We start from the raw sequence: 54,375 nt of genomic DNA on the forward strand, positions 1-54,375 counted from the left end.
CATGGGATTGCCCACCGGAACGCTTGCGGCATTCCTGATGTTGATGTCTCCCGCTACCGTCCTTGCGCAGGAGTGTGGCGGTGACTTCGCTGCCTGGCGCGACGGCGTCAAGGCGGAGGCCATTGCCGCCGGCGTCGGTGAGACCGGCCTTGCCGCGCTTTCCCGCGCTTCGATCGATCAGAAAGTGCTCGATCGCGACCGCGCACAGGGCGTCTTCAACCAGACCTTTGCCGAGTTCTCCGGCCGCATGATCAACGACTACCGGCTGAAGAACGGCGCCGCCAACCTGAAGAAATATGCCGACGTCTTTGCCCGCGCCGAGCAGGAATTCGGCGTGCCCGGTCCCGTCATCGCGGCCTTCTGGGCGCTCGAAACCGATTTCGGCGCCGTTCAGGGCGATTTCAACACGTTGAACGCCGTCACCACGCTTGCGCATGACTGCCGCCGGCCGGAGCTTTTCCGGCCGCAGCTCGTGCCGCTGCTGACCCTGATCGACCGCGGCATCCTGCCCGCCGACACCAAGGGCGCCTGGGCCGGCGAGATCGGCCAGACGCAGATCCTGCCCTCGGACTATCTGCTGCGCGGCATCGACGGTGACGGCGACGGCGCGGTGGACCTGCGCGGCAGCGCGCCCGACGTCATCATGACCACCGCCAACAAGATCCAGCATCGCGGCTGGAAGCGCGGCGAACCCTGGATGCAGGAAGTCAGCGTGCCCGAGGCGATGCCGTGGGACCAGACCGGCCGCACCAACAAGCTGCCGCTGTCGAAATGGGCCGAATGGGGCGTCACGAACCGTGACGGCAGCCCGCTCGCCGACAATGGCCTGCAGGCCGGCCTCGTATTGCCGATGGGCCACAAGGGCCCGGCCTTCCTGACCTACGACAATTACGACATCTACCTGCAGTGGAACCAGTCCTTCATCTACACGCTGACGGCCGCCCACCTCGCCGCGCGTCTTGCGGGCGATCCGCAGTTCGAGCGCCGCAATCCCGAGGAGGGACTTGTGGGCGAAAGCATGAAGCTGCTGCAGCAAAAGCTGGTTGACCGCGGCTACGACGTTGGCGGCATCGACGGCATCTTGGGCACCAACACCCGTGAAGCCGTGCGCCAGGAACAGGCTCGCCTCGGCCTGCCGGTCGACGGCTGGCCGACGCCTGCGCTGCTGGCCAATCTGTAGGCGAACGGACTGGGGGTAATCCTTCAGACCGCGGTGGCTGAAGTCATCGCGGCTGGAACCGGCACGCGCCACGGCCCATCGGGGCCGAGCTCGCTGACAACCACGTCGGCGATGGCAGAACGGATGGCTTCGCTATAGTCGCTGGGCTGATGTCTCAGCAGGGCGCCGCCGCGAACCGTCCCTTCATAAAAATAGTCAAAGAGGCGGCTTGGATCGTCGATGTCCCAGTAGCTGTCGATGATCTCCATATCGACGTTGTCGAATCCGGCCCCCTGCAGCAGTGCCTGTGTCGCAACCTTCTCTGACAACGCATTTGCATCCGGTGCCGGCGGCATCTTCACCTCCGGATCGCCATGGGTGGCGATGGAGCCGAAGACTGCGCGCCACGCCAGCGAACGCTCGACCCCGCACCAGACGGTGAAGGCCATACGTCCGCCGCGCCGCAGCACCCTGTGCACTTCGCGCGCCACTGCCGCGGGATCGGGAACATGCGGCATGCCAAGTCCGATCGTCACCGCATCGAAACTGTCATCCTCGAACGGCAGATCGCCGGCGTCTCCTTCGACAAAATTCGCTTGGCCAACGCGGTCTCGCGCCAATCGCAACATGGCGGGAGAGAAATCCAGACCGGTTGTCTCAGCGCCTGCCTCGACGAGCTGTTCGGCAATGATGCCGTGTCCGCAGCACAGATCGAGCGCACGGCTGCCCGGACCAGCCTCCACTGCCCGGACAAGATGCGGCACGTGCAGGGCACTGGCCGACGCAAAGCCCTCCGCATAAGCCTTTGCCGTAGCGCCGTCGCTCCAGCCGGCAAGTTCCAGATCGGCAAACTCGGAATAGTCGTGCATTGCCCTAGGGTAACACAGTTTGGACGAGCGATGAATCTTGGAGCGAAGACGGCAGCGCCTAATCCGCCATCGTCTCCAGGCTGGCAAAGCCCTGTGGCGCATCGCCTTCGTCGAATGGCGTTGTCACCTCGACGAATGTGTCGGGATAAAATCCGTTAAAGCGGGTCCTCAGCGACAGCGAATAGGCCCCGATATGGCCGATTTCGATCCAGTCGCCCGTGTCCACCGTCTCCGGCAGCCAGAACGGCCGCGACAGAATGTCGACTGAATCGCAGGTCGCGCCGCACACCTTGAACGGCACGATGTTCTTCTCACTGCCGTTGCGCGAGCGGATGGCCGGGTCGGGAATGAAGCGCGCCGGCAGCGTGATCTTGCCGACCCAGGAATCCGACAGCGACGCCCAGATGCCGTCATTGATGTAGAGCCGCTTGCCCTTGCGCAGGAGCACCCTGACAATCAGCGAGAACGCCCGCGCCACGATCACGCGGCCGGGCTCGGCCACCAGCGGCATGTCGGCGAACTGATATTCCTCGATGTCGCCGCGCAGCCGCGACATGATCTGCCCGAGCGACGGCATTTCCGGCTTCTTGCTGTTCGGATCGCGCCCGTATTCGGCCGGGAACCCGCCGCCGACATCGAGCTCGGACAGCTCGAAGCCGATGCGGTTGCGCACCCAGTCGACCGAGGCCAGCGCCCTCTCGTAGGTGTCGGGGTCCTCGATCTGGCTGCCGACATGGAAGCACAGCCCCACCTTGTAGCCGATCTTCTTCAGCCGCTGGCACAGTTCCACCGCATGCGCCGGCCCGGCGCCGAACTTCTTCGACAGCTCGTAGGCCGCCGCGCCCTTGGTCTGCACCCGCACGAACACCGTCATCGAGCCCGGGTCGATGTCGAGGGCGCGCACCACGCGCGTCACCTTGGTGATCTCGTCCTCGTGGTCGACCGCGATGACGCGGATGCCGTATTTTTCCAGTGCCAGCTTGATGTCGGACTGCGCCTTCACCGGGTGCATGTAGAGCATCTCGGCGTCGGGCGAGACGGCGCGCACCGCCGCGAACTCGCCGGGCGAAGCCACGTCGAAGGCCGTCACGCCGGCCTCGACCAGCGCCTGCAGCACCATCGGCTCGCCGTTCGTCTTCACCGCATAAGCGGTCTTGCCGGGAAACATCGACATGAACTGCCGCGCGTCGGCCTTCAGAACTTCCGGGTGGAAGCAGTAGACCGAATCGTCGGGCCGAAGCGCAAGCGCGGCCTCACGGGCATTCTCGAATCGTTGCATGGGCACTCCTCGGGTGGCTTCCGCTATCTAAAGCAAGCCGGCCTGCTTTGAAATCGCTTCCCGCATCGAACGGCGTTTCCAGCACTCCGGCCAGCACGCGAAAACCGTTGCGTCAGGCGCAGGAAACGGGTGGCGCCCGGTCCGCAGCAGGGCTAGCAACATCCGCGACTTCGCGCCGGAGCCCGTTTCATGACCGCCGTCACGCCAGACAGGGCAAGCCAGCCCACGATGTCGCTCTTCAACTGGGGGCAACTGCTGCTGCTCGGCGCCATCTGGGGCGGCTCCTTCTTCTTTGCCCGCATCGCCGTCGCCGAGATCCACCCACTGACGCTGGTGCTCTTCCGCGTCGCCATCGCCGCCGCCGCGCTCCACGTCTATCTCGCCGTGCGCGGTCCCTCCTTCGCGCGCGTCCTGCCGCTCGCCGGCAGCTTCTTCGTGCTCGCCATCCTCAACAACGTCATCCCCTTCTCGCTGATCTTTGCCGGCCAGACCGAGATGGGCGCCGGGCTCGCCTCCGTGCTCAACGCCACCACGCCGTTCTGGACCATCCTGGTCGCCAACGCCGTCACGCAGGACGAGAAATTCTCGCGCAACAAGGTTTTGGGTATCCTGCTCGGCATTCTGGGCACCGCCGTCATGGTCGGTCCGGGCGTGCTTGCCGGTCTCGGCGGCCCGGTCTGGCCGAAATTCGCGCTGATCGGCGCCTCGCTCTCCTACGCCTTCGCCGTCATCTTCGCCCGCCGCTTCAAGGGCGTGCCGCCGGTGCTGGTCGCCGCCGGCCAGCTTACCGCCTCGACAATCATCATGGTCCCTCTTGTGCTCGCCTGGTCGGGGCCCGCCGGAATGTTTGCGGCAAGCCTCCCCGTCTGGGCCGCCGTCTTCGCCCTGGCGCTGGTCTCCACGGCCTTCGCCTACATTCTCTATTTCAGGCTCATCGGCACCGCCGGCGCCACCAACGCGTCGCTGGTCACGCTCGTCGTGCCGGTCAGCGCGCTACTTCTCGGCTTCCTCTTCCTCGGCGAGCGCCTCGAACTCTTCGAAGTCGCCGGAATGCTTCTCATCGCGCTCGGCCTCGTGACGATTGACGGACGCCTGTTCAAACGGCGATAGCTGCTTCTGCCAAGCGCGGAAACCAGCATGCATTCTGTCCTGTCCATCCTGAAAGCCATCGAGAACGGCGACATCACGCCGAAGGCCGCCGTCGCGCAGAGCCTCGACGCCATCGCCGCGAAGGACGCCGCCGTCCGCGCCTTCGTCGCCCTCCCCGACCGCGAGGCGACCCTCGCCGCGGCAGACAGGGCCACGGGTCCGCTTGCCGGCATCGCCGTCGGCGTCAAGGACATCATCGACACCCACGACCTGCCGACCGGCATGGGCTCACCCATTTATGCCGGGAACCGTCCGCCTGCGGACGCAGCACTTGTCGCCATGCTGCGCGACAGGGGCGCCACCGTCGCCGGCAAGACGGTCGCCACCGAATTCGCCTTCCTGCAGCCGGCCGCCACGCTCAACCCGCGCGATCCGGCCCACACGCCCGGCGGCTCTTCTTCCGGTTCCGCCGCCGGGGTCGCCGCAGGCATGGTGCCCGTCGCCATCGGCACGCAAACCGGCGGCTCGGTCATCCGCCCCGCCGCCTATTGTGGTGTGGCCGGCTACAAGCCGAGTTTCCGCCTCGTCCCGATGGTCGGCGTGAAGACCTTTTCCTGGTCTCTCGACACGGCCGGCTTCTTCGCCGCGAGCGCAGCCGACGTCGCCGCCTTCGTCACGCGCCTCACCGGCCGTCCTTTGGACGTCGAGCCTGTCGATCCTTCGACGCTACGCATCGGCCTCTACAGGACCTCTGTCTGGGACCAGGCGGACGGCGACGCCCGCGCCGCCCTGTCGCTCGCTGCCGAGCGCGCGGCGTCTGCCGGCGCCAGCATTGTCGAGATCGACGAACCCGAAATCCTTGCCGCGGCGCGCGAGGCCCATTCGACGATCCAGAATTTCGAGGCCGGCATCGCGCTCGGCTTCGAATATACCCATCACCGCGACCGCATGAGCGAGATCCTGCGCACCACCCTTGAGCAGGGCCGCGCCATCGCGTCGGAAGCCTACGATGCCGCCCGCAGCGTCGCCCGGCGCGCCCGCCACGAGACCGGCGAGCTCTTTCAGCATGTCGATCTGATCCTGACACCCGCCGTCACCGGTGCCGCGCCGCGCGGACTGTCCTCCACCGGATCGCCGGTTTTCAACAAGCTGTGGACGCTGACCGGCAATCCCTGCGTCAATGTTCCTGGCGCCGCAAACAAGGCGGGAATGCCCGTCGGCATCCAGCTTGTTGCCCGTTTCGGCCGTGACCGGCTTGCCCTTTCGGCCGCATCCTGGCTCGAATCGCTGCTCGTGGCGGGCACCGCCCCGGAGCGCTGAGACCGGCCTTTAGGCAGCAATGCTGCCCTTTGGTCATCTTCTCTTCCTGCGGTGCCATGCAAAAAAACTTTGGCTGCGGCGCAATGTTTCCTTTGCCAAGGAAATGCTTGCACTTAGACTTCTTCGCAGCACAGGTTTTTCACAATCATGTCGCAATGCAGCAAAATTTCCGCTTGCCTGTGACCTGAACTCCCCTAGACTCTCCCCATGGCTCTTTAAGAGGAGGCTAACTATGGGACTGACACGGCCAATCAATGCACTGATGATTTGCGCTGCGTTTGCTTTTATTGGCGCCCTCATAATGGGAGTTCTTCCGTAACGGCCAGACTGGCCAGGAAGCTGGGAACCGCCTGAAAAGGCGAGGAAATTTGGAAAGGCCGGGCATCGCGCCCGGCCTTTTCGCATTTCCGGGACCCGTCACGCCGCGGCGGACGCTGCCTTGTCGACCGGCGCCCTGATGCCGATCATGTGGCAGATCGCGAACACCAGGTCGGCGCGATTCATCGTGTAGAAGTGGAAATCGCTGACGCCACGCTCGACCAGGTCGAGCACCTGCTCGGCCGCCACTGCCGAGGCGATCAGCGCATGCGTCTGGGGATCGCCCTGCAGCCCCTCGAAGCGCTCGGCCAGCCACGCCGGCACATGCGCGCCGCATCGTGCCGAGAAATTCGCCACCTGCGTGAAATTGTGCACCGGCAGGATGCCCGGCACGATCGGGATGTAGATGCCGGCGCGCCGAACCCGCTCGACGTAGCGTTCGAACAGATCGTTGTCGAAGAAGAACTGGGTGATCGCCCGCGTCGCGCCATTGTCGACCTTGCGCTTCAGCATCTCGATATCGGTGGCGAAATCCGGGCTTTCGGGGTGCTTTTCGGGATAGGCCGCGACCGAGATGTCGAAATCGCCCGCCCCCTTCAGCGCCGTCACCAGTTCGGAAGCGTTGGCGTAGCCGTCACGGTGCGGCGTGTAGTGCGAGCCGACGCCTTCGGCGGGATCGCCGCGCAGCGCCACGAATCGTCTCACGCCCATGACCGCGAATTCCGCGATCACCTTGTCGATCTCGGCACGCGAAGCGTCGACGCAGGTCAGGTGCGCGGTCGGCGTCAGGCTGGAATCCGCGAGAATGCGCGCCACCGTCCGCGCCGTGCGCTCGCGCGTCGATCCGCCCGCGCCATAGGTCACCGAGACGAATTCCGGCGCCAGCGGCTCCAGCCGCTTCACCGCCTCCCACAGCCGTGCCTCCATGTCATCGTTCTTCGGCGGGAAGAACTCGAAGGAAACGCTGACCCTGTCACCGATGTCGGGGCGCCTGGAAAATCGCGGTTCGTTCATCATGCCGTCTCCCTTTCGCCGGCCGCCGCCGGATCGGCCACCAGCAGGCGCCTGTCGCGCCCCAGCCAAAGCTTGACGGTCAGCCGCCCCTCGCCCGCGCCGCGCGGTTCGAATTCCTGGCTGTCCTCGAGGTCGAGCCCCGCTTCGCCGAGCCAGTCGGCGATCTGCCGGTCGGAGAAGCCGAGCCTCAGATGCGCGTGCTCCTCGCGCAGGAATTCCAGTTCATGCGGTGCGAAATCGACGATCACCAGCCGTCCGGCCGGCCTGAGCAGCCGTGCCGCCTCGCGGATCGCCGCCGCCGGGTCGTCGAGATAGTGCAGCACCTGGTGCATCGTCACGAGGTCGAAACCGTCGCGCTCGACCGGCGGCGCATAGATATCGCCCTGGCGCACCTGCGCATTGGCCACGCCCGCCTTGTCGAGATTGGCGCGCGCCACTGCCAGCATCTCGCGCGACATGTCGATGCCGACGCCGCGCCTGTAGAGCGGCGCGAATAGTTCGAGCAGCCGCCCGGTGCCGGTGCCGAGGTCGAGCATCGACTGGAACGACCGCTTGCCGACCAGCTTCACCAGCGCCGCCTCGACCGCGCGGTCGGGCGCATGCAGGGCCCGGATTTCGTCCCAACTAGCCGCGTTGGCGCTGAAATAGCCGGCCGCACGCTCCTGCCGGCGCCGCTTCACGGCAGCCAGCCTTTCGAGGTCGCGCTCGATCTGCGGGTCGCCATCATGCACGCGGCCGACAAGCCCCTCGACGAATTCGCGCGCAGCATCCGCGTCGGCGAGCCGGAAGAAGGCCCAGGAGCCCTCCTGGTAGCGACCGATCAGCCCGGCCTCGAGCAGCAGCTTCAGGTGACGCGAGACGCGCGGCTGCGACTGGTTGAGGATTTCGGTCAGGTCCGAAACCGTGAGGTCGCCGCGCGAAAGCAGTGCCAATATGCGCAGGCGGCTCGATTCGGCCGCCGCTTTCAGGGTCTCTACCAGCCTGTCCAGCGTTACCGTCATCTTGCGATCTCTACGATTAAGATATAAAGATATGTTTATGTCGATTTCGCCCCTGTGGCAACAGGCGATGTCGTTTCCGGGCAGGAAAACGACGTCGTGATGAAAGGACGGTCCGCGATGTTCGAGCAACGCGAAGGCGAAGTCCGGCTTGCCGACGACCCTGCAGCCATGGCCGCGGACGCCAGCGTCGTCTTCATCGGCCGCATCCGCTCGCCCTGGCTGAAGCGCGAGGATTGCCCGAAGAACATGGCCGCCGCGCGCGCCACCGGCATGCATGCCAGCATCGAGATCGAAGCGCCCTATCGCCCGGGCCTCGAAGGCCTGGCCGGCACCAGCCACCTCGCCGTCCTGTCCTGGCTGAATTTCGCGCCGCGGAATCTGATTGTGCAGAATCCCCGCCACGCAACTGAACCGAAAGGCGTTTTCGCGCTGCGCTCGCCCGCCCGGCCGAACCCGATCGGACTGCACGTGGTGCGCCCGCTCTCCATCGACATCGAGGCCGGGCTGATCGCCATCGACGGCATCGACGTGCTCGACGGCACGCCCCTGGTCGACATAAAGCCCTATTTCGCCTCGATCGACGCCTTCCCCGACGCCGTTCCGCCGCGTCGGTCCTCGGCCCCGTGAGCAAGCCGACCGGCCGCCGCCGTGCCATCGCCAAGGCGCTGACCGCGCTGTTGCCGATGGCGCCCTATAGTGACATCGAGGCGATCCGCGCCGATGCCGGGCGACAGCACATGAGGGATCTGCCCCCGGCCATTGCCGTCTGGCTCGCCACCGTCGCCCATGTCCGCCACCAGCACACCGACTACGAAAAGCTGCTCGCCGAGGGCTACGACCGCGACTCTGCGCGCTTCTTCGTCATCGACAGCACCAATGCCGTGCTGACCGGATGGCGCGCCACCCGCCTGCTCGACCCCGACGACGAGGACGTCTGACCGGTGCCCCTTTCGCCCGCCGCACCGTCTGGCGTGCCATCTCGAAAGCGGCGGAACCTTTCGCCCTTGGCCGGCCGCGCCGCGTTCCTATGTCTGTCCTGGGGGTGATCTCCCCCGCATCTTTCACGACAGCAGGCCCGGCAAGGGCAAGGAGCGATGCCATGACATCGAAAATCTGGTTCATCACCGGCGCATCCAAGGGATTCGGCCGCATCTGGGCGGAGGCGGCGCTGGCGCGCGGCGACCGCGTTGCAGCCACCGCCCGCGACACCTCGACACTCGAGGATCTGGTCGCAAAATACGGCGACGCCGTTGCGGCCCTGCCGCTCGACGTCAACGACAAGCCGGCCGTCGACGCCGCGGTCGCCGAGGCGCACCGGCGCTTCGGCCGCCTCGACGTCGTCATCAACAATGCAGGCTACGGCCAGTTTGGCGCCATCGAGGAGGTCAGCGAGGCGGACGCTCGCGCCCAGATCGAGACCAACCTTTTCGGCGCGCTCTGGGTCACGCAGGCGGCGCTGCCGATCATGCGCGCCCAGAAGTCGGGCCATATCATCCAGATCTCGTCGATCGGCGGCGTCAACGCATTCGGGCTGCTCGGCCTCTATCACGCCTCGAAATGGGCGCTTGAAGGGCTCAGCCAGGCGCTCAGCCAGGAGGTCAAGGGTCTCGGCATCAACGTCACGATCGTCGAGCCCGGCGGCTATTCGACCGACTGGTCCGGCGCATCGGCCAGGACCGCCAGGCCGATCGACGCCTATGACCCGGCGCGCAGGCACCGCGCCGAAACGCGCGGCAGGGCCGTCCCGGGCGATCCCGCGGCGACAGGCGCGGCCATGCTCGCCATCGTCGACGCCGAAGAACCGCCGCTGCGCATCTTCTTCGGTGATGGCGGCCTGCCGATGACCCGGCAGGAATATGCCGACCGGATCGCGCTGTGGGAAAAATGGGACGACGTCTCGGTCATGGCGCAGGGTGCTGCGAAGAACCGCAAGGCTGCGTGACGTGTCAGCCGCGCGCTGCCGCGAGGCGGCGCGCGAACAGCCTCAGGGGCGGTAGATCCACTGCTCCGGCACGCGCACGGAAATCTCTTCGCCCGGCATCACCGTGCCCGGTTTCTCGACCCAGGCCACCAGCCCGCGCAGCCGTTTGGCGACCTTCGGGAAGAGCAGCGTGCCTGCTTCGACGTCAGCCATCCCGGCGCCCTCGGCGATCGCCCGGCCGGCATCGCGGCACGGGTGGTTCTGCGCATCGATCTTGATCGTCACCCCTCCCTTGAAGAACAGCAGCGTTCCGGACGGCAGCATCGACAGTTGCGGAATGCCGTCGAGCACGAGGTTGGCGCCCAGCCATTCCGGCTTGACCTCGGCCAGTCCCATCCGGCCGGCAATCACGGCAAGTTCGTCGGTCGCCACGATCGACAATTGCCGCTCGTTGCGCATCAGCGTGCCGCGCTTGTACCAGGGTTCGCGGCTGCCGGACTTGCGCGTCGGACCCGCGTGATAGTCGCCCTCGATGCCGTCGAAGCCGAGCGCCAGCGCATCCACCGCCTGCGTCACGAAGGAGCCGGCCAGCGCCGCATAGGCGCCGGCGACACGCGCCGTCAGCTTGCGGCCGGGCAGGATTTCCGGTTCGCCGTCGAGGCGTGACTGAAGGTCGAGCATGTCTGGGTCCTCAATTGTTTGGGTGAAATTGCCGCCAGTGCGGCAAAAGTCCAGCCTGAAAAACTGAACGACCCATCAACGCCTTTGGCATGGACGCCTTCCGGTCTGCCCTAGCGCATCCTGACCAGCGCGGCGCCGATCGAATAGCCTGCCCCGAAGGCGCAGAGCAGGCCGAGGTCGCCGGGCTTCATATCTTCGTGGTTTTCCGACAGCGCAACGATTGCCCCGGCCGCTGCCGTGTTGCCGAGCCGCTCCAGCACCATCGGCGCCCGGTCATGGTCCACCTCGTGGCCGAACGCGAGTTTCAGGATCATCGCGTTCATGCGGGCATTGGCCTGATGCAGCCAGAACCGCCTTATGCCGTCCGGCACGTGGCCGTGCTCGGCCAGGAACTCGACGATGAAGCGGTGCCCGGCCACGGTGACTTCCTTGAACACCTTGTTGCCGACCTGCTTGATCATGTTGCCTTCCATCCGGATGACGGAGGTGTCTTCCTGCCCGGCGCGCAGCAGGAATCCGAAATTGGTGCGGATATTGTTGGAGAACTGCGTCCAGCTGCGTGTATCGACGATCTCCAGCTTGCCCGGCCGGCTTTCGCCCTCCTCCAGCGCCTCGATCACCATCGAGGCCGAGGCGTCGCCGAAGATGAAATGCGTCTGCCGGTCGCGGAAATTCAGGTGCCCGGTGATGATCTCGGGCGTCACGATCAGTACGCGTTTCTGTGCGCCGCTGCGCACCAGGTTGAACGCCACGTGAACCGCCGCCCCTGCCGAGGAGCAGCCGAGGCTCATGTCGAAGGCCGAGCCGCCTGCACCGAGCTCCTTCTGGATCTCGATCGCCAGCGCCGGATAGGGCCGCTGCTGGTGCGACGCCGCGCAGATCACCATGTCGATGTCGGAGCCTTTCAGCCCCGCATGGTCGAGCGCCTTGAGCGCCGAGGCGAGGCCGAACTCGGCCTCGACCGACACCTCGTCGTCGCCGCGCGGCGCGATCCTCGGCGTCATACGGGTTGGATCGAGAATGCCCTCGCGTTCGATGACATGCCGCGTCTTCACCCCGGACGCGTAGACGATGAAGTCGACATCCGACTTGGCGAGCGGCTCCAGCCCCTCCGCTGCCCGCCGCGGGTTCTCGCTGTCGACCCATGTGTTGAAGCTGGCGACCAGTTCTTCGTTGCTGATCGAGGCTTGCGGAATTTCGGCGCCGATTCCGCTGATGATGACTTGCTTCATACTGGTCCTGCTAGCGGCCTGGGCTGCGCCGTGTGGTCTGCGTGAATACCGCAAAAATGTCGCCTGCGAACCGGTTTAGGCCAGTTTGCTGGCCTTGCAAAGGCTGCCGCGCCGAACGGACGTGCGAACCGGGCATCCATGGAGCTTGTAGCGCCAGCCAGGGAACCATCCGGCGGAACCCGTGTTCCCCCTTCGGATCAACGAGAGGGAGGCCGGTCTGGAACCGTTTCTGTTCGACAGCTGGGCTGGCGTGGTGCGCGTCCTTGTGGTGGGCGCCGGAGCCTATGTTGCGCTGGTCTTTTTCCTGCGCATGTCCGGCAAGCGCACGCTGAGCAAGATGAACGCCTTCGATCTGGTGGTCACCGTGGCGCTCGGCTCGACGCTTGCAACCGTGTTGCTCGATCGCAAGGTGCCGCTTGCCGAGGGCGCGCTCGCCTTCGCGCTGCTGATCGCGCTGCAATTCGTCATCACCTGGCTGTCGGTACGTTCCGAACGGGTCGAGCAATTCGTCAAGGCGAGCCCGACCTGGCTCTTCCACGACGGCGAGTTCGACGAAGCCGCCATGCGCAGCCAGCGCGTCACCCGCGAGGAGATTTCGGCCGCCATGCGCCAGTCCGGCCACGCCGACGAAACCTCGGTATTGAGCGTCGTGCTCGAGACCGACGGCGCCATGAGCGTCGTCGCCCGGCGCTGAAACCCCGTCGGCCATCATGCCGACCGGATTTGCATCGCGCGACCGGGATGGCTAACGTGAGCCTCCGACCGCAACAACTCTGAATCGCGCAACAATCTATGCTGACACTGCACAAGCAAGCCGGCCGTAGTCAGCTCTATCGTCAGAGTATGCCTTTCAAGTATGTCGAGGATCTGGGCTGTCTGTGCGTCTTCGATCCTGAAATCATTTCGGCGGTATTTCGCTCCGATGGGTTCGATGTCATCGATTTTGCCGGACAATACCGCTACATAACCGATCATACGTCGCTGGACTTTACCGCCACGGCGGTCGCCTTTGATCACGTGCCGCTCGCCCAAGAAGGACCGCGCCACAAGAAGCTGCGCGCCGAAATGGCGGCTATCGTCGCAGACCCGACGCGCGAAAAGACGCGCGAGGTCGAGAAGTTCACCGCCGCTCACGTCGCTCGGTTATTCGTTCCGGGCCACTCGATCGAACTCGTTGACGATCTTGCCGATCCTCTCTTCGTCCGGCTGTTCTCGCTCTGGCTCGGTGTAGACCACACTGCCTTTTCCAAGGAATCCCACGTTTCACAGGCCTTCGACATGAAGGTGAGCCTTGGCCGCCGCGCCGCCGTCAACCGCGACGTCGAAAAACTGACCTGCGCCTTCGCCGCCCAGGGCGGCGCGCTCGCTACCTCCCCGGAGATGGCAACCGCCATGAACGTTCTGGGCAACGATACGCTGAAGGGCTCGATCGCCCTGTCGCTGTGGGAGATCGTCGCGCGCAACCCCGGCAAGCGCCTCAACGAGATCGACTACCCGGTCAACTACCCTTCCACGGGTGTGCCCTTCATCGAGCGTGTTGCAAGGGATGACATCGAAATCGCCGGCATGGCCGTCACCAAGGGCCAGCGGGTGCGCCTGATGCTCGACGCTACGGCGCAGCACGTGTCGGGCGAGGAAGCCGACCTGCTGTTCGGGCGCGGCAGGCATCTGTGCCTCGGCAAGCCCATGGCGCTCGCCATCTGGCGCCAGTTGACCGCCACCCTCGCCACGCTGCCCTTGCGCTGCACGGCGGGAGAACTGAAGATGCGGAGCGGCGACTATGCCTTCAATTATCCGCAGCATGCGAGGCTAAGCATAGATGACTGACGAGATCGAAACGGGCTGTGTCGAGGTCTTCAAGCAGACGACGGGCATGAAGCACACGGCCTCCGGCGACGCCATGGCCGACGCCGAGATCCTCGCCAAGCCGATCGGCGATTTCGACATCGACAGCCTCGAGACGATGGAATTCATCATGGGCGTCGAGGAGCGCTTCGGCGTTCAGCTCGACGAGGAGGCGGTGAACCGCTGCGCCACGATCTCCGAGCTGGCAGCGCTCGTCACCGCATCGCGAGGTGTTTAATTTCCGCCGGCGAAGCCGCGCGGAAATCGTAGCCGAGAGTGCAGAGGCCGGTTTCGAACCGGTACGGCCGCGCCCCGGCGTCGGAAATCTCTTCGGACTGACCTCCGGTTCCCCCTCCCCCTTCCAGCGCTTCCGCCATGCCGATGGGGTCAATCTCTTCTCCGCCAATAACGGCGCTCCCACGCTGGTCGTCGGCTTCGGCGGCATACGCGGCAGCCTGATGATGGGCACCGTCGCCGTGCTGCAATCGCTCGACAGCAGCGCCTGCGACCTGCTCCTCCTCTCGGACTTTCGGCGTCTGCATTTCGACCATGGCATCGAGAACTATGCACCCACACTGCCCGAACTCATGCACAAGGTCGGCGCCATCGCAGCGCAGCGCAGCTACACCAATGTGGTCACCTATGGCTCCAGCATGGGCGGCTTGCCGGCCCTGCGCGGCGGCCAGATGCTCGGCGCCCGCCGTGCCGTAAGCGTCGGCGGGCGCTTCCCCTGGCACCCGGTCAAGGTGAAGGATGGCGAGAAGGCCGTCGGCGCGTTCGACCCGATCTGTGCCTGCCGCGCGCCTTTCGCGACGCCCTGCTTTGCGCTCTACGCCGAAGGCAAGAAGGAAGACGTCGACCACGCAGCCATGCTTGCCGCAATTGTGCCGGGCTGCGTGCGCGTTCCCATGCCCTACGACAAGCACAATGTCGCCCACGCGATCGACCGGAGAAACCGTCTCCCCGCCTTCTTCGCAGAACTCTTCGATCCGGTTGCCGAGCCCGATCCCGCGAGGCTGCGCGCTCTTCTCGCCTGACCGGCCCGCTCGGACGCTAAGCGCACCCGCCGGCCTTTACCGCTCCGGGTAATGGGGCTAACCTTCAGGCCGGATGGGGAGCATTGCGCGAAGGAGATCGCCATGCTTGCTACCGTCCGAAAGACAGCCCCCGCACTTCTGTGCCTTGCCCTCGCCGCCGGCACCGCCGACGCCGCAGACTATTCCTGCGACGGCCTCGTCGTCGCCGGCCAGAAGATGATCTGCTCGGGCTTCGAGCCCAACTGGGCGATCCGCCTCACCTGCAACGGCTCGACCATGAGTTCGGAATTCATTGACGCCTTTTCAGGCAGCGGCATCCAGACGACGCCGGGCACAGTCGTCTTTTCCTCACAGGACCCGTGGACCTTCGAGACCAGCCACCCGGTCAGCGGCTCGATCGCCGCGACGCCCGGCGGCTGCACCGACGAAGGCGACAACGTGCACGACTTCACCTTCACACCGACCGCTGCCCCCGGCCTCAGCGGCCCGTTCTTCCCCTTCTGCTGTCGGGTGGAGTAGCGCGACGACAGGACCGCATCGCATGGATGCGGTCCGCTGTCATTCTGACCTAGCGCGTCAGCCGCTTGTAGGTCATGCGGTGCGGGTTGACGGCGTCCGGGCCGAGGCGGCGGATCTTGTCCTTCTCGTAATCCTCGAAATTGCCCTCGAACCATTCGACATGGCTGTCGCCCTCGAAGGCGAGGATGTGCGTCGCCAGCCGATCGAGGAACATGCGGTCATGCGAGATGATCACCGCGCAGCCGCCGAAATTCTCCAGCGCGTCTTCGAGTGCCGCCAGCGTCTCGGTGTCGAGGTCGTTGGTCGGTTCGTCGAGCAGCAGCACGTTGCCGCCGGTCTTCAGCATCTTGGCAAGGTGCACGCGGTTGCGCTGGCCGCCTGACAAACTGCCGACCTTCTGCTGCTGGTCGCCGCCGCGGAAGTTGAACGACGAGCAATAGGCGCGCGTGTTGGCCTCGTGCTTGCCGAGCTTGACCACCTCTGCGCCGCCGGAAATCTCTTCCCAGACGGTCTTCGACGGATCGAGCGCGTCGCGGCTCTGGTCGACATAGCCGAGCTTCACCGTCTCGCCGATGCGGATCGAGCCGCCATCCGGCTTCTCCTGTCCGGTGATCATGCGGAACATGGTGGTCTTGCCGGCGCCGTTCGGGCCGATCACGCCGACGATGCCGCCGGGCGGCAGCTTGAACTCGAGATCCTCGATCAGCAGCCGGTCGCCGTAGCCCTTCTTCAGGCCTTCGACATCGATGACGACGTTGCCCAGCCGCTCGCCATGCGGAATGACGATCTGGGTGTCGCTCGGGCGCCGCTTGTCGGCGGCGTCCAAGAGGTCCTGGAAGGCCTGGATACGCGCCTTCGACTTGGTCTGCCGCGCCTTGGGGCTGGAGGCAATCCACTCGCGCTCGCGCGAAATGGCGCGCTGGCGCGAATCGTCCTCGCGCCCCTCCTGCTTCAGGCGCTTGGCCTTGGCTTCCAGGTAGGCGGTGTAGTTGCCCTCGTAGGGAATGCCGCGGCCACGGTCGAGCTCGAGAATCCAGCCGGTCACGTTGTCGAGGAAGTAGCGGTCATGGGTGATGATCATCACCGCGCCCTTGTAGGCGCGCAGGTGCTTTTCCAGCCACGCCGTGGTCTCGGCGTCGAGATGGTTGGTCGGCTCGTCGAGCAGCAGCAGGTCGGGCTCGGAGAGCAGCAGCTTGCACAACGCCACGCGGCGGCGCTCGCCGCCCGAAAGGCTGGTCACATCGGCTTCCTTGGGCGGGCAGGCCAGCGCTTCCATCGCCATCTCGACCTGTTGCTCGAGGTCCCACAAATTGAGACGGTCCATGTCGTCCTGGAGCTTGCTCGCCTCGTCTGCCGTCTCGTCGGAATAGTTCATCATCAGCTCGTTGTAGCGCTCGATGATGGCGGTCTTCTTGACCACGCCTTCCATGACATTGCCGAACACGTCGAGCGCCGGGTCGAGATCGGGCTCCTGCGCCAGGTAGCCGACTGTCGCGCCCTCGGCGAGCCAGGCTTCGCCCGACCATTCCTTGTCGAGGCCGGCCATGATCTTCAGCACGGTCGACTTGCCGGCGCCGTTGGGGCCCAGGATGCCGATCTTGGCGTCCGGATAGAACGACAGGTGCAGGTTCTCGAGAATCTTCTTGGTGCCGTAAGACTTGTTCAGCCCGGCCATGTGATAGATGAACTGGCGTGCCACGCGCGCTTATTCCTTCAAATACGGTAATGGGAGTTGGCCGCTATGTAGGCGAAGGCGCGCCAAACGGCAATCGCTTTCGGGCCGGTTGCCGCCAGATTGGAGCCCCGGGGCGTCACTCGGCCCCGCTAGCGCCTTCGATCAGCCGCATCACCTTGCCTGCCGCGTCCACATGACCGGTCCGGCCGATGAACCGTTCGGCCCGCGCCACCGGATCGTGCAGGTACTGATCGGGCCCGAGCATCTTTCGCTGGTTGAGTTCGCCCGTGTCGAGCAGGTCGAAGTCGACCCTTTCGATGCTGCAGTCCCAGCCCGCGTTGCGGCCAGCCCAGCCTCGCCGGTGGTGCGCCAGCAGCCGCTCCCGGCCGCAATAGCCGTGATAGTCGAAGGCCAGCACCCCGTCCGTCACGTAGATGTGGTTGCCCGAGAATCCCTCGGCCGGGATGATGCGCTCGGCGTGAAAACCGGCCAGCGGCGGGCGCTTGAGATAGGCCCCGGCGAGAATTGCACAGGCGCCGTGGCCGAAGAAGATGCGGTCTGGCAGCGCCCAGCGGCGAACAGGATCCTTCTTGATGCCGGGCTTCAGGACATACATCGCCCCGCCGGCCTCAGGCCTTCAGCCGCCAGCCGGTCCTGAAGATCCACCACACCGCCGCGAGGCAGAGCGCCAGGAAGACCAGCGTCATGCCGAGGCTGACCGCCACGTTGACGTCGGAGACGCCGTAGAAGCTCCAGCGAAAGCCGCTGACCAGGTAGAGCACCGGGTTGAACAGCGTCAGCGAACGCCAGAAGGGCGGCAGCATGTCGATCGAGTAGAAGCTGCCGCCGAGAAAGGTCAGAGGCGTGACGATCAGCAGCGGGATCAGCTGCAGCTTTTCGAAATTGTTGGCCCAGATGCCGATGATGAAGCCGAACAGCGCGAACGTCACCGTCGTCAGCAGCAGGAACAGCACCATCCACACCGGGTGCTGGATTTCGAGCGGCACGAACAGGCCGGCGGTGGCCAGGATGATCAGCCCGATCAGCGTCGATTTCGTCGCCGCCGCACCGACATAGGCCATGACGATCTCGACGAAGGAGACCGGTGCCGACAGCAGCTCGTAGATCGTGCCGACGAATTTCGGGAAGTAGATGCCGAAGGAGGCGTTGGAGATGCTCTGCGTCAGGAGCGACAGCATGATCAGGCCGGGCACGATATAGGCGCCGTAGCTGACCCCGCCCACTTCACTGATGCGCGAGCCGATCGCCGCGCCGAAAACGACGAAATAGAGCGAGGTCGACACCACCGGCGACACCACGCTCTGCAGCAGCGTGCGCCCGGTGCGCGCCATCTCGAACTTGTAGATCGCCTTGACCGCGTGAAAGTTCATGACCGCGTGCTCACCAGGTTGACGAAGATTTCCTCGAGCGAGCTCTGCGTCGTCTGCAGGTCGCGGAAGCGGATTTCGGCCTGCTCCAGCGCCTTGAACAGCCGAGTGATCCCGGTCCGCTCGCTCTGCGTGTCGTAGGTATAGGTCAGTTCGCCGCCCTCGGCCCCGAGTTCCAGCCCGAAGGCGTCGAGCGAGGCTGGAATGGTTTCCAGCGGCTTCTGCAGCTGCAGCGTTAGCTGCTTGCGGCCGAGCTTCTGCATCAGCGCGGCCTTTTCCTCGACCAGGATGATCCGACCCTTGCTGATGACGCCGACCCGGTCGGCCATCTCCTCGGCTTCCTCGATATAATGGGTGGTCAGGATGATCGTCACGCCGGAGTCGCGCAGGGCCCGCACCACGTCCCACATGTCGCGCCTCAGCTCGACATCGACGCCGGCCGACGGCTCGTCGAGGAACAGGATGCTCGGCTCGTGGCTCAGCGCCTTGGCGATCATCACCCGCCGCTTCATGCCGCCCGACAGGGTGGTGATCTTGGCGTCCTTCTTGTCCCACAGCGACAGTTCGCGCAGCACCTTCTCGATATGCGCGGGGTTCTTCGGCTTGCCGAACAGGCCGCGGCTGAACGACACCGTCGCCCAGACCGTCTCGAAGGCGTCGGTGGTCAGTTCCTGCGGCACCAGACCGATCAGCGAGCGCGCCGCGCGAAACTCCCTGACGATATCATGGCCGGCGGCCGTCACCGTGCCGGTGCCCGGATTGACGATGCCGCAGATGATGTTGATCAGCGTCGTCTTTCCGGCGCCGTTGGGGCCGAGCAGCGCAAAGATCTCGCCCTTGCGGATTTCTAGGTTGATGTCCTTCAGCGCCTCGAAGCCGGACTCGTAGACCTTCGACAGGTTGGCGACGGAGATGATGGGCTGCATGGCGCTGACGATGCTGGAAAGACCGGGATGGCGGCGGGACGCCGCTCCGGCGGGAAACGGAGCCCCGTATATATGGGTAGGGCCGATGTGATCAAGCGGGACCGCCCCGTCGGCCGCAGTGTGCCGACGCCTCCTGACAGCCAGACGCCGCGGCATCACGCCTGGTGGAGACCCGGGCAGCTCTCAGATGAGGCGGTTGTCCTGGGCGGTCTGCTTGGCACGCCGGCGGGTTCCGTCGGTATCGGACTTGCGGTGCCGTTCGGCGGCTGCCTTGCGTATTTCGTCGAACCTGTTGGTGACCGGCGTGCCGGCGGTCGGCCTGACAGTGGGATGTCTTGGTGCCGTCTGTTTGAACTCGCTCATGCAGCATCCTTTTTGCGAACGGGCATCGCGCACGGATGAAATCCGTGTGCCGCGACTCCGATCAAGTGAGAAGAACCCGCTTCTAGCAGTGTTTCATCCCCATTGATACGGCAGCCCCGCCGACTGGCGCGGAGCGCTTGACGACCCTTGTTCCTCTTGGCCGACAGGCGCATCGTGAACGTCAGTCGACGTCAGCGTCACAGCAGGGGGCCGGAATGAAGTGGATTCACACAGGGGTAGTCGTAATTCTCGCATGCGCACTGGTCATTTTCGCTCTGCAGAACCTGCAAAGCGTGACCGTCGCCTTCCTCAACTTTGGCATCACCCTGCCGCTGGCCGTCCTGTTCGTCGTGATCTACCTGCTCGGCATGGCGACCGGCGGCAGCGTCCGGACCCTGATGCGCTGGGCATGGCGGGGGACGAGGCACCCGGCGCCTCACGACTAGCCGCGCAGCCGCCTGATTGAGCGGCGCCGGGTGGACTTGCCGGCGGCGTGTCGCTCGCGTGGCTCAAAGGCCCGCTTGACGCCCGTCCTGCCCATGTCCGACAGTCCGGGCGGGAGGAACTTCATGCCATTCGACGACCAGATCAGCCTCGCCTCGCCCACCGGCGCGGCGCTCAACCTCTACGCACGGCGCGCCGCCGGCCCCGGCCGCGCGGTCGTCCAGGTCAATCACGGCCTCGCCGAGCACGCCGCGCGCTATGCCGCTTTCGCCGATTTCCTCGCCGCCCGCGATATCCATACCTATGCCCACGACCATCGCGGCCACGGCTACACGACGGCGCCTGACGCACCGCTCGGCCGTTTCGCCGCGTCCGGCGGCAGCGACAAGGTTCTGGCCGACGTCCTGGCCGTCCACGACCACATCGCCGCCGCGCATCCGGACCTCCCGGTCGTCGTCTTCGGCCATTCCATGGGCGCGCTGATCGCGCTCAACTTCGTCTTGGCCCATTCGGCACGCATCCGGAGCGCTGCCCTCTGGAATGCCGATTTCTCGGCTGGCCTCGCCGGCCGCGCCGCCCTTGCCGCTCTCGCCTGGGAGAAATTCCGACTCGGCTCCGACATGCCCTCGCGCATCATGCCGCAGGTCACCTTCCGCGCCTGGAACCGCCAGGTCGGCGAGGACCGCACCGCATTCGACTGGCTGTCGCGCGATCATGCCGTGGTCGACGCCTATGTCGCCGACCCGCTCTGCGGCTTCGACGCCTCGGTCTCGCTGTGGCGGGATCTTTTCGGATTCGTCTTCACGGCCGCCGACGACCGCAATTTTGCCGCCGTCCGCAAGGACCTGCCCTTCAACCTCGTCGGTGGCTCGGGCGACCCCTATACCCGCGGCGGCAAGACCATGACGCGGCTCGCCGACCGGTTGCGGGCGATGGGCTTTTCGAATCCCCTTTCAACCATTTACGCGGGAAACCGGCACGAAAGCCTGAACGAACTGAACCGCGACGTCGTCATGCAGGATTTCGCCGCCTGGCTGGACGGCCAGCTTGCCGACTGAAATGCCGCGAACTGGCCCAGCGCAACAACCGTGACATGGGCCCGGAAGACCTGTTAGAGCGTGCCGCAACCAGCCAGCCGACGGAAAATCATGTCTCAACCCCCGCTTCGCGGCATCCGCGTCATCGAACTTGCCCGCATCCTCGCCGGTCCCTGGGCCGGCCAGATGCTTGCCGATCTTGGCGCCGACGTCATCAAGATCGAGAACCCGGACGGCGGCGACGACACCCGCAAATGGGGCCCGCCCTTCGTCACCGGCAAGGACGGCGAGAACCTGTCCGCCGCCTATTACCACGCCTGCAACCGCGGCAAGCGTTCCGCAGCGATCGACTTCTCTACGCCTGAGGGTGCCGAGACCATCAGGAAGCTCGTCGCCACCGCCGACGTACTGATCGAGAACTTCAAGCTCGGCGGCCTGAAGAAATACGGCCTCGACTATGACAGCCTGCGCAAGCTCAACCCGAAGCTCGTCTATTGCTCGATCACCGGCTTCGGCCAGGATGGGCCCTACGCACCGCGCGCCGGCTACGACTTCATCATCCAGGGCATGTCTGGCCTGATGTCGATCACCGGCGCGCCCGACGGCGAGCCGCAGAAGGTCGGCGTCGCGGTCACCGACCTGTTTTCCGGCCTCTATTCGGTCATCGCCATCCAGGCCGCGCTCCGCCACGCCGAGGCTACAGGCCGGGGCCAGTTCATCGACATGGCGCTGTTCGACGCCCAGGTCTCGGTACTCGCAAACCAGAACCTCAATTTCCTGGTCTCCGGCCGCGCGCCGCAGCGCATGGGCAACGCCCATCCCAACATCTCGCCCTACGAGGTCGTCGCGGCGGCCGACGGCCATTTCATCCTCGCCGTCGGCAATGACGGCCAGTTCCGCAAATTCTGCCAGGTCGTCGGCCTCGACACCCTGCCCAACGATCCCGGTTTCGCAACCAACTCCGCCCGCGTCGCCAACCGCACGGTGCTGCACGAGAAGATCCTCAAGGCACTCGCCCCGCTGGAGCGCGCACCGTTGCTGCAGAAGCTTGACGCCGCCGGTGTGCCGGCAGCGCCGATCAACGATATTGGCGAGATGTTTTCCGACCCGCAGGCCATTGCGCGCGGCATGCGCATGGACCTCGACGACGGCCACGGCAACAGCCTGCCGTCGGTGCGCTCGCCGATGGTCCTGTCCGAGACGCCCCTCACCTATGAGCGCCCCTCGCCGCGGCTTGGCGAGCACACCGCCGAGATCCTTGCCGAACTGGAGAAGCAGAAACCATGAAAACCGGCGGAAAGCTGATCGTCGAGGCGCTCGAGGCCAACGGCGTCGACCGCATCTTCTGCGTGCCCGGCGAATCCTATCTCGCCGTGCTCGACGCGCTCTACAGTTCCAACCGCATCCGCACCTTCGTCTGCCGCCAGGAAGGCGGCGCGGCGATGATGGCCGATTGCCAGGGCCGCCTCACCGGCAAGCCCGGCATCTGCTTCGTCACGCGCGGCCCCGGCGCCACCAATGCGTCCGCCGGCGTCCACATCGCCATGCAGGATTCCATTCCGATGATCCTGTTCATCGGCCAGGTCGCCAGCCACGCGCGCGAGCGCGAAGCCTTTCAGGAAGTCGACTACAAGCGCTTCTTCGGCGACATCGCCAAATGGGTCGTCGAGATCGACGACGCCGCCCGCATCCCGGAACTCGTCACCCGCGCCTTCGCGGTCGCCACTTCCGGTCGCCCCGGCCCGGTCGTCGTCTCGCTGCCCGAGGACATGCTGACCTCCCTCGCGGATGCCCCCGACGCATTGCCCTTCACCCCGGTCGAGACCCGCCCCGGCGAGCATGAGATGCAGCAGCTCGAGGAGTTGCTTTCCAAGGCAGAGCGCCCCTTCGTCATCCTCGGCGGCACGCGCTGGGACGCCGAGGCGGTTTCCCGCTTCCAGCGCTCGGCCGAAAGCTGGGCGCTGCCGGTCGGTTGTTCCTTCCGCCGCCAGATGCTCTTCGACCACCTGCACCCTTGTTACGCCGGCGATGTGGGCATCGGCCCCAATCCCAAGCTCGCCGCCTATATCAAGGAGTCCGATCTTATCCTCTTGGTCGGCGGCCGCATGAGCGAGATGCCGTCGTCGGACTACACGCTACTGAAAAGCCCCTACCCGGATCAGAAGCTCGTCCACGTCCACCCTGACGCCGGCGAACTCGGCCGCGTCTACCGTCCGACGCTTGCCATCAACGCCTCGCCCGCGGCCTTCGCCGAGGCCTTCGCCGGCCGCGGCCCGAAGGCGCCGCCCGCCTGGGCCGACAACACGCCCGCGCTGCACGCCTCCTATCTCGACTGGTCGACGCCGCCCGAAACCGGGCCCGGCGCCGTGCAGATGGGACCGATCATCGCCTGGCTGGAGAAACAGCTGCCAGAGGACGCGATCATCACCAACGGTGCCGGCAACTACGCCACCTGGGCGCACCGCTTCCACCGCTGGCGCCGCTATGGCACGCAGGCCGCCCCGACTTCCGGCTCGATGGGCTACGGCACGCCGGCCGCCGTCGCCGCCAAGGCGCTGCATCCCGACCGCGAGGTCATCTGCTTTGCCGGCGACGGCTGCTTCATGATGAACGGCCAGGAATTCGCCACCGCCGTGCAATACGAGCTGCCGATCATCGTCATCGTCGTCAATAACGGCATCTACGGCACCATCCGCATGCATCAGGAACGCGAATATCCCGGCCGCGTCTCCGGCACCGATCTCAAGAATCCCGATTTCGCGGCGCTCGCCCGCGCCTATGGAGGGCACGGCGAAACCGTTGAAAAGACGGTCGACTTCGCGCCGGCCTTCGAGCGCGCGCGGGCCGCCGGCAAGCCTTCCATCATCGAGATAAGGCTCGACCCCGAGGCGATTACCCCGACCCGGACATTGACCGACATCCGTGACAGGCGCTAGGCCGGCCGGAAAGCGGCGGCAGCGTGTAGCCTCGCTGCCGTCACAGTGCTAATAAGGCCGCGATTTCGGGACCTCCTAATGTCGGAAACAAGCCAGCCGGCCATCTCGGTCGTCATCCCCTGCCGCAACGAAGCAAGAAACCTCGCCTTCCTCATCGGCGAGGTCGACGCGGCGATGTCGGGCCGCGACTACGAGGTCCTCGTCGTCGACGACGGCTCGACCGACACGACCGGCCAGGTGCTCGCCGAGCGCATCGCCACGGGCGACGGCCGCCTCCGCCATATCCGCCATGACCGCTCGGCCGGCCAGAGTGCTGCCGTGCGCTCCGGCGTCTTTGCCGCGCGCGGCGGTGTCGTCGTCACAATGGACGGCGACGGCCAGAACGACCCGCAATACCTTCCGCAGCTCGCCGACGCGCTGCTCGCGGCCGATGCCGGCACGGGCATCGTCGCCGGCCAGCGTCTCAAGCGCACCGACACGAAGCTCAAGCAGGCCGCCTCGCGCTTCGCCAACGGCCTGCGCCAGTCGATCCTGCGCGACGACACGCGCGATTCCGGCTGCGGCCTCAAGGCCGTGCGCACCGAAATCTTCCGCGCTCTGCCCTATTTCGACGGCTGGCACCGCTATCTGCCGGCCCTCGTGCTGCGCGAGGGCTTTACCGTGCAGCACCTCGACGTCGTCGACCGCCCCCGCAAGCACGGCAAGTCCAACTACGGCATCCTCGACCGCGGCCTGCGCGGCGTGCTCGACCTGTTCGGCGTCTGGTGGCTGCGCCGCCGGCGCAAGGTGGTGCCGCAAGTCACCGAGATCGTCCCATGACCGACCAGATCGCCCAGCTCGTCAACTGGCTTCACACCGTCTTCGTGATGCAGTTCGACGCCTGGATCGTGCTCGGCCTTTTGGCCCAGGGGCTGTTCATGATGCGCTTCGTCGTCCAGTGGATCGCGTCGGAACGGGCCCGGCGCTCGATCGTGCCGGTCGCCTTCTGGTTCTTCTCGCTCGGCGGCGGCACCCTGCTTCTGATCTACGCAATCCAGCGCCAGGACCCCGTCTTCATCCTCGGCCAGGGTCTCGGTCTCTTCATCTACATCCGCAACCTCTGGCTGATCGCGAATGAGCGCAAGGGGATGCGGGTCAACGGCGACTGACGCTGGAGGCAACGCGGCCATGACCGTTTCGGCGATGCGGCCCTACGCGCTGCTCATCCTGCTCACGCTCGCGGCGCTCCTGCCCGGCATCGCCGCGCTGCCGCCGGTCGACCGCGACGAGCCGCGCTACATGCAGGCCTCGCGCCAGATGGTCGAGAGCGGCGACTATGTCGACATCCGCTTCCAGGACGTCAGCCGCTACAAGAAACCGATCGGCATCTACTGGCTGCAGAGTGCCGTCGTCAATGCCTCCGGCATGGGTGCCGATGCCCCGGCATGGGTCTACAGGCTTGTCTCGGTCTTTGCCGGCATCGTCTCGGTCTGCGCCATCTTCGCCCTCGGCCGCTCGCTGTTCGGCGAGCGCGCCGGCTGGATTGCCGGCATCGCGCTTGCCGGCATCTTCGGCCTCGCTTTCGAGGGCCGCATCGCCAAGACCGACGCCACCCTGCTCGCCACCGCCCTCTTCGCGCAGGGCGCGCTGGCCCATATCTACGTCTCGTCGCGGCTGGCACGCACGCCCTCGCGCGCCGCCTTCTGGCTGTTCTGGATCGCACAGGGCGCAGCCCTGCTCATCAAGGGCCCGATCATCCTCTTGATGAGCCTGCTGACCATTCTCGCGCTCGGTGTCTTCGGCCGCCACTGGCGCTGGCTGCGCGCGCTGAAGCCGCTCCCCGGCGTCGCCATCATGGCGCTCATCGCAGCGCCCTGGATCGTTGCCATCTCGCTCAAGGTCGGCTGGAGCTTCTGGCAGGAATCGGTCGGCAAGGACATGCTAGGCAAGGCCGTGTCCGGCCAGGAATCGCACGGCTTTCCGCCCGGCTACTATTCGATCACCTATTCGCTGATGCTGTGGCCCTTCGGCGCCATGGCGCTGCAGGGCGGCCTTGCGGCGCTCAACCGCTTCCGCACCGACCCGCGCCTGCTCTTCATGCTGGCCTGGTACATCCCCTGGTGGATCTTCTGCGAGATCCTGCCGACCAAGCTTCCGCACTACATGCTGCCCGCCTACCCGGCGCTGCTCCTGCTGATGGCATGGTGGCTGGAGACAGGCGGCGACATGCCCGCCCCCGCCTGGCAGCGCTGGTTCGCCTATGCAGCCCGCTTCGGCGTCGCATTGGTCGGCGTCGGCCTTGCCGTGATCGCCGTCGGACTGCCGGTCTGGTTCGGACAGTTTTCCGGCTGGGGCGTCGTGAGTGCCGTGGCTCTCCTTACGGCCGGCTGGCTCGGCCTCGGCCTTGCTCCCGCATGGCCGCCGCTGCGCCGCGTTGCCGCCACCACCATCGCCTCGCTGGTCGGCATCGGGCTGCTCGTCGCAAAGGTGCTGCCGTCGGTCGACCCGGTCTGGCCGGCGCGCGAGATCGCCCGCACCTATAGGGCCGTCGCACCCTGCGTGGACTCTAGGCTGGTCTCGTCAGGCTTCGCGGAGCCGAGCCTCGTCTTCCTGACCGCCGCCGACACGCTCTTCACCAACGGCGCCGGCGCGGCCGAGAACCTGCTCCAGAACCGCTGCAACGTCGCGGCCATCGCCGCCAGCCAGCAGGAAGCCTTCCAGTCCGCCTTCGCGCAGTCGGCGCAAAAGCCGGTCGAGGTCGGCCGCGTCGAAAGCCTCAACTTCTCGAAGGGCCGCCCCGTCGCGATCACGCTTTACCGGATGCCGCGCGGCGGCGAATAGCCGCCTACACCGCCGCCAGCGCCTGCTCCAGGTCGGCCACCAGATCGTCGGGGTGTTCCACGCCGATCGACAGGCGGATTGTCGAGGCCAGCACGCCGATGCGCTCGCGCACCGCGACCGGCACGCCCGAATGCGTCATCGCCGCCGGATGGCTGGCGAGCGATTCCGTGCCGCCCAGGCTGACCGCCAGCTTGAATATCTGCAGCGCGTTGAGGAAGCGGAAGGCCGCCTTTTCGCCGCCGACGATGTTGAACGAGAAGGTCGAGCCCGCGCCCGTCGACTGCGCCGCGAAGGTTTTTGCCGCCGCACTCCCCGCTTCGAGAAACGGCAAATAGCCGACCTTCGCCACCTTGGCATGCCCGGCAAGGAAGCCCGCGACCACCGCCGCATTGGCGTTCGCTTTCTCCATGCGGATGGCGAGCGTCTCCAGCGAGCGCCCGAGCATCCAGCAGGAATGCGGGTCGAGCTGTGTGCCGATGGCGCCGCGCAGCGCCTTGATCGGCTTGGTCATCGCCTTGCTGCCGAGTGCGGCACCCGCAATCAGGTCGGAATGGCCGCCGACATATTTGGTCAGCGAATAGACCGACACGTCGATGCCGTGCTCCAGCGGCCGCTGGAACACCGGCCCGAGCAGCGTATTGTCGCACACCGTCACCGGCCGCGAGCCCTGCCTCCTGGCTATGGCGTCCGCGATGCGGCCGACCGCCGCGAAATCCACCAGCGTATTGGTCGGATTTGCCGGCGTTTCGATGAAGATCACCGACACCCGGCCCTTGCCCGTCGCCTCCTCGGCGGCCTTCTGCATCAGCGCCTCGTCGACGCCATCGACGAAACCGACCGCGCCGATGCCGAAATTGCTGAGCGTCTTGGCAAGCAGGGTCTCGGTGCCGCCATAGAGCGGCTGCGAGTGCAGCACCACGTCGCCCGGCCGCGCGAAGGCGAGCAAGGTCGTGGCGATTGCCGACATGCCCGACGAGAACACGATGCCGGCCTCGGCCCCTTCGTAGACGGCGAGCCGCTCCTCGACGATCTCGCTGTTGGGATGGTTGAAGCGCGAATAGACGAGACCCGCCCCGGCGCCGCCCGGCGGCTCCTTGCGGCCTGACACGTAGTCGAAGAAGTCGCGTCCCTCCTCGGCCGTCTTGAACACGAAGGTCGAGGTCAGGAAGACCGGCGGCTTGACCGAGCCTTCCGACAGCTCCGGATCGAAGCCGTAGGACAGCATCATGGTTTCGGGATGCAGTCTGTGATTGCCGATATGCGTCTTCGAGGTTTTTGGCGCGACCATCTCTCTTCTCCGAATTGTTGCGCGAGCCTATCCCGGCGGGGTTCTGCCGTCGCGCGCCATCAGGAAAAAAACGAAAGGCCCAGGCATTGCTGCCCGGGCCCTGGTCTCGGCGGCCGTCAGGCCGTCATCACATGGCGCTCTTTTCAAGCTGGCCGCGGACCTCGCCGTCGGGATGCGCTGCCGTGTGCAGGTTGAAATAGACCTTGCCTTCGGTCAGCGCGGCGGCCTGCTCATCGGTCAGCGTCGCCGAGCCCTTGAGCGGGCTGGCGAGATCGCCAGACACCGGCACCATCGGCGGCGCGTTCTCCCCCGGACCCGCGGGGCCGTGGAAATGCGCCGCGGTCGCCGGGCCGGAAAGCTCGGTATATTCGACCGTCCAGTCGAGCTTCTTGCTCTCGGTATCGAAGGTAGCATCGACCATGCCGCTGCCCGTGCTGTCGTTCGGCGGCACTTCCTGCGCGGCTTCGAGCGTTGCCGACATCTTGACCGTCTCGGCCATGGTCGGCGCGGCCGCCAACATTCCGGCCGCTATGCCGAGCGCAGCCAGCAGCGGGGTTCTGATCATCGTGGACATCGAATTTCTCCGTCGGTGGGTAAGGCGCGACCGGGCGTCATGCCCGCGCGTCTTCACTCAACGCCGCCAGCCGAAGATGTTTCCCCTCCCTTGGCGGACCGCACGGAAAAATCGTCCCCCGTCTTGGGCATGCCGCGGCAGATCATTCTCGCCACGTGCAATCCCGCGGGAATGCTCAGGCCGGCGCGATGCTCTGTCCCACGCCACCTCCGCCCGCCACCGCGCCCATGTAGAAGTCGAGCATCGCGTTCAGCGCGTCGGGCTTGCGCTCGAGCCGGCTGCGCAGCGCCGCCCCTTCCCAGCAGTCGACCAGCAGGTCGGCCAGTTCCCGCACGTTGCAGCCTGCCGGAATGTCGCCGCGCTGCCTGGCTTCCTCGAGGCAGCCGGCGATGCGGCCGGCAATCGCGGAAAAGCACTCGGCGATCTTGGCGCGGAACACCTCGCTGATGCCCGACAGTTCCTGGCCGAGGCCGCCGATCAGGCAGCCCATGTAGCCTTCCTCGCGATAGGATCTTTGCGTCGTCTCGAAAAAGTCGCGCACGCGCGCGAGCGGCGGCCGCGAAGCGTCCTGCAAACAGGCATCGAGCCCATCGTGGACCGCGGCCATGTAACTGTCGAGGACCTGCAGCGCAAAGTCCTCCTTGTCCCTGAAGTGGTGGTAGAACGACCCCTTGGGCGTGCCGGTCGCCGCCAGCAGCGCCTGGATGCCCATGTCGTTGTAGCCATGCTTCAAAAGCATCTGCAGCCCGGCGCCGATCAGCCGCTGCTTCGTCGCATGCATCGGGCTGTCGGCGTCGGTCTTCGTCGTTGCGTCTTTCGTCAAGTTCGCTTCCGCATGGCTTTTGGTCGGCAAAGCCTGCCGGCTCAGCCTCCCGTCATCTTGATCATATGATCGATGACATGGCTATGCTCGTGCTGCGGGCTGAACATGATGATCTCGGCATCCGCGTCAACCTTCACATTGTGGCCGGGCGGCCAGTAAAACAGGTCGCTGGCGTTGACCGTCTCCTTCTTGCCGTCCGCATCGGTCGTGGTGATCTGGCCTTCGAGCACATAACCCCAGTGCGGCGACTGGCAGAGATTGCCGTCCAGCCCCTGGAAGAGCGGCGTCGTGTCGACGCCGGCTGACAGCGAGAAATACTCGCCACTGATCATGCCCAGCCCCGTGGCATCGCCGAAGTCCTTGCGCTGGCGGATCACCGCGCCGGGTATCTGCATCTTGACGTCCACCTGTTCCTTGGCAACGCGCATATCGACCTCCCTTGGTTTTCTCGTTAGACCGACCGGTCTATTCCGATTTGGCCACATGCCGCTGCGTAAGTCAATCGTCTGGGCGGGCTGCCCGCTCCGGCTGCTCGCCGCATGCCAACGCGCAAAGAACAGGGGGCGGTCGCCCGCCCCCTTCGCATTCGGAGTTCCGCCAAGACCAACCGGTCCGGGGCGTTATGAGAAAATCTACTGGATCGCCTTGTCGGTGATCGTCGAGGTCCAGGCGCCTTCCGGCTCCTTGGTGATGATCTTCTGGTCGAGCAGCGCCTTGGCGGTGCGCTCATAGGCCTCCGGGATCAGCTTGCCGTCGGCATTGTCGATCAGCTTGGCCACCTCGCCCATCATGCGCTTCTGGTGGTTCTCGTCCTGGCCGCCATTGTCCATCACGATCTCGGCTGCCTCGTCAGGATTGTCGACGGCGTATTTCCAGCCCTTCATCGAGGCGCGCACGAAGCGCACCATCTTGTCTTCGAAGGCCGGGTCCTTGAGGTTCTCCTCGAGCGCGTAGAGGCCGTCCTCGAGCAGGTCGTTGCCCATCTCCGTGTAGTTGAACACGATCAGGTCTTCCGGCTTGTAGCCGGCGTCGATCAGCTGCCAGTACTCGTTATAGGTCATCACCGAGATGCAGTCGGCCTGCTTCTGGATCAGCGGCTGCACGTCGAAGGACTGCTTCAGCACCGTCACGCCGTCGGCGCCGCCTTCGGTCGACAGGCCGATCTTGTTCATCCAGGCATAGAACGGATACTCGTTGCCATAAAACCAGACGCCGAGCGTGTGGCCCTTGAAGTCGGCCTCCGTCTTGATCGGGCCGTCAGCCGGACAGACCAGTTCCATGCCGGCCTTCTTGAAGGGCTGAGCGATGTTGACGAGGCCGACGCCCTTCTCGCGCGCCGCGAGTGCGCCGCCCATCCAGTCGACAATCACGTCGGCGCCGCCGCCGGCGATCACCTGCTCCGGCGCGATGTCGGGGCCGCCCGGCTTGATCTCGACGTCGAGACCTTCCTCTTCATAGAAGCCCTTGTCCTTGGCGACGTAGTAGCCGCCGAACTGGCCCTGCGTGACCCACTTGAGCTGCAGGGTCACCTTGTCGGCGGCCATCGCCTGTGCGGCTGCCAGCGACATGGCGCCGGCCATCATGGTTACAATCGTTTTTTTCATTTGTTCTACCCTCTTGTTACCCTCGGAACTACGCCTGTCCCCCACGGACAGACGGATGCCAAAACGTGACGGCCCTTTCGATCAGGGCGATCACGCCATAGAAGACGGAACCGCAAAGCGCTGCAACTGCGATTTCGGCCCAAACCATGTCGATGTTCATGCGGCCGACCTCTGTCGAGATGCGGAAGCCCATGCCGACCACCGGCGTGCCGAAGAATTCCGCGACGATCGCGCCGATCAGCGCCAGCGTCGAATTGATCTTCAGCGCGTTGAAGATGAAGGGCGCGGCCTCCGGCAGCCTGAGCTTGAACAGCGACTGCCAGTAGCCCGAGGCGTAGGTGCGCATCAGGTCGCGTTCCATCTGTCCCGTCGCAGCCAGGCCCGCCACCGTGTTCACCAGCATCGGGAAGAAGGTCATGATGGTCACCACCGCCGCCTTCGACTGCCAGTCGAAGCCGAACCACATCACCATGATCGGCGCCACGCCAATGATCGGCAACGCCGACACCATGTTGCCGATCGGCAGCAGGCCGCGGCGCAGGAACAGGAAGCGGTCGGCGAGGATCGCCACCGCGAAGCCCGACAAGCAGCCCATCGCGTAACCGGCGATGACCGCCTTGAAGATCGTCTGGTAGACGTCCGCCGCAAGGATCGGGATCGAGTTGGCGATGCGCACGCCGATTGCCGAGGGCGGCGGCAGGAGAATGAACGGCACCTCGAAGAGGCGCACCAGAACTTCCCAGAAGAACAGCAGAACCAGTCCGAAGGACAGCGCCACGAAACCGTCGCGCAGCCGGGCGAGTGTCAGGCTTTTCGGATGATAATAGGACAGGCTGGCATTGCCCCACCACGCCAGGAACCATACGGCGACCGCCAGCGTCAGCCCGGCTCCCTTGCGGCCGGCCACGAAAGCCGGGTCGTCGAGCGCGTGCAGCACGAAGGCGGCAATGACCACCGCCACCACCACCGCTGCGAGGCTTCGCCAGGCCGGTATCGTCGAGTTCGGTTGCGCGCTCATGCCGGCCGCGCTCCCATCATCTTCTCGGTGATCCGGCCGGCCAGTCCGACCAGCGTGACGAGGATCACCGCCACCACCGAGCCGGCAACCAGCGCCGCCCACATGTCGATCGACTGGCTGTAGTAGGAGCCCGACAGCAGTTTCGCGCCGATTCCGGCGACCGCGCCCGTCGGCAGTTCGGCGACGATGGCGCCCACCAGGCTCGCCGCCACGCCGACCTTCATCGAGGCAAACAGGAACGGCACCGAGGCCGGCACTCTGAGCTTCCAGAAGGTCTGCGCCGAGCTGGCGTTATAGGTATGCATCAGGTCGAGATGCGTCAGTTCCGGCGAGCGCAGCCCCTTCACCATGCCCACCACCACCGGGAAGAAGGACAGGTAGGTCGAGATCAGCGCCTTGGGGATGATGCCGGTTACGCCGATGGCCGCGAAGACGACGATCACCATCGGCGCGATGGCGAGGATGGGGATTGTCTGCGAAGCGATGATCCACGGCATCAGGCTGCGGTCGAGCGAGATGAAATGCACGATGCCGACGGCAATCGCGATGCCGAGCGCCGTGCCGAAGGCGAAGCCCAGCAGCGTCGAGGAGAGCGTGATCCAGGCGTGGTAGACGAGGCTGCGATTGCTGGAGACTTTCCGCAGGAACGTGTTCTCGAAGAAATTCCGCGCCACCTGGTGCGGCGCCGGCAGCGTCGGCTTGGGCTGCGACAGGGTCGCCCCGACGAACTCCATGGTGCTTCGCGTGACGTCTCCGCGCCGGTCCAGATCGCGCTGGAACGGCGCATTCAGCATCACCGCGCCGACATACCAGACAACCACCAGCGCCGCGAGAATGATCGTCACCGGCAGAAACTTGTCGCGCGCCCTCTCCATCAGTGGGCTCCCGCTGCCCGCCCGGCAACTGTCTGCCCCTCAATCATCATAGCTGTGCCCGGCCCGCAGCCCGTCGCGCACGCGCGCCGCAATCGCCAGGAATTCCGGCGTCTCGCGAATGTCGAGCGGGCGCTCCTTCGGCAGCGTCGACTCGATCACGTCGGTCACCCGGCCGGGCCTGGGCGACATCACCACGATGCGCGTCGACAGGTACACCGCCTCGGGGATCGAATGGGTGACGAAGCAGATCGTCTTCGTCGTACGCGCCCACAGTTCCAGCAGCTGCTCGTTGAGATGGTCGCGCACGATCTCGTCGAGCGCGCCGAACGGCTCGTCCATCAAGAGCAGGTCGGCGTCGAAGGCCAGCGCCCGGGCGATCGAGGCGCGCTGCTGCATGCCGCCCGACAGCTGCCACGGATACTTGTTGCCGAAGCCGGTCAGGTTGACGAGGTCCATGGTGCGCTTGATGCGCTCGGCCTGCTCGACCTTGGACACGCCCATGATCTCTAGCGGCAGCGCGACGTTGCGGTCGATCGTGCGCCACGGAAACAGCGCCGCCGCCTGGAACACGTAGCCGTAGGCGCGCGCCTCGCGCGCCTCGCGCGGGCTCATGCCGTTGACCGTGATCGTGCCCTCGCTCGGCTGCTCGAGATCGGCGATGACACGCAGGAACGTCGTCTTGCCGCAGCCCGATGGTCCGATGAAGGAGACGAACTCGCCCTTGCCGATCGACAGGTCGACGTCCGACAGTGCCCGCACCGGCCCGTCGCCGGTCTCGAAGGTCAGGCCGAGCTTTGTCGCCTCGACGACGGCCGGGCCGGCCGGCTGGCTGATTGCTTGCGTTTCGGTCTCCCCGGATAGTGTCATGCGCTGGTCAGACGCCCGCCGGGATGCCGCTGCGCTCGACCTTGCGCGGCGCAACCACTTCCTTCCAGGTCGACAGCGCGCGGTTGACCGCGCCATGCGGCTCGCGCGCCACGAACTCGCCGTGCCCCGGCTTGGTATGCACGTCGCCCTCCTGGATCACCAGTTCGCCGCGCGACAGCACGAAGCGCGGCAGGCCGGTCACCTCGATGCCCTCGAACACGTTGTAGTCGATCACCGATTGCTGGCTCTTGGCCGAGATCGTCTTCTTGCGCTTGGGATCCCAGACCACCAGGTCGGCATCCGCGCCTTCGACTATGGCGCCTTTCTTCGGATACATGTTGAGGATCTTGGCGATGTTGGTGGAGGTCACGGCGACGAATTCGTTCATGGTAAGCCGGCCGGTGTTGACGCCCTTGGTCCATAGCACCGGCATGCGGTCCTCGAGACCGCCCGTGCCGTTCGGAATCTTGGTGAAATCCCCGACGCCGGTACGCTTCTGCTTGGTGGTGAAGGCGCAATGGTCGGTTGCCACCACCTGCAGCGAACCCGCCTGCAGGCCGGCCCAAAGCGAATCCTGATGCAGCTTGTTGCGGAAGGGCGGGCTCATCACGCGGCGCGCCGCATGGTCCCAGTCGGGATTGGCGTATTCGCTCTCGTCGAGCACAAGGTGCTGGATCAGCGGTTCGCCATAGACGCGCATGCCCTTCTGCCGCGCCCGGCGGATCGCCTCGTGCGCCTGCTCGCAGGAGGTGTGCACCACGTAGAGCGGCGTGCCGGCCATGTCGGCGATCATGATCGCCCGGTTGGTCGCCTCGCCCTCGACTTCCGGCGGCCGCGAATAGGCATGCGCCTCGGGCCCGTCATTGCCGGCCGCCATCAGCTTCTGCTGCAGCTGCGCAACGACGTCGCCGTTCTCGGCATGCACCAGCGGCAGCGCGCCGAGTGCGGCACAGCGCTGGAACGACGAATACATCTCGTCGTCGTCGACCATCAGCGCGCCCTTGTAGGCCATGAAGTGCTTGAACGAGGTGATGCCCTTGTCGACCACCGTCGCCATCTCGTTGAACACCTGCTCGCCCCACCAGGTGATGGCCATGTGGAAGGAGAAGTCGCAGGCCGCCTTTGAGGTCTTGTTGTCCCACATCTGCAGCGCCTCGAGCAGCGACTGGCCGGGCGCCGGCAGGCAGAAATCGACCACCATCGTCGTGCCGCCGGAGAGTGCCGCGCGCGTGCCGCTCTCGAAATCGTCGGCCGAATAGGTGCCCATGAACGGCATCTCTAGATGCGTGTGCGGATCGATGCCGCCCGGCATGATGTAGCAGCCCGTGGCGTCGAACTCGTGGTCGCCATGCAGGTCGGGGCCGATCGCCACGATCTTGCCGTGCTTGACCAGCACGTCGGCCTTCCAGGTGCGGTCGGCGGTGACGACGGTTCCGTTCTTGAAGACTTTCGACATATTCAGCAATTCCCCTGTTCTATCCGCGCTTCTTCTGAGCTGCGTTGCACTTTTCCGTCTGGCCGAATCACCTCACTCCACAATCCCCGCCGTCTCCACCACCGCGTGGAACAGCACATCGGCGCCGGCCGAGGCCCATTCGGGATAGATCTCCTCGGCCTCGTTGTGGCTCAGCCCGTCGACGCAGGGGCACATCACCATGGCGGTCGGCGCGACGCGGTTGATCCAGCAGGCGTCGTGCCCGGCGCCCGAGACGAGGTTGCGGTGTGAATAGCCGAGACGCTCCGCGGCGTCGCGCACGGCCTTCACGCAGCCCGGATCGAATGTCACCGGGTCGAAATGGCCGACCTGCTCGATCTCGAAGGAAATATCGAGTGCCTCGCAGATCGTCTCGATGCCTTCGCGGATACGCCCGTCCATGGCGTCGAGCACTTCCTTTTCCGGCGAGCGGATGTCGACGGTAAAGACGGTGCGGCCGGCGATGATGTTGCGCGAGTTGGGGTAGACCTCCATGTGGCCGATCGCACCGACCGCGTCCGGCTGGTAGTCCATGGCGATCTCGTGCACCAGTTCGGTCACCCGCGCCATCCCAAGCCCGGCATTGCGGCGCTTGGGCATCGGCGTCGAGCCGGTGTGGCTCTCCTTGCCGGTCAGCGTCACCTGCAGCCATTTCAGGCCCTGGCCGTGCGTCACCACGCCGATATCGATGCCCTCGTCCTCGAGGATCGGCCCCTGCTCGATATGCAGTTCGAAAAAGGCGTGCATCTTGCGCGCGCCGACTTCCTCCTCGCCCTTCCAGCCGATGCGGGCTAGCTCGTCGCCAAAACTCTTGCCCGCCTTGTCCTTGCGCTCGTAAGCCCAGTCCTGCTCGTGCACGCCGGCAAACACGCCCGACGCCAGCATCGCCGGCGCAAAGCGCGTGCCTTCCTCGTTTGTCCAGTTGGTGACGACGATTGGATGCCTGGTCTTGATGTCGAGATCGTTCAGCGAGCGCACGATTTCGAGTCCGGCGAGCACGCCGAGCACGCCGTCATACTTGCCGCCGGTCGGCTGCGTATCGAGATGGCTGCCGACATAGACCGGCAGCGCATCCGGGTCCGTACCCTCGCGGCGGGCAAACATGGTGCCCATCTGGTCGAGCCCCATCTCGAGCCCGGCCGCCTTGCACCATGTTTCGAAGAGCTTGCGCCCTTCGCCGTCCTCGTCGGTCAGCGTCTGGCGATTGTTGCCGCCGGCAATGCCGGGGCCGATCTTCGCCATCTCCATGAGCGAATCCCACAAACGCTCTGAATTGATTCTGAGATTCTCTCCTGGAGCCGCCATGCCTGCCCTTTCCTAGTCGATCGCGCGAAGAACTTTGCGCACCTGGTCGATCAGCTCGTCTATCTGCGCCTTCGAGATGATCAGCGGTGGCGACAGCGCGATGATGTCACCCGTGGTGCGGATCAGCGCCCCGTTCTCGAACGCCTTCACGAAGGCCGAGAAGGCGCGCTTGGTCGGGCTGCCGGCAATCGGCTGAAGCTCGATTGCGCCGATCAGGCCGATGTTGCGGATGTCGATGACATGCGGCTCGCCCTTCAGCGAGTGCAGCGCGTCCTCCCAGTAGGGCGCGAGCTCGGCGCCGCGCGTCAGCAGCCCCTCTTCCTTGTAGGTGTCGAGCGTGCCGAGTGCGGCCGCGCAGGCGATCGGGTTGCCCGAATAGGTGTAGCCGTGGAACAGCTCGATCATGTGCTCGGGCCCGGTCATGAAGGCGTCGTGGATTTCCTTTTTCACGAACACCGCGCCCATCGGGATGACGCCGTTGGAGACGCCCTTGGCGGTGGTGATGATGTCGGGCGTGACGCCGAAATAGTCTGAGGCGAACGGCGTGCCGAGGCGGCCGAAGCCGGTGATGACCTCGTCGAAGATCAGCAAAATGCCGTGCTTGGTGCAGATATCGCGCAGCTTCTGCAGATAGCCCTTCGGCGGGATCAGCACGCCGGTCGAGCCGGCTACCGGCTCGACGATGACGGCCGCGATCGTCGAGGCGTCGTGCAGCGTGACGATGCGCTCCAGCTCGTCGGCAAGCTCGGCGCCATGCTCCGGCTCGCCGCGCGTGAAGGCGTTCTTGGCTAGGTTGTGCGTGTGCGGCATGTGGTCGACGCCGGCCAAGAGCGTGCCGAACATCTTGCGGTTGGTAACGATGCCGCCGACCGAGATGCCACCGAAATTGACGCCGTGATAGCCGCGCTCGCGGCCGATCAGGCGGGTGCGCGAGCCCTCGCCCTTCACGCGCTGGTAGGCGAGCGCGATCTTGAGCGCCGTCTCGACGGATTCGGAACCGGAATTGGTATAGAAGACGTGGTCGAGCCCCTCGGGCGCCAGGTCGACCAGCCGGTTGGCCAGTTCGAAGGCGTTGGGGTGGCCCATCTGGAAGGCCGGCGCATAATCGAGCTCGGCTGCCTGCTGCTGGATCGCCTCGGTGATCTTCGGCCGGCAGTGGCCGGCATTGACGCACCACAGGCCCGCGGTGCCATCGAGCACCTGTCGACCGTCGGTTGTCGTGTAGTGCATGTCCTTGGCGGCGGCCAGCATGCGCGGCGCCTGCTTGAACTGCCGGTTCGAGGTGAACGGCATCCAGAATGCACTGAGATCGTTCGGTGTGACTTTCAGCCGGTTGGACATGACCAAGCTTCCCCTTCAGTCTTGTTACGATACGGCCAACGCTTGGTCTTTGCGGCCTTTTCATGCTACGCAAATTTTTGACCGGATGGACAAACGTTAGCACCGCCAGAGAGGCGGTCAAGGGATTACTAGCGGAAATGAAGCCCTGCGAACCCGCTCCACAGGTCGATAAAAACTGGTCCAGCCTATTGGGCCACAGCCAGGCCTCCTGGAGCGCTCGCAGCGGAACGCGATGACCATGGACGCCCCTGCCCCACGCCGCACCCGCATCCAGCGTGAAAAGCGCGACCTCATCCTCGAGGCAGCGCTCGACGTCTTCTCCACGCATGGCTTCCGCGGCTCGACCATCGACCAGATCGCCGAGGCCGCGGGCATGTCGAAGCCCAACCTGCTCTATTATTTCCGCCGCAAGGAAGACATTCACGAGACGCTGATGCGGCGCCTGCTCGACACTTGGCTGGCGCCGCTTCGCGAGATCGACGATGTCGGCGACCCGGTCACCGAGATCCGCAGCTACATCCGCCGCAAGCTGGAGATGGCGCGCGACTATCCGCGCGAGAGCCGGCTCTTCGCCAACGAGATCCTCCAGGGCGCACCGCGCATCATGCCGATGCTCGAAGGCGAGCTGAAGAGCCTGGTCGACGAGAAGGCCGAGATCATCAAGGGCTGGATGCGCGCCGGCCGCATCACCGCCACCGACCCGCGCCATCTCCTCTTCTCGATCTGGGCGACCACCCAGCACTATGCCGATTTCGACGTGCAGGTCCGCGCCGTGCTGGGCCCCGACCGCGGCGGCGACGGCCGTTTCGAGGACGCCGCACGCTACCTCGAGCAACTGTTCCTGACCGGGCTGGTGCCAAGGGCGCGACCTGAATGAGCCTGCAGCCTGGACTGTCGGAGTCGGCGCTCCGGCGTATGCGCAATTATGCTGGGCGTTACGCGCGGCTCTCCGACGAAGCCGACGACCTTGTCCAGGACGTGTTGCTCGCCGCGATCTCCCAAAACCGAAAACTAGACGACGAGCGCTTCCTTGCCTGGGCGTTCGGTGCCATCCGCCTGCGCGCCAGTTTTGTCGCCCGCACGGCTGCGCGACGCCGTCGCCGCGACAGCGATTTCGCCTCCTGCGACAGGTCCTCGCCGAACGTCCTGCCGGGACTGCCGGAATGTTTTCTGTCATGCCTGCCTCCGTCGCTACAGATTCTCGCTCGGCTGGTCGTCCTCGGCATGGACCGGCAGGAGATAGCCTATCTGCTGGCGGTACCCGACACGGCACTTAGACAGCGGATCCGCGCGCTGAGGAGGGCCATCGCCAGGAGCAGCTATCGAATAGACGAACCTGTCACCTCGCTGCCGGCAACGGTATTCGATGGCCTGCGTCGCCGCGCGCTCAGGCGGTCGCTCCAACACGGGTCTGGCCGCCGCATCGCCATCGCCGACCCCGACGGCCAGAATATTCTGCTCGCGGTTGCTCACGTTTCGCCCTCAGGCGGCAACAAGGGGTGCATGTCAAACAGGAGCAAGCCGTGACCCAGATCTTCAATTCCGTCGCCATCATGTTCACAGTCGGCGATATCGACCGCACGGAAGCCTTTTACCGCGACCATCTCGGTGTCCGGTTCACCCGCAATACGGAGGAAGACGGCCTGGAATGGCTGCTCGCCAAGCTCGGCGGTTCGACCGAGCTCATCGTGTTTCCAGGCGAACCAAAGGTCGGCAACACTCCGGTCATCGTGTTCGGTCTCGAACATGGCGGCATCGACGCCGCCGTCGCATCGCTCGCAGCGGCCGGCGTCGAAATCGTCACCCCCGTGTCCCATGCCCCCGGCGGCTGGAGCGCAGAGTTTCTCGACCCCGACGGGCAGCCTGTTGCCTTCTTCCAGACATCCGACCTGCCGCGCTGACGGACCCGAATTCGTTCAATTTCACCACGTCTCGAAAACGCGAAATTCAAACCTTGGCATTAGGGTCCGCACGCAAAAGGGACCGGTGCATGGACAAGCTCCCCCTGGCAGTGTTGATCGACGGCGAGAATGTCTCCGCGAGCCACATGCCGTCGATCATGGAACATGCGAAGCGTCTAGGCGAGCCGCTGGCCCGCTGCGTGGTCGGGGACTTTGCTGCCAATCGACTGTCGGAATGGGCCGACATTGCGCCGGAGCACGCTCTCGAAACCTGCTTTCAGCGATCGGGCGGCAAAAACAAGAATTCGGCCGATATCGCCCTGACGATCCGCGCCATGGACCTGCTCGCGGAAAGGCGTTTCGGCAGCTTCCTCATCGTCTCCAGCGATCGCGATTTCGCGCCGCTGGCCCTGCGTCTTCACCGCTCCGGTTTCCCTGTCTACGGTATGGGCACAGCGACAGCCGGTAGCGCCTGGCGCGCCGCCTGCACGGAGTTCCTTGAGCTGGTTAAAAGGGATCCGGCCGGGAATGCGAACGGTGCAGCGATTGACCCGCCTGCCCCCGTAGAGAAAGCTTCACCTTCTGCCAAGCCGGCCTGGAGCATCGAGGACCGTGACGCAGTCGCGAAGAGTCTCGAGAAGGCAGCCTCCGAGAAATCGCCGTGGATCAGGCTGTGCCAACTCGGCCAACATCTACGCGCTGACTCAGCGCCTCTCGCAAAAAGGCTTCGCAACGGAAGGCTTCTCAAGAACCTTCGCTTGGACCCGCTCTTTTGTCTGCAAGGCAAGAACCAAAACATTGAAGTCCGTCTCAAGGCTTCCAAAATGACCAAGCCCCGCGCCACGCCCCCTACCCCCTCCCGGACATCACCCCAGGACTCGCACGCGCTAGCGTGAGTTGCCCGGTGTCGCGGTTGCCGCATGTCGTCCTGCTGGCAGGACAACGAGCAGGCGCGCCGTTCACCACGCAGCGCCTCTCCCGTTCGAACATGATCCTGCGTCTCAATGAACGAATGGTCGATTGCCCGGACGCAACGGCTCGCGCACAGTGCGGCAGGGATTCGAGGCGGTCAGCCCGCCGCGGAAGAGACTGCAAGACGACCGGGAGGAAAATGCCGTGGCCAAACTGCTCGTTGTCTACAAGGAGCCGAAGGACAAGGCTGCCTTCGACGCCTACTATTTCTCGACGCATGTCCCCATCGCCAAGAAGATTCCCGGCCTGAAGAAATACTCCGTCAGCACGGGGGGCATCGGCTCTCCCGCCGGCCCGACCGGCAATCATCTCATCGCCACGCTGCAGTTCGATGGTCTGGAGGACATCCAGAAGGCCTTCGCCTCTGCTGAGGGACAGGCGGCCGCGGCAGACATCGCGAGTTTCGCCGACGGCGGCGCCGACATGCTGATCTTCGACGAAAAGGACCTCTGAGCCCTCCAGCGGGCGGGGCGTTCAATACGCTACGCGAACGCCGCCGCCCGCTTCGGGAGGAACCTACTCCGCGGCGACCTTCGCCGCGGGATTGTTCGGATGCTCGGTCCAGTTGGCATAGACCGGCGACACCGGTTTTCCGGTGCGCTCGTCCATCACGCCGGCCGCCAGCGGCTCCATGGTGATGCAGTTCTCCACCGGGCAGACATTGACGCAGAGGTTGCAGCCGACGCACTCGGCCTCGATCACCTCGAAATGCCTAACCCCGTCGACCCTGTTGGTGATCGCCTGGTGCGAGGTGTCCTCGCAGGCGATATGGCAGCGGCCGCACTTGATGCAGGCATCCTGGTCGATACGCGCCTTGGCGACATAGTTGAGGTTGAGATACTGCCAGTCGGTGACGTTGGGCGTGGCGCGGCCGATGATGTCGTCGAGCGAGCGGTGTCCCTTCTCGTCCATCCAGTCCGAAAGCCCCGCGATCATCTCCTCGACGATCTTGAAGCCATAGGTCATCGCCGCCGTGCAGACCTGCGCGTTGCCGGCGCCGAGCGCCATGAACTCGGCCGCGTCGCGCCATGTCGTGATGCCGCCGATCGCAGAAATCGGCAGGCCGGCGGTTTCCGGATCGCGCGCGATCTCGGCCACCATGTTCATGGCGATAGGCTTCACTGCCGGGCCGCAATAGCCGCCATGCGTGCCCTTGCCGTCGATCGTCGGCTCCGGCGCGAAGCTGTCGAGGTTGACCGCGGTGATCGAATTGATCGTGTTGATCAGCGACACCGCGTCTGTGCCCCCGGCAAGCGCGGCGCGTGCCGGCTTTCGGATGTCGGTGATGTTCGGCGTCAGCTTGGTGATCACCGGCATGCGGGTGTTCTGCTTGCACCAGCGCACCACCATCTCGATGTATTCCGGCACCTGGCCGACAGCCGCCCCCATTCCGCGCTCGCTCATGCCGTGCGGGCAGCCGAAGTTCAGCTCGATACCGTCGGCGCCCGTCTCCTCGACCAGCGGCAGGATCGCCTTCCAGGCCTGCTCCTCGCAGGGCACCATCAGCGACACCACCATCGCCCGGTCGGGCCAGTCCATCTTCACCTGCTTGATCTCGCGCAGGTTGGTCTGCAGGTCGCGGTCGGTGATCAGCTCGATGTTGTTGAGCCCGAGCAGCCGGCGGTCCGCGCCCCAGATCGCGCCGTAGCGCGGCCCGTTGACGTTGACGACGGGCGGGCCTTCCTCGCCGAGCGTCTTCCACACCACGCCGCCCCAGCCTGCCTTGAAGGCGCGAACGACATTGTAGGCCTTGTCGGTCGGCGGTGCAGAGGCCAGCCAAAAGGGGTTGGGGCTCTTGATGCCGACGAAATTGTTGCGGATGTCTGCCATGCTCATGCCCTCCCGTTGGCGGTGAGTGCCCGGTGGATGCTCTCGGCGGCATCCCTGCCCTGCGCGACCGCCGAAACGGTCAGGTCGTCGCCGCCGAAGATGCAGTCGCCGCCGGCCCAGACCTTGCCGAGCGACGTGCGACCCTCCTCGTCCACCCTGATGCGACCGCCCTCCAGTTCGATGGCCGGACCGCTGCCGTTCAGCGCGTCGCCGACGAAAGTCTGGCCGATCGCCTTGAACACCTGGTCGGCAGGGAAGGTCACGGTCTGGCCGAGCCCGACCAGCTTGCCATCCTGCAGCGCGGTGTATTCGAGTTCGATTCCCGCGGCCTTTCCGCCCGCATCGACGACGACGCGCTTCGGCTGCATCCAATGGCGGATCGTCACTCCCTTCGACGCCGCGAGATCCTGCTCGAACTCCGAGGCGTTCATGTGCTCCTTGCCGCGCCGGTAGCAGATCGTCACCTCTTCGGCGCCAAGCAGTTTCGACTGCACGGCGGCATCAATGGCCGTCATGCCGCCGCCGATTACCACCACGCGGCGTCCGACCGGCAGAGCCGACAGGTCGTCGGCCTGACGCAGCACCGAAATAAACTCGACCGCCGCCTCGACGCCTTCCGCATCCTCGCCCTCGGCCCTCAGCGCATTGACGCCGCCGAGGCCCATGCCAAGAAACACCGCATCATAGGCAGCCGTCAGGTCGGCGAGATGCACATTGTCGCCGAGCGCCCGGCCGTAATCGATGACGATGCCGCCGATGGCGGTCACATAGTCGACCTCTGCCTGCGCGAAATCGTCGGTGCTCTTGTAGGCCGCGATGCCGTACTCGTTCAGCCCGCCGGCCTTCGGCCTGGCTTCCAGAATGGTCACCGCATGACCGTAGCGCGCCAGACGGTGCGCAGCCGCAAGGCCGGCCGGCCCAGCGCCAACCACGGCGATTTTCTTGCCGCTCGGGGCGGCGCGCTCATAAAACTGCTTGTCCCGCGCCATCGCGATGTCGGTGGCGTAGCGCTGCAGGCGGCCGATCTGCACCGGCTTGCCCTCGGCCACCTCGCGCACGCAGACTTCCTCGCACAGCGTCTCGGTCGGGCACACGCGGGCGCACATGCCGCCGAGAATATTCTGGTCGAAGATCGTCTTGGCCGAACCGATCGGGTTGCCGGTCGAGATCTGGCGGATGAACCGCGGAATGTCGATGGAGGTCGGGCAGGCCTGCATGCAGGGCGCGTCGTAGCAGAAGTAGCAGCGATCGCTTTCGACCAGCGCCTCGTGATGGTCGAGCGGCGGATGCAGGTCGGAAAAATTCTCGGAATACTGGGAAGCTTCCAGCCGCTCGCCGGCTATCCCCTCCTTGAAACGGCCTTCAGGCATGCGGGATCCCCATTGTTGTTTTGGGGAAAGGCTAGCACGTTTTCTTTTTTTATCAATCGGTCAAATTTTGCGGCAAGCCCCTGTTTTGGCTGCCTAAATAGATGACAATTTCAGTCATGTTTAAACCCGGGCGACGCGCCGTTTCCGTCGCCGACGACGCCGATGGGTGGCGATCGTCGGCTTGAAAGTTCGGCGGGCCAGAGAGCGGCTCTCCGACCCGCAGTACTCAGACCGAGCGGGTCAGCCCGCCATCGAGGCGCAGGTTCTGGCCGGTCATGTAGGCCGCGTCGTCCGACGCTATGTAGGAGACCAGTGCCGAAAATTCCTTCTCCTTGCCGTAGCGGCCCATCGGGATGCGGGCCCGCCGGTCTTCCTTCTCCGGCAGGCTGTCGATGAAGCCCGGCAGGATGTTGTTCATGCGCACATTGTCGGCCGCATACTTGTCGGCAAACAGCTTGGCGAAAGCCGCCAGCCCGGCACGGAACACGCCCGAGGTCGGAAACAGCGGATCCGGCTCGAAGGCCGCGAAGGTCGATACGTTGACGATCGTCCCGCCACCCTGCTTCGCCATGATCGGCGTCACCAGCCGCGTCGACCGGATCACGTTGAGAAGGTAATAGTCCATGCCGAGGTGCCAGTCCTCGTCGCTGATCTCCAGCACTGCCCCCTTCGGCCCGTGCCCGGCCGAGTTGACCAGCACGTCGACGCGGCCCCAGCGCTCCATCGCCAGGTCGACGAGCTTCTTCAGGTCCGCGACCTCGAGGTTCGAACCGGTCACGCCGAGCCCGCCGAGTTCCTTGGCCAGCGCCTCGCCCTTGCCGGAGGATGACAGGATGGCGACCTGATAGCCGTCCGCGGCCAGCCGTCGCGCTGCCGCCGCACCCAGTCCGCTGCCGCCTGCCGTGATGAGGGCCACCTTCGTCGCAACCATTGTCGTCTCCTTGGTTTCAGAATGTGCCGCACATTGGCCCAGCCAGCACTGCTTGACCAATCATGTCTCGTCGCGCAAGGCTGTAGAAATTCTACTGCCTGGAGAAAAATGATATCGTGCGCCTACCCAACCTCAACGCCCTGCGCATGTTCGAGGCGGCGGCCCGGCATCTGAACTTCCGGCTCGCGGCGGAGGAGCTGCACCTCACCCAGGGCGCGGTCGCACAGCAGGTGCGCGGGCTCGAAGCCGACCTTGGCGTAAGGCTGTTCGATCGCAAGCCACGCGGGCTTGCCCTCACCGCGACCGGGCGCAGCTACCACGCATCGATCGGCCGGGCCCTGGCGATCATCGGCGACGCGACGCAGAAGCTGCGGCCGGACGGCAGCCGCATCACGGTCAGTGTCACGCCGTCCTTCGCCACGAAATGGCTGGTGCCGCGCCTCGGCGGCTTCGCCGCGCGCCATCCGGACATCGACATCAGGACGGTGGCCAGCGAGGGCCTGGCCGATTTCCGCACCGACGGCGTCGACCTCGCCGTTCGCCAGGGACGCCCACCCTTCGGCGAAGGGCTGCGCAGTGAGCCATTGGCGCCGCTCGATCTCTGCGCCGTCTGCAGCCCTGCCCTGGCAGCCCGGCTTGGCCGTGTCGGCCAGATCTCGGACTTTGCGGGGCACAGGCTGATCGAAGACGCGCACGGCCATTGGAGCGCGCTGTTCCAGGCGGCGGGGCTGAGCGCACCGGGCCGGATGACCCAGTTCAACCAGACGGCGCACGCGATGGAGGCTGCGGCCAATGGCCAGGGCATTGCCCTTGCTCCCCGCTTGCTGCTGCGCGACGATCTAGCCCAGGCAAAACTCGCGACTGTCTGGAAGGCTGAAACGCCCGGCGGTTTCCATATCGTCTATCCGTCCGCGGCAAGGCCATCCCCCGCCAGGCAGGCGGTAATCGACTGGCTGCATTCGGAAGTGGAGGAAGCGCAGGCTTCATGAGCCCCGGCTGGACCATAGCTTGCCTCTCGACGCCGTCCTCCATCCCGCTAGAATTCGCCCGTCCCTGATAGCGCCGAACGGAGAATGACGATGAGCGATGCCGCAAAACCGCAACCGGTCGCCTTGCGTGCCGCCGACGTGGCGCCGCGCACCAAACCGTCGGTCTATCCCGAGCCTTTCTTCAGCCGCATGGCGCGGCGCGAGAAGCGCCAGCTCGGCGACGTCTTCGGCCTCAAGAATTTCGGCGTCAACCTGACGCGCATCGCGCCCGGCGGCGAATCCTCGCTGCTGCACAGGCACAGCCGGCAGGACGAATTCATCTACATCCTCGACGGAACGCCGACGCTGGTCACCGATGACGGCGAATTCGCCCTCGCGCCCGGCATGTGCGCCGGCTTTCCGGCCGGCGGCATCGCCCACCAGCTGGTCAACCGCTCCGATGCCGACGTCGTCTATCTGGAGGTCGGCGACCGCACCGCCGGCGACGAGGGCTCCTACCCCAATGACGACATCAAGGCCGAACTCGGCCCCGACGGCCAGTGGCGCTTCTCGCGCAAGGACGGCACGCCTTACTGAGCCCTTCGGCGCGGCATCTTCCGCCCGCTCATAGCACGTCGTAGAACGCCCCGGCGGTGTCGAAATCGTAGCGGATCGGCACCGGGCCTTGCGGCCGCCATGCCTCCACCGTCTCTCCGGCCAGCAACCGGCACGCGGCATCGGTGTCCCCCACCGCGCCGCCATAGAGCCGGTTCGCCAGGTTGAGGATGCCCGTCTGGTGCATCGCCACCGAGCCGCTGCCGCAGGCGTCCTTGACGAGCAGCACGCGAAAACCCTGCGCCAGCGCACCCTTCACGGTGGCGTCGACGCAGGCTTCCGTCCACACGCCGGCGACCACCAGCCACTCGATTCCGTCGGCCCGCAGCTCGTCGCCGAGTCCCGTCCCGAAGGCGCTCGCCTCGCTCTTGATGATCAGCCGCTCGTCGGCCAGGGGCGCCACCTCGGCGCAGATGGCCGTCAGCGGATCGTCCTTGTCGCTGAAGGCCGAGCGCCCGTCCGCCAAGACCGGGTGAAACGGCCGCGTCACCGCCGAGCCGACATCGACGACATAGGCGAAATGATAGAGCGCAACACCGTTCTCGCGCGCCGCTGCCTGCAGCCGTCGCACGTTCCCGACCACCCGGTCGAAGCCGACGGCCAGCAGCCGCTGGTCCTGCCGGTGCTCCTCCTGCATGTCGATGAACAGCGCCGCGGTCTTATGTGGCGGCAGAAAAATGCGTTGCTTCATGCCCGCAATAGCCCGTCCTACCCGCGCATACGCTCGAAATTGGCGTCGAACAGCGGCGACGCCTGCAGCCTTGCCGGATACCTCTTGCCCAGCAGTTCGATCTCGAAGCCGTCCGGCTCGTCGGCGATCTCCTTCGGCACATAGCCCATGGCGACTGACGCCCCGGCATTGTGCGCGTAGCCGCCCGAGGTCACCCAGCCGCGCACCGCGCCGTCGAACCAGATCGCCTCGTCGCCGATCATGTCGGCGTCCTCCGTGTCGACCACGAAGGCGCGCAGCCTGAGCTTGCCGCCATCCCTGCGCTCATCGTTGGCCGCCGCCTTGCCGATGAAGTCGGCCTGCTTGCCATAGGCGACGAAGCGCTCCAGCCCGGCTTCCAGCGGCCCGTAGATCGGCCGGTATTCCCGCGCCCAAGAGCCGTAATTCTTCTCCAGCCTGAGCGAATTCAGCGCCCTTGAGCCGAACAGCCCGATGCCGAACGCCTCACCCGCTTCCATCAGCGTGTTGAACACCGCGCGCTGGTATTCCGGCGCCATCCAGATCTCGTAGCCGAGATCGCCCGTATAGCTGACGCGACCGACGAGGCACGGCGCCATGCCGATATCCATCGGCCTTATCGCCATGAACGGGAACGCTTCGTTGGAGACGTCGCTGCGCGTCACCTTCTCCAGCACCTTGCGCGCATCCGGCCCGGCAATCGTCAGGCCAAGCCGCTTCAAGCCCAGCGCCTCGACCGCCACCGACCCATCATCCGGCAGATGATGCTCGAACCATCGCATGTGGAACACTTCCGCGATGCCCGAGCCGGCGATGAACCACTCCTGCCGTGCACCGCCCAGATTCGCGACCGAAAAGTCGCCGATCAGCTTGCCGTCTTCCTTCAGCATCGGCGCCAGCGCCATGCGCCCGGGCTTCGGCAGCTTGCAGGCGAGCATGCGGTCGAGCCAGCTCTCCGCCCCTGCACCGACCACCCGGTACTTGGCGAAACTCGAAATCTCCGCCAGCCCGACGCCCTCGCGCACCGTCTTCACCTCCTTCGCGACATGCGCAAAATCGTTCGAACGCCGCCACGAAAATTCGTCCTTCACCCCGTCCGGCGCATACCAGAGCGGCACTTCCAGCCCGAAGGCCGCGCCCCATTGCGCGCCCCTGGCCGACAGCAGGTCATAGACCGGCGTCGTCTTCAGTGGCCGCCCGGCCGGCAGTTCCTCGTTCGGGAAACGGATCGAGAAGCGCCTGGAATAGTTCTCGCGCACCTTGGCGTTGGTGTAGGCCATCGACGCCCAGTCGCCGTAACGCGCCACGTCCATCGCCCAGATGTCGGCGCCCGGGTCGCCATGGATCATCCAGTTGGCGAGCGCCAGCCCGACGCCGCCGCCCTGGCTGAAGCCGGCCATCACGCCGCAGGCGCACCAGAAGCCCGGCAGGCCGCGCACCGGTCCGACCAGCGGGTTGCCGTCCGGCGCAAAGGTGAAGGGCCCGTTGATGATCTGCTTGATGCCCGTGTTCTGGAAGGCCGGGAAATGCCGGAACCCCACCTCCAGCGACGGCGCGATGCGGTCGATGTCGGGCTCCAGGAGCTCGTGCCCGAAATTCCACGGCGTCGTGTACTCCGACCACGGCTTGTTGGCCTTCTCGTAAGTGCCCATCAGCATGCCGCCGCGCTCCTGGCGCAGGTAGAGCTCGCCGTCGAAATCCACAGCGTGGATCACCTCCTTGCCGGTCTTGGCGTTGATCTCGGCCACTTCCGGCATGTCCTCGGTGATCAGGTACATGTGCTCCATGGCGAGCACGGGTAGTTCGAGCCCGACCATGCGGCCGACCTCGCGCGCCCACAGCCCGCCGGCGTTGACGACATGCTCGGCCACCACTTCGCCCTTGTTGGTGATGACGCGCCATGTGCCGTCCGGCAGCCTTACGATGTCCTCCACCTTGGTGAAGCGCTCGACCGCAGCCCCCAGCTTGCGCGCCGCCTTGGCATAGGCATGCGTCACACCCGACGGGTCGAGATGCCCGTCCTCGGAATTGCGCACCGCGCCGACGAATTCCTTCGGGTCGAGAAGCGGCATCAGCTCATGCGCTTCCTTGGCCGAGATCTCCTCGAGGTCGAGGCCGAGATAACGGCCCTTGGCGACGACGCCGCGCAGCCAGTCCATGCGTGCCTCGGTGGCGGCGAGCAGCACGCCGCCGGTGATGTGCACGCCGGTCGCCTGTCCCGACAGTTCCTCGATCTCCTTGTAGAGCGAGATCGTGTATTTCTGCAGCTTGGCGACGTTCGGATCGCCGTTGATCGTGTGCATGCCGCCCGCCGCATGCCAGGTCGAGCCCGATGTCAGCTCGTCGCGCTCCAAAAGCACTACATCGGTCCATCCGGCCCGCGCCAGGTGGAACAGCACCGAACAGCCAACGACCCCGCCGCCAATGACCACAACCTGCGCATGCGATTTCATGATTTTGTCCGTTGTTTCAGTGCGTTGAAAGCGTTTGGGGAATCGGATTGGGAGGGAGTTGAATCAAAACTGCAAAGTGTGCGTTTCTTCACTCCCCCCCTCTGGCCTGCCGGCCATCTCCCCCTCAAGGGGGAGACCAGCCTGGGGCCACGGTTTCGCCAATCTCCAACGTCGCAGGACGAAGCGCTGCGCCTGAACTGCCAATCTCCCCCCCTTGAGGGGGAGATGTCCGGCAGGACAGAGGGGGGTGCTGGCCGGAGTGTCACACCTCACGGCTCGCCCTGCCCGATCGCCTCTTTGCGCTTCGCCACATAGGCGTCGAGCTCCTCGCGCACGGCCGGATCCATCGCCGGCTCGACATAATCCTCCAGCGCCTTCTTCCACAGCCGCGTCGCCCGCGCGGTGGCGTCCAGCCCGCCCGCTTCCTGCCAGGCTTCGTAATTCTGCCAGTTGGACAGCATCGGCTGGTAGAAAGCGGTCGAATAGCGCTCCAGCGTGTGCGGCTCGCCGAAGAAGTGGCCGCCGGTCGGCACGCGGCCGAGCGCATCGAGCGCCAGCTCCCCCTCGTTCACCTCGATCGGCGTCAGAAACTCCATCATGTGCTGGATCGCCTCGATGTCGATGATGAATTTTTCGAACGACGCGGTCAGCCCGCCCTCCTGCCAGCCGGCGGCGTGGTAGATCAGGTTGCCGTGCCCGAGGACCGCACCCCACAGCGCCATCATCGTCTCGTAGGCGCCCTGCGCGTCCGCCGCGTTGGAGGCCGAGCCCGGCGTCGTGCGGTAGGGCAGCCCGTAGCGTCGCGCCAGCTGCCCCGAGGCGATGTTGGCCTTGGTGTTCTCCGGCGTGCCGAAGGCCGGCGCGCCCGAGCGCATGTCGACATTCGAGGTGAAGGCGCCATACATCACCGGCGCGCCCGGCCGCACCAGCTGCGTCAGCGTCACGCCGAACAGCGCCTCGGCATTCTGCTGCGCCAGAGCGCCGGCCAGCGTCACCGGGCTCATCGCCCCCATCAGCGTGAACGGCGTCACCGCCACCGACTGGCCGTGCTCGGCCATGGCAATCAGCCCCTCCGACATGGAATCGTCGAAGCGGCGCGGCGAATTGACCGAGATGATGGTCGTCACTCCCGGGTCGTCCCGCATCTCGTCGAGCGTCATTCCGCGCGCAATCGCCATCATCGCGACGCCGTCGAGCGCCCTGCCTCGGCCGATCGCCGAGACATGAAAACTCTTGTCGGTCAGCGTCAGGTTGGCGCGGTAGGTGTCGAGATGGCGCTGGTTGGCCGGCAGCTCGACAGGCGCGCAGACCTGGTTGCCCAGCATGTGGATGCAGTTGAAATGCTGCGCCAGCCGCACCAGGTCGCGGTAGTCGTCCATGTTGCCGGGCCGGCGGCCGCGCTCCATGTCGTGTACGTTGGGCGGCCCGGCGACCAGCGTGAAGTTCAGCGTGTCGCCGCCGAGATGGACCGTCCGCCCAGAATTGCGCGGCGTCAGCCGGTAGTGCGACGGCGTCGTCTTCAGCGCCTCGGCGACCAGCCCGCGGTCGAGCCACACCGTCTGCGTCGCATGATCGACCTTGGCGCCTGCCTTTTCGAACAGTGACAGCGCATGGCCGCTCATCACCTCGATGCCGAAATTCTCCAGAATGTGCAGCGACGCCTCATGGATCGCCTCGACCTGATCGGCCGACAGCAGCTGCATCGGCGGATAGGGATTGCGCACGCGCCTCAGCGGCAGCTGCGGGATCGGTGCCGGCCCGCGATTGCTCGTCCGATCGGCGCCGCGTTTGCGGCGTGGTTCGCTCATTCCGCCGCTCCCGCCAGTTCGGCGGCCACCGGCGCCTGCCGCAATGCCGCGACCAGCGGCGCGAAGTTCGCCGCACGGTCGAGGCCCAGCACCATGTCCTCGATCTGCGCCGCGCGATCCGCGACACCGCCGGCCAGCATCAGCCCGTGGAACTTCTCGCTCACCTCGGCGTCCGACAGCGGATTTTCCGCACTGCCGCGCGCCACTGCCGGGTTCGAGCGCAGCAGGCGTCCGTCGGCCAGCCTGATTTCCACCTCGGCCCAGCGCTCGGCGGGAAACAACGCCGAGAAGCGGGGCTCGTCGACCGGCTCGACCATGCGCGACAGCCGCAGGATGTCAGCGTCGGCCAGCGCCGCGGCGTCGATCTCGGCAGGTCCAACCTTGCCGCGCACCAGCAGTGCGGCCACCGGAAACGGCAGGCTGTATTGTGCCGCATCCGTGTCGCGCGGCTCGGCCGTCGCCAGCTTGAACGCCTCGTGGAAGGTGCGCACGGTGATCGCCTCGATGTCGCCATGCGCGAACCGGTGCTCGCGCTGCAGCTGCACCGCCGCCTCGATCGCCGGCTGCGCCCAGCGGCACACCGGATAGGCCTTGAGATACTGTTCGCCGATGCGCCAGCGGCTGCCGATGTCGCTCCAGAACTCCGCGACATCCGCCCCTTCCATGGTGATCGCCGGCGCGCCGGTAAAACCCTCGCGCGCCAGGTGGACGGCCGCGGCCCCCGTCATGGCGCCCCAGCCGGAGCCATCCTTGATCATCGTCGGATAATCGATGCAGCGCATCATCTGGCTGCGCGGGCCGTTATACTCGGCAATCCCCAGCGCCTCGCGCGTCATCGCCCAGTCGAGCCCCATGATGCGCGCGCCGACGGCGGCGACGCCGAGCGACACCCAGGCGCCCGACGTATGGTAGTCTGCGGCCGTGGCGTGCAGCGCCAGCCCGCCGCGGATGGCCACCTCGTAGCCGACGACCAGATGGCCAAGCGCCTCGGCGCCGCTCAGTGACGAACCGTCGCCGGCGAAGGCGAGCAGGCCGGCCAGCGTGCCGCAGCCGGCATGGCCCTTGATCAGCGGGTGGCCGTCATGCGCGTCGAAGCCATCGATGGTGGTGGCGTTGGCGAGTGCCGCCCCCGTCGCGCTGGCACTGCGTCCATCGAACAGGAAATAGCCGCCGGTCCCGCCGAACTGGCTCGAGGCGACAGACCGGATGATCCGGCTCGACTGCAACTGCGAGCCTGCCGCGGCGACGCCGATCAGGTCGAGCAGGCAGCGCTTTGCCTGGTGTACGGCCTCGGCCGGCGCGTCCCCCGGACGAAAATCGCAAATGAATGCGCGTGCGGCATCGGTCATTGTGACTAGCTCCCTCGACGGCCGGGCTGAAGGCGTCGCGACCGTCTATTGACCCATCAATACGTCTCGGGTCCCACCCGACTGTCACAAAAGCGGCGGTTTCCGGCGAGATTGTTGCCCCAGCGTCTTTTTCGGAATTCCACTGTAGAAATAACGACATGCGAGGTCGCCTGCCTTCCATGTCGGTGCTGGCGCGCTTACGCGCTTTACTGTCCGTGCCGTTGCGATAGGCTGTGGAGCGACCAGAGGAGACGGCCATGCGACTGCTGATGTCACTTTTCCTTCTCGCCGGGTTGGCCACGGCTCTGCCTGTCGGCGGGCCTTCGCCTGCCGGTGCCCAGGAATGCTCGGGCGAAAACTGCCCGCCGCCGCAGAGCGGCTCGGGCCATGACTGCGAGCGCAAGAAGCAGGAAGACACGGTTTCCTGAAGGCACGAAAACCACAATTCTGACCCGGTCGGGCGGTAACCATCCGAGTCTTGGTCCGCCGTCCGCAGGTTGACTTAACGTCAACGCAACGGTTAACAGGCCATGAAAGAATACATTTAACTTTTCTGGCTATCTATGAACCATGGTTGCGTCGCGTTTTAGTCGAGTTCTATCGGTTGGCTTGCTGCTGGCCCTGTCCGCCTGCGCGACCCAGCCCGAGAACATCAACAATATCTGCGCCGTCTTCGACCAGCGCGACGGCTGGTTCAACGACTGGCAGTCGGGCGCCCAGCGCGCCGAGCGCAAGTATGGCGTGCCGGTTCCCGTGCTGATGGCGACGCTGCGCAAGGAATCCGGATTCCAGGCCGATGCCAAGCCGCCGCGCACCAAGCTCTTCGGCTTCATCCCGTGGAAGCGCCCCTCCACCGCCTATGGCTACTCGCAGGCGCTCGACGGCACCTGGGCGCAGTACCAGCGCGAGACCGGCAATACAGGCGCGCGGCGAACCTCTTTCGCCGATGCCGTCGATTTCGTCGGCTGGTACCACTCCAAGTCATCCGACACGCTCGGCATCGCCAGGAACGACACCTACAATCTCTACCTCGCCTATTATCTCGGCTGGGGTGGCTACAAGCGCGGCGACTGGCAAAGCAACGCGCCAATCCGCAAATATGCCCGCTCTACCGACGAGATGGCGCGAGACTATGCGGCGCAGATGCGCCAATGCAGGGCCGGCGGATCTGCCTGACCTGACGTCCACATGCGAAAAGGGAGACGGCCCGGCGGCCGCCTCCCCTCGAAATCCAGATCGCTTGGCCGTTCGGGCCTAGAGGCTGACCTTGGCGTGGTCGATCATGTCGTCGGCATTGGCGCCGGAAACCTTGGTCCGCAGGTAGCCGATTGCCGACACGATGGTCGACGACCCGCCATCCCAGAACTCGCCGCGGTCGGGCGTCACCTTGACCAGGGTCAGGTTCGGGTCGTCCTTGCCTTCCGGGAACCATGCCTCGAGGTCGTCAG

57 protein-coding genes (1 of these 57 cut by a window edge) are annotated in these 54,375 nt (G+C 65.6%); 27 read left to right on the forward strand and 30 right to left on the reverse strand.

What is annotated here, in order from left to right; all coding sequences use genetic code 11:
- Position 1: 1 nt before the first annotated feature.
- Positions 2 to 1,180, forward strand: a complete 1,179-nt coding sequence (locus ACT2BZ_RS23155) for a lytic murein transglycosylase (protein WP_457938133.1) — start codon at positions 2 to 4, stop codon at positions 1,178 to 1,180.
- 23 nt (positions 1,181 to 1,203) lie between these two features.
- On the opposite strand, the gene ACT2BZ_RS23160 is transcribed toward ACT2BZ_RS23155, so the two are convergent.
- Positions 1,204 to 2,028, reverse strand: coding sequence for a class I SAM-dependent methyltransferase (locus ACT2BZ_RS23160; protein ID WP_457938135.1), 825 nt, complete (start codon positions 2,026 to 2,028; stop codon positions 1,204 to 1,206).
- Positions 2,029 to 2,086: 58 nt separating this feature from the next.
- A complete protein-coding gene (locus tag ACT2BZ_RS23165) occupies positions 2,087 to 3,307 on the reverse strand; it encodes an alanine racemase (RefSeq protein WP_457938137.1) in 1,221 nt (406 codons plus the stop codon).
- A gap of 189 nt (positions 3,308 to 3,496) precedes the next feature.
- Between ACT2BZ_RS23165 and ACT2BZ_RS23170 the strand changes: the two genes are divergently transcribed.
- Together ACT2BZ_RS23170 and ACT2BZ_RS23175 are read left to right on the forward strand one after the other, a co-directional pair.
- Positions 3,497 to 4,417: a DMT family transporter gene (locus ACT2BZ_RS23170; protein WP_457938138.1), complete on the forward strand. Its 921-nt coding sequence runs from the start codon at positions 3,497 to 3,499 to the stop codon at positions 4,415 to 4,417.
- Between the two features lie 27 nt (positions 4,418 to 4,444).
- Entirely contained in the window at positions 4,445 to 5,716 is a 1,272-nt protein-coding gene (locus ACT2BZ_RS23175) for an amidase (RefSeq protein ID WP_457938140.1), read from the forward strand.
- Between the two features lie 417 nt (positions 5,717 to 6,133).
- Here the strand turns inward: ACT2BZ_RS23175 and metF are convergent, their stop codons facing one another.
- Positions 6,134 to 7,048: a methylenetetrahydrofolate reductase [NAD(P)H] gene (gene metF / locus ACT2BZ_RS23180; protein ID WP_457941422.1), complete on the reverse strand. Its 915-nt coding sequence runs from the start codon at positions 7,046 to 7,048 to the stop codon at positions 6,134 to 6,136.
- Positions 7,048 to 8,049, reverse strand: a complete 1,002-nt coding sequence (locus ACT2BZ_RS23185; protein WP_457938141.1) for an ArsR/SmtB family transcription factor — start codon at positions 8,047 to 8,049, stop codon at positions 7,048 to 7,050. Before ACT2BZ_RS23185 ends, metF begins: the two co-directional genes overlap by 1 nt.
- A 99-nt stretch (positions 8,050 to 8,148) precedes the next feature.
- Between ACT2BZ_RS23185 and tsaA the strand changes: the two genes are divergently transcribed.
- The 3 genes from tsaA (at position 8,149) to ACT2BZ_RS23200 (ending at position 9,991) form a co-directional block, all read left to right on the forward strand.
- Entirely contained in the window at positions 8,149 to 8,676 is a 528-nt protein-coding gene (tsaA, locus tag ACT2BZ_RS23190; RefSeq protein WP_457938142.1) for a tRNA (N6-threonylcarbamoyladenosine(37)-N6)-methyltransferase TrmO, read from the forward strand.
- A complete protein-coding gene (locus tag ACT2BZ_RS23195) occupies positions 8,673 to 8,987 on the forward strand; it encodes a DUF2293 domain-containing protein (protein ID WP_457938144.1) in 315 nt (104 codons plus the stop codon). Before tsaA ends, ACT2BZ_RS23195 begins: the two co-directional genes overlap by 4 nt.
- A gap of 161 nt (positions 8,988 to 9,148) precedes the next feature.
- On the forward strand, positions 9,149 to 9,991 hold the full coding sequence (locus tag ACT2BZ_RS23200; protein WP_457938145.1) for an SDR family oxidoreductase: 843 nt from the start codon (positions 9,149 to 9,151) through the stop codon (positions 9,989 to 9,991).
- Between the two features lie 42 nt (positions 9,992 to 10,033).
- Here the strand turns inward: ACT2BZ_RS23200 and ACT2BZ_RS23205 are convergent, their stop codons facing one another.
- Together ACT2BZ_RS23205 and ACT2BZ_RS23210 are read right to left on the reverse strand one after the other, a co-directional pair.
- Complete coding sequence (locus ACT2BZ_RS23205; RefSeq protein WP_457938147.1) at positions 10,034 to 10,651, reverse strand: MOSC domain-containing protein; 618 nt, start codon at positions 10,649 to 10,651, stop codon at positions 10,034 to 10,036.
- A 110-nt stretch (positions 10,652 to 10,761) separates the two neighbouring features.
- The gene (locus ACT2BZ_RS23210) at positions 10,762 to 11,883 is read right to left on the reverse strand and encodes a beta-ketoacyl-ACP synthase III (protein ID WP_457938148.1); all 1,122 of its coding nucleotides are present in this window, start codon (positions 11,881 to 11,883) and stop codon (positions 10,762 to 10,764) included.
- Between the two features lie 181 nt (positions 11,884 to 12,064).
- Here ACT2BZ_RS23210 and ACT2BZ_RS23215 point away from each other — a divergent pair, with 181 nt between their 5' ends.
- The 5 genes from ACT2BZ_RS23215 (at position 12,065) to ACT2BZ_RS23235 (ending at position 15,284) form a co-directional block, all read left to right on the forward strand.
- On the forward strand, positions 12,065 to 12,577 hold the full coding sequence (locus ACT2BZ_RS23215) for a DUF421 domain-containing protein (RefSeq protein WP_457938150.1): 513 nt from the start codon (positions 12,065 to 12,067) through the stop codon (positions 12,575 to 12,577).
- A gap of 98 nt (positions 12,578 to 12,675) precedes the next feature.
- A complete protein-coding gene (locus ACT2BZ_RS23220; RefSeq protein WP_457938151.1) occupies positions 12,676 to 13,710 on the forward strand; it encodes a hypothetical protein in 1,035 nt (344 codons plus the stop codon).
- Positions 13,703 to 13,966, forward strand: coding sequence for an acyl carrier protein (locus tag ACT2BZ_RS23225; RefSeq protein ID WP_457938152.1), 264 nt, complete (start codon positions 13,703 to 13,705; stop codon positions 13,964 to 13,966). Before ACT2BZ_RS23220 ends, ACT2BZ_RS23225 begins: the two co-directional genes overlap by 8 nt.
- A complete protein-coding gene (locus tag ACT2BZ_RS23230; protein WP_457938154.1) occupies positions 13,959 to 14,765 on the forward strand; it encodes a hypothetical protein in 807 nt (268 codons plus the stop codon). Before ACT2BZ_RS23225 ends, ACT2BZ_RS23230 begins: the two co-directional genes overlap by 8 nt.
- A 102-nt stretch (positions 14,766 to 14,867) precedes the next feature.
- Complete coding sequence (locus tag ACT2BZ_RS23235) at positions 14,868 to 15,284, forward strand: hypothetical protein (protein WP_457938155.1); 417 nt, start codon at positions 14,868 to 14,870, stop codon at positions 15,282 to 15,284.
- Positions 15,285 to 15,333: 49 nt separating this feature from the next.
- Here ACT2BZ_RS23235 and ettA read toward each other — a convergent pair whose 3' ends face one another.
- The 5 genes from ettA to ACT2BZ_RS23260 all read right to left on the reverse strand — a co-directional run bounded on the left by ettA (position 15,334) and on the right by ACT2BZ_RS23260 (position 19,636).
- Positions 15,334 to 16,983 (reverse strand): energy-dependent translational throttle protein EttA, encoded by a 1,650-nt coding sequence (gene ettA / locus ACT2BZ_RS23240; protein ID WP_457938157.1) that lies wholly within the window; start codon positions 16,981 to 16,983, stop codon positions 15,334 to 15,336.
- A 112-nt stretch (positions 16,984 to 17,095) separates the two neighbouring features.
- Positions 17,096 to 17,575 carry a hypothetical protein gene (locus tag ACT2BZ_RS23245; protein ID WP_457938159.1) on the reverse strand — a complete coding sequence of 160 codons (480 nt, stop codon included), beginning with the start codon at positions 17,573 to 17,575 and terminating at the stop codon, positions 17,096 to 17,098.
- Between the two features lie 13 nt (positions 17,576 to 17,588).
- On the reverse strand, positions 17,589 to 18,350 hold the full coding sequence (locus ACT2BZ_RS23250; RefSeq protein WP_457938160.1) for an ABC transporter permease: 762 nt from the start codon (positions 18,348 to 18,350) through the stop codon (positions 17,589 to 17,591).
- Positions 18,347 to 19,273 carry an ABC transporter ATP-binding protein gene (locus ACT2BZ_RS23255; RefSeq protein WP_457938161.1) on the reverse strand — a complete coding sequence of 309 codons (927 nt, stop codon included), beginning with the start codon at positions 19,271 to 19,273 and terminating at the stop codon, positions 18,347 to 18,349. The genes ACT2BZ_RS23250 and ACT2BZ_RS23255 overlap by 4 nt, the downstream gene beginning before the upstream one ends.
- 183 nt (positions 19,274 to 19,456) lie before the next feature.
- Complete coding sequence (locus ACT2BZ_RS23260; RefSeq protein WP_457938163.1) at positions 19,457 to 19,636, reverse strand: hypothetical protein; 180 nt, start codon at positions 19,634 to 19,636, stop codon at positions 19,457 to 19,459.
- A gap of 215 nt (positions 19,637 to 19,851) precedes the next feature.
- Here ACT2BZ_RS23260 and ACT2BZ_RS23265 point away from each other — a divergent pair, with 215 nt between their 5' ends.
- From ACT2BZ_RS23265 to ACT2BZ_RS23295, 7 genes are all read left to right on the forward strand, one after another.
- The gene (locus ACT2BZ_RS23265; protein ID WP_457938165.1) at positions 19,852 to 20,082 is read left to right on the forward strand and encodes a hypothetical protein; all 231 of its coding nucleotides are present in this window, start codon (positions 19,852 to 19,854) and stop codon (positions 20,080 to 20,082) included.
- A 123-nt stretch (positions 20,083 to 20,205) separates the two neighbouring features.
- Positions 20,206 to 21,138 carry an alpha/beta fold hydrolase gene (locus ACT2BZ_RS23270; RefSeq protein WP_457938166.1) on the forward strand — a complete coding sequence of 311 codons (933 nt, stop codon included), beginning with the start codon at positions 20,206 to 20,208 and terminating at the stop codon, positions 21,136 to 21,138.
- A gap of 90 nt (positions 21,139 to 21,228) precedes the next feature.
- A complete protein-coding gene (locus tag ACT2BZ_RS23275; protein ID WP_457938167.1) occupies positions 21,229 to 22,404 on the forward strand; it encodes a CaiB/BaiF CoA transferase family protein in 1,176 nt (391 codons plus the stop codon).
- The gene (locus tag ACT2BZ_RS23280) at positions 22,401 to 24,053 is read left to right on the forward strand and encodes a thiamine pyrophosphate-binding protein (RefSeq protein ID WP_457938168.1); all 1,653 of its coding nucleotides are present in this window, start codon (positions 22,401 to 22,403) and stop codon (positions 24,051 to 24,053) included. The genes ACT2BZ_RS23275 and ACT2BZ_RS23280 overlap by 4 nt, the downstream gene beginning before the upstream one ends.
- 78 nt (positions 24,054 to 24,131) lie before the next feature.
- Positions 24,132 to 24,872: a glycosyltransferase family 2 protein gene (locus tag ACT2BZ_RS23285; RefSeq protein ID WP_457938169.1), complete on the forward strand. Its 741-nt coding sequence runs from the start codon at positions 24,132 to 24,134 to the stop codon at positions 24,870 to 24,872.
- The gene (locus ACT2BZ_RS23290; protein WP_457938170.1) at positions 24,869 to 25,201 is read left to right on the forward strand and encodes a lipid-A-disaccharide synthase N-terminal domain-containing protein; all 333 of its coding nucleotides are present in this window, start codon (positions 24,869 to 24,871) and stop codon (positions 25,199 to 25,201) included. The genes ACT2BZ_RS23285 and ACT2BZ_RS23290 overlap by 4 nt, the downstream gene beginning before the upstream one ends.
- Positions 25,202 to 25,220: 19 nt before the next feature.
- Entirely contained in the window at positions 25,221 to 26,873 is a 1,653-nt protein-coding gene (locus ACT2BZ_RS23295) for an ArnT family glycosyltransferase (RefSeq protein WP_457938172.1), read from the forward strand.
- A gap of 4 nt (positions 26,874 to 26,877) precedes the next feature.
- On the opposite strand, the gene ACT2BZ_RS23300 is transcribed toward ACT2BZ_RS23295, so the two are convergent.
- The 11 genes from ACT2BZ_RS23300 to ACT2BZ_RS23350 form a co-directional block, all read right to left on the reverse strand.
- Positions 26,878 to 28,161 (reverse strand): cystathionine gamma-synthase family protein, encoded by a 1,284-nt coding sequence (locus ACT2BZ_RS23300; RefSeq protein ID WP_457938173.1) that lies wholly within the window; start codon positions 28,159 to 28,161, stop codon positions 26,878 to 26,880.
- Between the two features lie 127 nt (positions 28,162 to 28,288).
- A complete protein-coding gene (locus ACT2BZ_RS23305; protein WP_457938174.1) occupies positions 28,289 to 28,735 on the reverse strand; it encodes a CHRD domain-containing protein in 447 nt (148 codons plus the stop codon).
- Positions 28,736 to 28,910: 175 nt separating this feature from the next.
- Positions 28,911 to 29,558, reverse strand: coding sequence for a TetR family transcriptional regulator C-terminal domain-containing protein (locus tag ACT2BZ_RS23310; protein ID WP_457938176.1), 648 nt, complete (start codon positions 29,556 to 29,558; stop codon positions 28,911 to 28,913).
- Positions 29,559 to 29,599: 41 nt separating this feature from the next.
- A complete protein-coding gene (locus ACT2BZ_RS23315) occupies positions 29,600 to 29,986 on the reverse strand; it encodes a hypothetical protein (RefSeq protein ID WP_457938177.1) in 387 nt (128 codons plus the stop codon).
- Between the two features lie 204 nt (positions 29,987 to 30,190).
- Positions 30,191 to 31,162 (reverse strand): ABC transporter substrate-binding protein, encoded by a 972-nt coding sequence (locus tag ACT2BZ_RS23320; protein WP_457938178.1) that lies wholly within the window; start codon positions 31,160 to 31,162, stop codon positions 30,191 to 30,193.
- Between the two features lie 28 nt (positions 31,163 to 31,190).
- Positions 31,191 to 32,180: an ABC transporter permease gene (locus tag ACT2BZ_RS23325; protein WP_457938179.1), complete on the reverse strand. Its 990-nt coding sequence runs from the start codon at positions 32,178 to 32,180 to the stop codon at positions 31,191 to 31,193.
- Complete coding sequence (locus tag ACT2BZ_RS23330; protein ID WP_457938180.1) at positions 32,177 to 33,055, reverse strand: ABC transporter permease; 879 nt, start codon at positions 33,053 to 33,055, stop codon at positions 32,177 to 32,179. The genes ACT2BZ_RS23325 and ACT2BZ_RS23330 overlap by 4 nt, the downstream gene beginning before the upstream one ends.
- A gap of 39 nt (positions 33,056 to 33,094) precedes the next feature.
- On the reverse strand, positions 33,095 to 33,922 hold the full coding sequence (locus tag ACT2BZ_RS23335) for an ABC transporter ATP-binding protein (RefSeq protein WP_457938181.1): 828 nt from the start codon (positions 33,920 to 33,922) through the stop codon (positions 33,095 to 33,097).
- A gap of 7 nt (positions 33,923 to 33,929) precedes the next feature.
- On the reverse strand, positions 33,930 to 35,378 hold the full coding sequence (gene hydA / locus ACT2BZ_RS23340; RefSeq protein ID WP_457938183.1) for a dihydropyrimidinase: 1,449 nt from the start codon (positions 35,376 to 35,378) through the stop codon (positions 33,930 to 33,932).
- Between the two features lie 72 nt (positions 35,379 to 35,450).
- Entirely contained in the window at positions 35,451 to 36,701 is a 1,251-nt protein-coding gene (locus tag ACT2BZ_RS23345; protein ID WP_457938184.1) for a Zn-dependent hydrolase, read from the reverse strand.
- A gap of 12 nt (positions 36,702 to 36,713) precedes the next feature.
- Positions 36,714 to 38,042, reverse strand: a complete 1,329-nt coding sequence (locus ACT2BZ_RS23350; RefSeq protein WP_457938185.1) for an aminotransferase class III-fold pyridoxal phosphate-dependent enzyme — start codon at positions 38,040 to 38,042, stop codon at positions 36,714 to 36,716.
- Between the two features lie 238 nt (positions 38,043 to 38,280).
- On the opposite strand from ACT2BZ_RS23350, the gene ACT2BZ_RS23355 reads away from it, so the two are divergent.
- The 5 genes from ACT2BZ_RS23355 (at position 38,281) to ACT2BZ_RS23375 (ending at position 41,368) form a co-directional block, all read left to right on the forward strand.
- Complete coding sequence (locus ACT2BZ_RS23355; protein ID WP_457938187.1) at positions 38,281 to 38,919, forward strand: TetR family transcriptional regulator C-terminal domain-containing protein; 639 nt, start codon at positions 38,281 to 38,283, stop codon at positions 38,917 to 38,919.
- A 38-nt stretch (positions 38,920 to 38,957) separates the two neighbouring features.
- Positions 38,958 to 39,569, forward strand: coding sequence for an RNA polymerase sigma factor (locus ACT2BZ_RS23360; protein WP_457938189.1), 612 nt, complete (start codon positions 38,958 to 38,960; stop codon positions 39,567 to 39,569).
- Entirely contained in the window at positions 39,566 to 39,943 is a 378-nt protein-coding gene (locus ACT2BZ_RS23365; RefSeq protein WP_457938191.1) for a VOC family protein, read from the forward strand. The genes ACT2BZ_RS23360 and ACT2BZ_RS23365 overlap by 4 nt, the downstream gene beginning before the upstream one ends.
- Before the next feature lie 89 nt (positions 39,944 to 40,032).
- Positions 40,033 to 40,839 carry an NYN domain-containing protein gene (locus ACT2BZ_RS23370; protein WP_457938192.1) on the forward strand — a complete coding sequence of 269 codons (807 nt, stop codon included), beginning with the start codon at positions 40,033 to 40,035 and terminating at the stop codon, positions 40,837 to 40,839.
- 220 nt (positions 40,840 to 41,059) lie between these two features.
- Positions 41,060 to 41,368, forward strand: coding sequence for an EthD family reductase (locus ACT2BZ_RS23375; protein ID WP_457938194.1), 309 nt, complete (start codon positions 41,060 to 41,062; stop codon positions 41,366 to 41,368).
- Between the two features lie 63 nt (positions 41,369 to 41,431).
- On the opposite strand, the gene preA is transcribed toward ACT2BZ_RS23375, so the two are convergent.
- The 3 genes from preA to ACT2BZ_RS23390 all read right to left on the reverse strand — a co-directional run bounded on the left by preA (position 41,432) and on the right by ACT2BZ_RS23390 (position 45,046).
- On the reverse strand, positions 41,432 to 42,745 hold the full coding sequence (gene preA, locus ACT2BZ_RS23380; protein WP_457938196.1) for an NAD-dependent dihydropyrimidine dehydrogenase subunit PreA: 1,314 nt from the start codon (positions 42,743 to 42,745) through the stop codon (positions 41,432 to 41,434).
- A gap of 2 nt (positions 42,746 to 42,747) precedes the next feature.
- Entirely contained in the window at positions 42,748 to 44,115 is a 1,368-nt protein-coding gene (locus ACT2BZ_RS23385) for an NAD(P)-dependent oxidoreductase (RefSeq protein WP_457938198.1), read from the reverse strand.
- Positions 44,116 to 44,341: 226 nt separating this feature from the next.
- Positions 44,342 to 45,046, reverse strand: coding sequence for an SDR family oxidoreductase (locus ACT2BZ_RS23390; RefSeq protein WP_457938200.1), 705 nt, complete (start codon positions 45,044 to 45,046; stop codon positions 44,342 to 44,344).
- 116 nt (positions 45,047 to 45,162) lie between these two features.
- Here ACT2BZ_RS23390 and ACT2BZ_RS23395 point away from each other — a divergent pair, with 116 nt between their 5' ends.
- Together ACT2BZ_RS23395 and ACT2BZ_RS23400 are read left to right on the forward strand one after the other, a co-directional pair.
- Complete coding sequence (locus ACT2BZ_RS23395) at positions 45,163 to 46,035, forward strand: LysR substrate-binding domain-containing protein (protein WP_457938202.1); 873 nt, start codon at positions 45,163 to 45,165, stop codon at positions 46,033 to 46,035.
- Between the two features lie 90 nt (positions 46,036 to 46,125).
- Positions 46,126 to 46,611 (forward strand): cupin domain-containing protein, encoded by a 486-nt coding sequence (locus ACT2BZ_RS23400; protein WP_457938203.1) that lies wholly within the window; start codon positions 46,126 to 46,128, stop codon positions 46,609 to 46,611.
- Between the two features lie 28 nt (positions 46,612 to 46,639).
- Here ACT2BZ_RS23400 and ACT2BZ_RS23405 read toward each other — a convergent pair whose 3' ends face one another.
- The 4 genes from ACT2BZ_RS23405 to ACT2BZ_RS23420 form a co-directional block, all read right to left on the reverse strand.
- Positions 46,640 to 47,320 (reverse strand): isochorismatase family protein, encoded by a 681-nt coding sequence (locus ACT2BZ_RS23405; RefSeq protein WP_457938205.1) that lies wholly within the window; start codon positions 47,318 to 47,320, stop codon positions 46,640 to 46,642.
- Between the two features lie 17 nt (positions 47,321 to 47,337).
- Complete coding sequence (locus tag ACT2BZ_RS23410) at positions 47,338 to 49,770, reverse strand: GcvT family protein (protein WP_457938207.1); 2,433 nt, start codon at positions 49,768 to 49,770, stop codon at positions 47,338 to 47,340.
- A 269-nt stretch (positions 49,771 to 50,039) separates the two neighbouring features.
- A complete protein-coding gene (locus ACT2BZ_RS23415; RefSeq protein ID WP_457938209.1) occupies positions 50,040 to 51,578 on the reverse strand; it encodes a trimethylamine methyltransferase family protein in 1,539 nt (512 codons plus the stop codon).
- Positions 51,575 to 52,927, reverse strand: coding sequence for an MmgE/PrpD family protein (locus tag ACT2BZ_RS23420; protein WP_457938211.1), 1,353 nt, complete (start codon positions 52,925 to 52,927; stop codon positions 51,575 to 51,577). The genes ACT2BZ_RS23415 and ACT2BZ_RS23420 overlap by 4 nt, the downstream gene beginning before the upstream one ends.
- Before the next feature lie 257 nt (positions 52,928 to 53,184).
- On the opposite strand from ACT2BZ_RS23420, the gene ACT2BZ_RS23425 reads away from it, so the two are divergent.
- Together ACT2BZ_RS23425 and ACT2BZ_RS23430 are read left to right on the forward strand one after the other, a co-directional pair.
- Entirely contained in the window at positions 53,185 to 53,355 is a 171-nt protein-coding gene (locus ACT2BZ_RS23425; RefSeq protein ID WP_457938213.1) for a hypothetical protein, read from the forward strand.
- 142 nt (positions 53,356 to 53,497) lie between these two features.
- On the forward strand, positions 53,498 to 54,103 hold the full coding sequence (locus ACT2BZ_RS23430; RefSeq protein ID WP_457938215.1) for a transglycosylase SLT domain-containing protein: 606 nt from the start codon (positions 53,498 to 53,500) through the stop codon (positions 54,101 to 54,103).
- A 78-nt stretch (positions 54,104 to 54,181) separates the two neighbouring features.
- Here the strand turns inward: ACT2BZ_RS23430 and ACT2BZ_RS23435 are convergent, their stop codons facing one another.
- On the reverse strand, positions 54,182 to 54,375 hold the end of the coding sequence (locus tag ACT2BZ_RS23435; protein WP_457938217.1) for a pyridoxamine 5'-phosphate oxidase family protein. 283 nt of this gene lie beyond the right edge of the window; 194 of the gene's 477 nt are visible here — the last part of the coding sequence; its start codon lies off the right edge, out of view; the stop codon is at positions 54,182 to 54,184.

The organism is Mesorhizobium sp. 10J20-29 (assembly GCF_054130485.1).

What these genes read in the sequence shown, in the direction of transcription:
- ACT2BZ_RS23360 (WP_457938189.1), top strand. Translation starts at nt 38,958, where the DNA reads ATGCGCAATTATGCTGGGCGTTACGCGCGGCTCTCCGACGAAGCCGAC.
- preA (WP_457938196.1), bottom strand. Translation starts at nt 42,745, where the DNA reads ATGGCAGACATCCGCAACAATTTCGTCGGCATCAAGAGCCCCAACCCC.
- ACT2BZ_RS23330 (WP_457938180.1), bottom strand. Translation starts at nt 33,055, where the DNA reads ATGGAGAGGGCGCGCGACAAGTTTCTGCCGGTGACGATCATTCTCGCG.
- hydA (WP_457938183.1), bottom strand. Translation starts at nt 35,378, where the DNA reads ATGTCGAAAGTCTTCAAGAACGGAACCGTCGTCACCGCCGACCGCACC.
- ACT2BZ_RS23345 (WP_457938184.1), bottom strand. Translation starts at nt 36,701, where the DNA reads ATGGCGGCTCCAGGAGAGAATCTCAGAATCAATTCAGAGCGTTTGTGG.
- ACT2BZ_RS23225 (WP_457938152.1), top strand. Translation starts at nt 13,703, where the DNA reads ATGACTGACGAGATCGAAACGGGCTGTGTCGAGGTCTTCAAGCAGACG.
- ACT2BZ_RS23250 (WP_457938160.1), bottom strand. Translation starts at nt 18,350, where the DNA reads ATGAACTTTCACGCGGTCAAGGCGATCTACAAGTTCGAGATGGCGCGC.
- ACT2BZ_RS23385 (WP_457938198.1), bottom strand. Translation starts at nt 44,115, where the DNA reads ATGCCTGAAGGCCGTTTCAAGGAGGGGATAGCCGGCGAGCGGCTGGAA.
- ACT2BZ_RS23305 (WP_457938174.1), bottom strand. Translation starts at nt 28,735, where the DNA reads ATGTCCACGATGATCAGAACCCCGCTGCTGGCTGCGCTCGGCATAGCG.
- ACT2BZ_RS23160 (WP_457938135.1), bottom strand. Translation starts at nt 2,028, where the DNA reads ATGCACGACTATTCCGAGTTTGCCGATCTGGAACTTGCCGGCTGGAGC.
- ACT2BZ_RS23220 (WP_457938151.1), top strand. Translation starts at nt 12,676, where the DNA reads ATGCTGACACTGCACAAGCAAGCCGGCCGTAGTCAGCTCTATCGTCAG.
- ACT2BZ_RS23315 (WP_457938177.1), bottom strand. Translation starts at nt 29,986, where the DNA reads ATGCGCGTTGCCAAGGAACAGGTGGACGTCAAGATGCAGATACCCGGC.
- ACT2BZ_RS23320 (WP_457938178.1), bottom strand. Translation starts at nt 31,162, where the DNA reads ATGAAAAAAACGATTGTAACCATGATGGCCGGCGCCATGTCGCTGGCA.
- ACT2BZ_RS23235 (WP_457938155.1), top strand. Translation starts at nt 14,868, where the DNA reads ATGCTTGCTACCGTCCGAAAGACAGCCCCCGCACTTCTGTGCCTTGCC.
- ACT2BZ_RS23210 (WP_457938148.1), bottom strand. Translation starts at nt 11,883, where the DNA reads ATGAAGCAAGTCATCATCAGCGGAATCGGCGCCGAAATTCCGCAAGCC.
- ACT2BZ_RS23260 (WP_457938163.1), bottom strand. Translation starts at nt 19,636, where the DNA reads ATGAGCGAGTTCAAACAGACGGCACCAAGACATCCCACTGTCAGGCCG.
- ACT2BZ_RS23275 (WP_457938167.1), top strand. Translation starts at nt 21,229, where the DNA reads ATGTCTCAACCCCCGCTTCGCGGCATCCGCGTCATCGAACTTGCCCGC.
- ACT2BZ_RS23170 (WP_457938138.1), top strand. Translation starts at nt 3,497, where the DNA reads ATGACCGCCGTCACGCCAGACAGGGCAAGCCAGCCCACGATGTCGCTC.
- ACT2BZ_RS23420 (WP_457938211.1), bottom strand. Translation starts at nt 52,927, where the DNA reads ATGACCGATGCCGCACGCGCATTCATTTGCGATTTTCGTCCGGGGGAC.
- tsaA (WP_457938142.1), top strand. Translation starts at nt 8,149, where the DNA reads ATGAAAGGACGGTCCGCGATGTTCGAGCAACGCGAAGGCGAAGTCCGG.
- ACT2BZ_RS23295 (WP_457938172.1), top strand. Translation starts at nt 25,221, where the DNA reads ATGACCGTTTCGGCGATGCGGCCCTACGCGCTGCTCATCCTGCTCACG.
- ACT2BZ_RS23245 (WP_457938159.1), bottom strand. Translation starts at nt 17,575, where the DNA reads ATGTATGTCCTGAAGCCCGGCATCAAGAAGGATCCTGTTCGCCGCTGG.
- ACT2BZ_RS23400 (WP_457938203.1), top strand. Translation starts at nt 46,126, where the DNA reads ATGAGCGATGCCGCAAAACCGCAACCGGTCGCCTTGCGTGCCGCCGAC.
- ACT2BZ_RS23200 (WP_457938145.1), top strand. Translation starts at nt 9,149, where the DNA reads ATGACATCGAAAATCTGGTTCATCACCGGCGCATCCAAGGGATTCGGC.
- ACT2BZ_RS23355 (WP_457938187.1), top strand. Translation starts at nt 38,281, where the DNA reads ATGGACGCCCCTGCCCCACGCCGCACCCGCATCCAGCGTGAAAAGCGC.
- ACT2BZ_RS23390 (WP_457938200.1), bottom strand. Translation starts at nt 45,046, where the DNA reads ATGGTTGCGACGAAGGTGGCCCTCATCACGGCAGGCGGCAGCGGACTG.
- ACT2BZ_RS23290 (WP_457938170.1), top strand. Translation starts at nt 24,869, where the DNA reads ATGACCGACCAGATCGCCCAGCTCGTCAACTGGCTTCACACCGTCTTC.
- ACT2BZ_RS23280 (WP_457938168.1), top strand. Translation starts at nt 22,401, where the DNA reads ATGAAAACCGGCGGAAAGCTGATCGTCGAGGCGCTCGAGGCCAACGGC.
- ACT2BZ_RS23175 (WP_457938140.1), top strand. Translation starts at nt 4,445, where the DNA reads ATGCATTCTGTCCTGTCCATCCTGAAAGCCATCGAGAACGGCGACATC.
- ACT2BZ_RS23185 (WP_457938141.1), bottom strand. Translation starts at nt 8,049, where the DNA reads ATGACGGTAACGCTGGACAGGCTGGTAGAGACCCTGAAAGCGGCGGCC.
- ACT2BZ_RS23350 (WP_457938185.1), bottom strand. Translation starts at nt 38,042, where the DNA reads ATGTCCAACCGGCTGAAAGTCACACCGAACGATCTCAGTGCATTCTGG.
- ACT2BZ_RS23255 (WP_457938161.1), bottom strand. Translation starts at nt 19,273, where the DNA reads ATGCAGCCCATCATCTCCGTCGCCAACCTGTCGAAGGTCTACGAGTCC.
- ACT2BZ_RS23165 (WP_457938137.1), bottom strand. Translation starts at nt 3,307, where the DNA reads ATGCAACGATTCGAGAATGCCCGTGAGGCCGCGCTTGCGCTTCGGCCC.
- ACT2BZ_RS23370 (WP_457938192.1), top strand. Translation starts at nt 40,033, where the DNA reads ATGGACAAGCTCCCCCTGGCAGTGTTGATCGACGGCGAGAATGTCTCC.
- ACT2BZ_RS23265 (WP_457938165.1), top strand. Translation starts at nt 19,852, where the DNA reads ATGAAGTGGATTCACACAGGGGTAGTCGTAATTCTCGCATGCGCACTG.
- ACT2BZ_RS23415 (WP_457938209.1), bottom strand. Translation starts at nt 51,578, where the DNA reads ATGAGCGAACCACGCCGCAAACGCGGCGCCGATCGGACGAGCAATCGC.
- ACT2BZ_RS23425 (WP_457938213.1), top strand. Translation starts at nt 53,185, where the DNA reads ATGCGACTGCTGATGTCACTTTTCCTTCTCGCCGGGTTGGCCACGGCT.
- ACT2BZ_RS23270 (WP_457938166.1), top strand. Translation starts at nt 20,206, where the DNA reads ATGCCATTCGACGACCAGATCAGCCTCGCCTCGCCCACCGGCGCGGCG.
- ACT2BZ_RS23285 (WP_457938169.1), top strand. Translation starts at nt 24,132, where the DNA reads ATGTCGGAAACAAGCCAGCCGGCCATCTCGGTCGTCATCCCCTGCCGC.
- metF (WP_457941422.1), bottom strand. Translation starts at nt 7,048, where the DNA reads ATGAACGAACCGCGATTTTCCAGGCGCCCCGACATCGGTGACAGGGTC.
- ACT2BZ_RS23325 (WP_457938179.1), bottom strand. Translation starts at nt 32,180, where the DNA reads ATGAGCGCGCAACCGAACTCGACGATACCGGCCTGGCGAAGCCTCGCA.
- ACT2BZ_RS23155 (WP_457938133.1), top strand. Translation starts at nt 2, where the DNA reads ATGGGATTGCCCACCGGAACGCTTGCGGCATTCCTGATGTTGATGTCT.
- ACT2BZ_RS23300 (WP_457938173.1), bottom strand. Translation starts at nt 28,161, where the DNA reads ATGGTCGCGCCAAAAACCTCGAAGACGCATATCGGCAATCACAGACTG.
- ACT2BZ_RS23335 (WP_457938181.1), bottom strand. Translation starts at nt 33,922, where the DNA reads ATGACACTATCCGGGGAGACCGAAACGCAAGCAATCAGCCAGCCGGCC.
- ACT2BZ_RS23405 (WP_457938205.1), bottom strand. Translation starts at nt 47,320, where the DNA reads ATGAAGCAACGCATTTTTCTGCCGCCACATAAGACCGCGGCGCTGTTC.
- ACT2BZ_RS23410 (WP_457938207.1), bottom strand. Translation starts at nt 49,770, where the DNA reads ATGAAATCGCATGCGCAGGTTGTGGTCATTGGCGGCGGGGTCGTTGGC.
- ACT2BZ_RS23430 (WP_457938215.1), top strand. Translation starts at nt 53,498, where the DNA reads ATGGTTGCGTCGCGTTTTAGTCGAGTTCTATCGGTTGGCTTGCTGCTG.
- ACT2BZ_RS23205 (WP_457938147.1), bottom strand. Translation starts at nt 10,651, where the DNA reads ATGCTCGACCTTCAGTCACGCCTCGACGGCGAACCGGAAATCCTGCCC.